This window comes from Paenisporosarcina sp. P4_E4_2 (assembly GCF_056401595.1).
The window spans coordinates 1-49,365 of record NZ_JBFUJC010000003.1; the positions used below are offsets into that span (position 1 = coordinate 1).

48 protein-coding genes, 1 pseudogene and 2 riboswitches are annotated in these 49,365 nt (G+C 38.5%); of the genes and pseudogenes, 35 read left to right on the plus strand and 14 right to left on the minus strand.

Going from position 1 to position 49,365, the window contains the following annotated elements; genetic code table 11:
- Positions 1–83 precede the first annotated feature (83 nt).
- A complete protein-coding gene (locus AC1DSB_RS01410; protein WP_477531579.1) occupies positions 84–545 on the minus strand; it encodes a GNAT family N-acetyltransferase in 462 nt (153 codons plus the stop codon).
- A gap of 192 nt (positions 546–737) precedes the next feature.
- Here AC1DSB_RS01410 and AC1DSB_RS01415 point away from each other — a divergent pair, with 192 nt between their 5' ends.
- The 9 genes from AC1DSB_RS01415 (at position 738) to AC1DSB_RS01455 (ending at position 12,310) form a co-directional block, all read left to right on the plus strand.
- Positions 738–2,039, plus strand: a complete 1,302-nt coding sequence (locus AC1DSB_RS01415) for an MFS transporter (RefSeq protein WP_477585548.1) — start codon at positions 738–740, stop codon at positions 2,037–2,039.
- Between the two features lie 131 nt (positions 2,040–2,170).
- Entirely contained in the window at positions 2,171–2,506 is a 336-nt protein-coding gene (locus AC1DSB_RS01420) for a hypothetical protein (protein WP_477585550.1), read from the plus strand.
- A 52-nt stretch (positions 2,507–2,558) separates the two neighbouring features.
- Positions 2,559–4,028: an amidase family protein gene (locus tag AC1DSB_RS01425; RefSeq protein WP_477585552.1), complete on the plus strand. Its 1,470-nt coding sequence runs from the start codon at positions 2,559–2,561 to the stop codon at positions 4,026–4,028.
- Between the two features lie 22 nt (positions 4,029–4,050).
- Entirely contained in the window at positions 4,051–4,404 is a 354-nt protein-coding gene (locus tag AC1DSB_RS01430; RefSeq protein ID WP_477531583.1) for a VOC family protein, read from the plus strand.
- Between the two features lie 49 nt (positions 4,405–4,453).
- Positions 4,454–4,882, plus strand: coding sequence for a GNAT family N-acetyltransferase (locus tag AC1DSB_RS01435; RefSeq protein ID WP_477531584.1), 429 nt, complete (start codon positions 4,454–4,456; stop codon positions 4,880–4,882).
- A gap of 60 nt (positions 4,883–4,942) precedes the next feature.
- A complete protein-coding gene (locus AC1DSB_RS01440) occupies positions 4,943–5,299 on the plus strand; it encodes a cupin domain-containing protein (RefSeq protein ID WP_342542984.1) in 357 nt (118 codons plus the stop codon).
- Positions 5,300–5,362: 63 nt separating this feature from the next.
- Complete coding sequence (locus AC1DSB_RS01445) at positions 5,363–5,800, plus strand: GNAT family N-acetyltransferase (RefSeq protein ID WP_477531585.1); 438 nt, start codon at positions 5,363–5,365, stop codon at positions 5,798–5,800.
- A gap of 122 nt (positions 5,801–5,922) precedes the next feature.
- Complete coding sequence (locus AC1DSB_RS01450; RefSeq protein WP_477531586.1) at positions 5,923–6,480, plus strand: GNAT family N-acetyltransferase; 558 nt, start codon at positions 5,923–5,925, stop codon at positions 6,478–6,480.
- A 325-nt stretch (positions 6,481–6,805) separates the two neighbouring features.
- Positions 6,806–12,310: an S-layer homology domain-containing protein gene (locus tag AC1DSB_RS01455; RefSeq protein WP_477585554.1), complete on the plus strand. Its 5,505-nt coding sequence runs from the start codon at positions 6,806–6,808 to the stop codon at positions 12,308–12,310.
- Between the two features lie 266 nt (positions 12,311–12,576).
- Here AC1DSB_RS01455 and AC1DSB_RS01460 read toward each other — a convergent pair whose 3' ends face one another.
- A complete protein-coding gene (locus AC1DSB_RS01460; protein WP_477585556.1) occupies positions 12,577–13,530 on the minus strand; it encodes a GGDEF domain-containing protein in 954 nt (317 codons plus the stop codon).
- A 302-nt stretch (positions 13,531–13,832) separates the two neighbouring features.
- A complete protein-coding gene (locus AC1DSB_RS01465) occupies positions 13,833–14,717 on the minus strand; it encodes an EAL domain-containing protein (protein ID WP_477585558.1) in 885 nt (294 codons plus the stop codon).
- Between the two features lie 293 nt (positions 14,718–15,010).
- Between AC1DSB_RS01465 and AC1DSB_RS01470 the strand changes: the two genes are divergently transcribed.
- The gene (locus AC1DSB_RS01470; protein WP_477532697.1) at positions 15,011–15,604 is read left to right on the plus strand and encodes a kinase; all 594 of its coding nucleotides are present in this window, start codon (positions 15,011–15,013) and stop codon (positions 15,602–15,604) included.
- Between the two features lie 115 nt (positions 15,605–15,719).
- Positions 15,720–16,115 (plus strand): NUDIX hydrolase, encoded by a 396-nt coding sequence (locus tag AC1DSB_RS01475; protein WP_477532698.1) that lies wholly within the window; start codon positions 15,720–15,722, stop codon positions 16,113–16,115.
- Between the two features lie 515 nt (positions 16,116–16,630).
- Here AC1DSB_RS01475 and AC1DSB_RS01480 read toward each other — a convergent pair.
- Complete coding sequence (locus tag AC1DSB_RS01480; protein ID WP_477532699.1) at positions 16,631–17,338, minus strand: hypothetical protein; 708 nt, start codon at positions 17,336–17,338, stop codon at positions 16,631–16,633.
- A 218-nt stretch (positions 17,339–17,556) separates the two neighbouring features.
- On the opposite strand from AC1DSB_RS01480, the gene AC1DSB_RS01485 reads away from it, so the two are divergent.
- From AC1DSB_RS01485 to AC1DSB_RS01535, 11 genes are all read left to right on the plus strand, one after another.
- The gene (locus tag AC1DSB_RS01485) at positions 17,557–18,819 is read left to right on the plus strand and encodes an erythromycin esterase family protein (protein ID WP_477585560.1); all 1,263 of its coding nucleotides are present in this window, start codon (positions 17,557–17,559) and stop codon (positions 18,817–18,819) included.
- Positions 18,820–18,963: 144 nt separating this feature from the next.
- Complete coding sequence (locus tag AC1DSB_RS01490; RefSeq protein WP_477532701.1) at positions 18,964–19,497, plus strand: AAA family ATPase; 534 nt, start codon at positions 18,964–18,966, stop codon at positions 19,495–19,497.
- A gap of 61 nt (positions 19,498–19,558) precedes the next feature.
- Positions 19,559–19,996, plus strand: a complete 438-nt coding sequence (locus AC1DSB_RS01495) for a GNAT family N-acetyltransferase (RefSeq protein WP_477585562.1) — start codon at positions 19,559–19,561, stop codon at positions 19,994–19,996.
- 119 nt (positions 19,997–20,115) lie between these two features.
- A riboswitch (TPP riboswitch) is annotated at positions 20,116–20,214 on the plus strand.
- Positions 20,215–20,278: 64 nt separating this feature from the next.
- A riboswitch (TPP riboswitch) is annotated at positions 20,279–20,375 on the plus strand.
- A gap of 68 nt (positions 20,376–20,443) precedes the next feature.
- On the plus strand, positions 20,444–21,124 hold the full coding sequence (gene tenA / locus AC1DSB_RS01500) for a thiaminase II (RefSeq protein ID WP_477531756.1): 681 nt from the start codon (positions 20,444–20,446) through the stop codon (positions 21,122–21,124).
- A complete protein-coding gene (thiM, locus tag AC1DSB_RS01505) occupies positions 21,114–21,869 on the plus strand; it encodes a hydroxyethylthiazole kinase (protein WP_477531757.1) in 756 nt (251 codons plus the stop codon). Before tenA ends, thiM begins: the two co-directional genes overlap by 11 nt.
- Positions 21,866–22,690 (plus strand): bifunctional hydroxymethylpyrimidine kinase/phosphomethylpyrimidine kinase, encoded by an 825-nt coding sequence (thiD, locus tag AC1DSB_RS01510; protein ID WP_016429324.1) that lies wholly within the window; start codon positions 21,866–21,868, stop codon positions 22,688–22,690. Before thiM ends, thiD begins: the two co-directional genes overlap by 4 nt.
- Complete coding sequence (gene thiE, locus AC1DSB_RS01515) at positions 22,680–23,318, plus strand: thiamine phosphate synthase (protein WP_477531758.1); 639 nt, start codon at positions 22,680–22,682, stop codon at positions 23,316–23,318. The genes thiD and thiE overlap by 11 nt, the downstream gene beginning before the upstream one ends.
- A gap of 244 nt (positions 23,319–23,562) precedes the next feature.
- Positions 23,563–24,489: a patatin-like phospholipase family protein gene (locus AC1DSB_RS01520; protein ID WP_477531759.1), complete on the plus strand. Its 927-nt coding sequence runs from the start codon at positions 23,563–23,565 to the stop codon at positions 24,487–24,489.
- A 214-nt stretch (positions 24,490–24,703) separates the two neighbouring features.
- The gene (locus AC1DSB_RS01525) at positions 24,704–25,144 is read left to right on the plus strand and encodes a MarR family winged helix-turn-helix transcriptional regulator (RefSeq protein WP_477531760.1); all 441 of its coding nucleotides are present in this window, start codon (positions 24,704–24,706) and stop codon (positions 25,142–25,144) included.
- A gap of 43 nt (positions 25,145–25,187) precedes the next feature.
- The gene (locus tag AC1DSB_RS01530) at positions 25,188–25,823 is read left to right on the plus strand and encodes a nitroreductase family protein (RefSeq protein ID WP_342543002.1); all 636 of its coding nucleotides are present in this window, start codon (positions 25,188–25,190) and stop codon (positions 25,821–25,823) included.
- 38 nt (positions 25,824–25,861) lie between these two features.
- Positions 25,862–26,158, plus strand: coding sequence for a putative quinol monooxygenase (locus AC1DSB_RS01535; protein WP_342543003.1), 297 nt, complete (start codon positions 25,862–25,864; stop codon positions 26,156–26,158).
- A gap of 136 nt (positions 26,159–26,294) precedes the next feature.
- Here AC1DSB_RS01535 and AC1DSB_RS01540 read toward each other — a convergent pair whose 3' ends face one another.
- A complete protein-coding gene (locus tag AC1DSB_RS01540; RefSeq protein WP_477585565.1) occupies positions 26,295–27,578 on the minus strand; it encodes an ATP-binding protein in 1,284 nt (427 codons plus the stop codon).
- Between the two features lie 389 nt (positions 27,579–27,967).
- On the opposite strand from AC1DSB_RS01540, the gene AC1DSB_RS01545 reads away from it, so the two are divergent.
- The 4 genes from AC1DSB_RS01545 to AC1DSB_RS01560 all read left to right on the plus strand — a co-directional run bounded on the left by AC1DSB_RS01545 (position 27,968) and on the right by AC1DSB_RS01560 (position 30,375).
- Complete coding sequence (locus AC1DSB_RS01545; protein ID WP_477585567.1) at positions 27,968–28,543, plus strand: GNAT family N-acetyltransferase; 576 nt, start codon at positions 27,968–27,970, stop codon at positions 28,541–28,543.
- A gap of 97 nt (positions 28,544–28,640) precedes the next feature.
- Positions 28,641–29,057, plus strand: a complete 417-nt coding sequence (locus AC1DSB_RS01550; protein WP_477531780.1) for a GNAT family N-acetyltransferase — start codon at positions 28,641–28,643, stop codon at positions 29,055–29,057.
- Between the two features lie 200 nt (positions 29,058–29,257).
- On the plus strand, positions 29,258–30,040 hold the full coding sequence (locus AC1DSB_RS01555; RefSeq protein WP_477531763.1) for a SurA N-terminal domain-containing protein: 783 nt from the start codon (positions 29,258–29,260) through the stop codon (positions 30,038–30,040).
- 50 nt (positions 30,041–30,090) lie between these two features.
- Complete coding sequence (locus AC1DSB_RS01560; RefSeq protein WP_477531764.1) at positions 30,091–30,375, plus strand: hypothetical protein; 285 nt, start codon at positions 30,091–30,093, stop codon at positions 30,373–30,375.
- 42 nt (positions 30,376–30,417) lie between these two features.
- Here the strand turns inward: AC1DSB_RS01560 and AC1DSB_RS01565 are convergent, their stop codons facing one another.
- Together AC1DSB_RS01565 and AC1DSB_RS01570 are read right to left on the minus strand one after the other, a co-directional pair.
- A complete protein-coding gene (locus AC1DSB_RS01565; RefSeq protein WP_477531765.1) occupies positions 30,418–30,954 on the minus strand; it encodes a YdhK family protein in 537 nt (178 codons plus the stop codon).
- Between the two features lie 499 nt (positions 30,955–31,453).
- On the minus strand, positions 31,454–33,106 hold the full coding sequence (locus tag AC1DSB_RS01570; protein WP_477585569.1) for an ABC transporter substrate-binding protein: 1,653 nt from the start codon (positions 33,104–33,106) through the stop codon (positions 31,454–31,456).
- Positions 33,107–33,208: 102 nt separating this feature from the next.
- On the opposite strand from AC1DSB_RS01570, the gene AC1DSB_RS01575 reads away from it, so the two are divergent.
- Together AC1DSB_RS01575 and AC1DSB_RS01580 are read left to right on the plus strand one after the other, a co-directional pair.
- The gene (locus tag AC1DSB_RS01575) at positions 33,209–34,459 is read left to right on the plus strand and encodes an MDR family MFS transporter (protein WP_477531766.1); all 1,251 of its coding nucleotides are present in this window, start codon (positions 33,209–33,211) and stop codon (positions 34,457–34,459) included.
- Positions 34,460–34,645: 186 nt separating this feature from the next.
- The gene (locus AC1DSB_RS01580; RefSeq protein ID WP_477531767.1) at positions 34,646–35,485 is read left to right on the plus strand and encodes an STAS domain-containing protein; all 840 of its coding nucleotides are present in this window, start codon (positions 34,646–34,648) and stop codon (positions 35,483–35,485) included.
- An 82-nt stretch (positions 35,486–35,567) separates the two neighbouring features.
- Here the strand turns inward: AC1DSB_RS01580 and AC1DSB_RS01585 are convergent, their stop codons facing one another.
- Both AC1DSB_RS01585 and AC1DSB_RS01590 read right to left on the minus strand, forming a co-directional pair.
- A complete protein-coding gene (locus tag AC1DSB_RS01585; protein WP_016429309.1) occupies positions 35,568–35,771 on the minus strand; it encodes a hypothetical protein in 204 nt (67 codons plus the stop codon).
- Positions 35,772–36,039: 268 nt separating this feature from the next.
- Positions 36,040–37,053 carry a vanadium-dependent haloperoxidase gene (locus AC1DSB_RS01590; protein ID WP_477531768.1) on the minus strand — a complete coding sequence of 338 codons (1,014 nt, stop codon included), beginning with the start codon at positions 37,051–37,053 and terminating at the stop codon, positions 36,040–36,042.
- Positions 37,054–37,281: 228 nt separating this feature from the next.
- Between AC1DSB_RS01590 and AC1DSB_RS01595 the strand changes: the two genes are divergently transcribed.
- From AC1DSB_RS01595 to AC1DSB_RS01610, 4 genes are all read left to right on the plus strand, one after another.
- Positions 37,282–39,177, plus strand: coding sequence for a PrkA family serine protein kinase (locus AC1DSB_RS01595; protein WP_477585572.1), 1,896 nt, complete (start codon positions 37,282–37,284; stop codon positions 39,175–39,177).
- 141 nt (positions 39,178–39,318) lie between these two features.
- Positions 39,319–40,482, plus strand: a complete 1,164-nt coding sequence (yhbH, locus tag AC1DSB_RS01600; protein ID WP_477585574.1) for a sporulation protein YhbH — start codon at positions 39,319–39,321, stop codon at positions 40,480–40,482.
- Between the two features lie 54 nt (positions 40,483–40,536).
- Entirely contained in the window at positions 40,537–41,937 is a 1,401-nt protein-coding gene (locus tag AC1DSB_RS01605; RefSeq protein WP_477585576.1) for a SpoVR family protein, read from the plus strand.
- A 238-nt stretch (positions 41,938–42,175) separates the two neighbouring features.
- Positions 42,176–42,490, plus strand: coding sequence for a hypothetical protein (locus AC1DSB_RS01610; protein ID WP_016429304.1), 315 nt, complete (start codon positions 42,176–42,178; stop codon positions 42,488–42,490).
- A 296-nt stretch (positions 42,491–42,786) separates the two neighbouring features.
- Here the strand turns inward: AC1DSB_RS01610 and sda are convergent, their stop codons facing one another.
- Positions 42,787–42,909 (minus strand): sporulation histidine kinase inhibitor Sda, encoded by a 123-nt coding sequence (gene sda, locus AC1DSB_RS01615; RefSeq protein WP_081637837.1) that lies wholly within the window; start codon positions 42,907–42,909, stop codon positions 42,787–42,789.
- A gap of 336 nt (positions 42,910–43,245) precedes the next feature.
- On the opposite strand from sda, the pseudogene AC1DSB_RS01620 reads away from it, so the two are divergent.
- Positions 43,246–43,781: pseudogene (locus AC1DSB_RS01620) on the plus strand (GNAT family N-acetyltransferase).
- Positions 43,782–44,265: 484 nt separating this feature from the next.
- Here AC1DSB_RS01620 and AC1DSB_RS01625 read toward each other — a convergent pair.
- The 3 genes from AC1DSB_RS01625 to AC1DSB_RS01635 form a co-directional block, all read right to left on the minus strand.
- The gene (locus tag AC1DSB_RS01625) at positions 44,266–44,718 is read right to left on the minus strand and encodes a GDYXXLXY domain-containing protein (RefSeq protein ID WP_016429302.1); all 453 of its coding nucleotides are present in this window, start codon (positions 44,716–44,718) and stop codon (positions 44,266–44,268) included.
- Positions 44,715–45,884, minus strand: coding sequence for a DUF2157 domain-containing protein (locus tag AC1DSB_RS01630; protein ID WP_477531771.1), 1,170 nt, complete (start codon positions 45,882–45,884; stop codon positions 44,715–44,717). The genes AC1DSB_RS01625 and AC1DSB_RS01630 overlap by 4 nt, the downstream gene beginning before the upstream one ends.
- 379 nt (positions 45,885–46,263) lie before the next feature.
- Positions 46,264–46,491, minus strand: coding sequence for a hypothetical protein (locus AC1DSB_RS01635; RefSeq protein WP_477531772.1), 228 nt, complete (start codon positions 46,489–46,491; stop codon positions 46,264–46,266).
- Between the two features lie 264 nt (positions 46,492–46,755).
- On the opposite strand from AC1DSB_RS01635, the gene AC1DSB_RS01640 reads away from it, so the two are divergent.
- Complete coding sequence (locus AC1DSB_RS01640; protein WP_016429298.1) at positions 46,756–47,481, plus strand: gamma-glutamyl-gamma-aminobutyrate hydrolase family protein; 726 nt, start codon at positions 46,756–46,758, stop codon at positions 47,479–47,481.
- A gap of 26 nt (positions 47,482–47,507) precedes the next feature.
- Here AC1DSB_RS01640 and AC1DSB_RS01645 read toward each other — a convergent pair whose 3' ends face one another.
- Positions 47,508–48,506 carry a M23 family metallopeptidase gene (locus AC1DSB_RS01645; RefSeq protein WP_477531773.1) on the minus strand — a complete coding sequence of 333 codons (999 nt, stop codon included), beginning with the start codon at positions 48,504–48,506 and terminating at the stop codon, positions 47,508–47,510.
- Positions 48,507–48,726: 220 nt separating this feature from the next.
- Here AC1DSB_RS01645 and AC1DSB_RS01650 point away from each other — a divergent pair.
- Positions 48,727–49,365, plus strand: a 639-nt coding sequence (locus AC1DSB_RS01650; protein WP_477585578.1) for a D-serine ammonia-lyase, incomplete at its 3' end; no start/stop codon positions are given.

The following is a 49,365-nucleotide window of genomic DNA, read 5'->3' on the forward strand; positions in this document are numbered from 1 at the left end:
ATCATAAATCACACCATATTTACTGTGGTTTTGAAATCAATCAAAAAAAAGCAGTTAGGAGATACTTTCCTAACTGCTTTTTCTTATGCTTCTCCGTTTTTAGCTTTCATCCAAATCCATCTTGAATTGAATGTTGTACGTAGACTCAAATCTTCTATAAATCCTGCGCCTGTGTAGCATTTTTGTGCACGGCTATTTTCAGGCTCGATTCTTAAAAAAACCCATGGGTAATCATAGGCTAGACATTCCTTCTGAAGCATTCGCACAAGTTGTTTTCCGATTCCTTTGTTGCGATAGGAAGGGTGGACAATCAAGTGAGCCAGTTCCAAGTCCTGCTCTTCAACGTCTACCCAAATTTCTCCATAAGCTACAGGCTGTTTTTCCTCCATTAAAATGTAGCCAAATTGGTCAGGAGCTTCATGCCAGCTACGATACATATCCGCAGAATAAACGTCTTCACCTGTTGCATAAAAACAATCTGTATCATTTTGTAACCAATCAGCGATTGTAGGTTCATCCGATAATTTAGCATTTCTTATTTCCATTATAACTAGCTCCTTACCAACAGGTATTTGATGCATTAAATTATATACGAAAACTAGATGGAGCCATCTAGTTAGCTGCTGTTGGGAATAATGAATTTCTTTTCTGAATTCTAGAGCATATAATTATTTTGAGAAACAATACAAGATTCAGTAACTTCATAGAGATGTATCTTAAGAAAAGAGGACAAACCCATGTCACCAAAACCTGATGATTCAGGAGTCAACAACAATCAATCTGATTGGATAAAGAGTTATGTAGATTCTCCAGAAAAACAACAACAGCTATATCGAAGGACTTTATGGATTGTAGTCATTTCGCAAATATTCGGAGGGGCAGGTCTAGCTGCGGGAATAACAGTCGGAGCACTCCTTGCACAGGAAATGCTAGGAACGGATAGTTTTGCAGGAGTTCCTGTCGCATTGTTTACACTAGGTTCTGCTGGGGCTGCACTGGTGGTAGGGAGACTTTCTCAACGCTATGGGCGCCGTTTTGGACTCGCGACTGGATTCCTTGCAGGTGGTATTGGGGCAATTGGTGTGGTGATTGCAGCGTTGACTAACAACATCTATCTGCTTTTTGCTTCCTTGCTAATCTACGGTTTCGGCACTGCTACAAATCTACAGGCACGTTATGCGGGTACTGACCTGGCAACTTCCAAACAGAGGGGAACTGCAATCAGCATTGCCATGGTTTCCACAACGCTCGGTGCAGTTGCGGGTCCGAACTTGGTCGGAGTCATGGGCAAGTTTGCTACGTCACTTGGTGTCCCGGCACTGTCGGGTCCGTTCATTTTAGCAGCCGCAACTTATATTGTTGCAGGTCTGGTACTTTTAGTTTACCTTCGTCCTGATCCTCTCGTCGTAGCAAATGCTATTGCAGATGCGCAGATAAAGAACGAGAGTAATCTAGTTGATACGACTTCCCACACATTAACAAACAACAATCGAGGAATCGTTCTTGGAGCAACCGTTATGGTCATAACCCAAATGGTTATGGTTGCCATTATGACCATGACTACCGTACATATGAGGCATCACGGACATGGATTGGATGAAGTCGGAATGGTCATTGGCCTTCATGTTGCGGCCATGTATCTGCCCTCCTTGGTGACCGGAGTTCTCGTTGACAAGTTTGGAAGAATGGTCATGACCATCGCTGCTGGTGCCACGTTAATGGCTGCAGCAATTGTAGCGGCTGTTGCACCCGCCGATTCTATGCTAGTACTTATCATTGCACTAGTTCTCCTAGGTCTTGGTTGGAACTTTGGATTGATCTGTGGCACAGCGTTAATCGTGGATTCAACTCACCCAACCGCTCGTGCAAAGACTCRAGGGAAAGTGGATGTTTTGGTAGCATTAGCAGGGGCAACCGGAGGAGGCTTTTCCGGAATGTTTGTGGCTCTAACTAGTTACTCCACTCTGTCACTTGTTGGAGGTTTCCTCTCATTACTGCTCATTCCAGTTGTCATCTGGTCACGTAAACACACAAAATAAGATAAAGGGAGTTCAATTCGCAAATGAATTGAACTCCCTTTGTTTATTGAAAATCAACCAATGGCTCTGTAAATTTATGYTAAAATAAATAAAGTGAAAATTTAATCTTTTGGGAGTGGGGAGACATGCCAATGGAACAGGAAACAATGGGTATGTTAGTCGTTGGGTTTTCGATCGTAATGGGTATCGCGTTTATTGTGGTATTGAGATTGTTATTCTCAAAAAAACTAAAACCATTCAGAGCGGCGTATGCATTGGTCCTTGGCTTTTTTGTATTTTTTTGTTTGGCCGTAAGCCAAGCACTAAAGGCGATTGCTTTTGATATAAACCATCCAATGGCATCCGAAGAAATCTCTCTGCTAATAGGATTTGCTGGGGTTTTATGGGCAGTAAGTATGTTGTTTTTATTGTTGGGGCTAATCAAGCTTTCATCTGTCAAAAAAACAACAGTGGTAATCAATAATTAAATTATTGATCGCCTTTCATTAAATCTAAAAGGTTTTGAGAAAGGAGCACTACATGGAAATTAAGTTTAATGATTTTTTAAAAGAAGAAATAACAATCAATGAAATACAGGTCGCTTTAGAAAACGGTGAAATAACCTCAAAAGAGATGGTTATGTATTACCTTCACAGAATAGCCAAGTATGACCAGGACGGTCCAAAAATAAATTCTGTCATTGAAATAAATCCGGATGCCATATTTATTGCAGAAGCAATGGATTATGAAAGAAAAACAAAAGGAACGAGGGGGCCTTTACATGGTATCCCAGTTTTTCTTAAAGACAATATTGAAACAAGTGATTCCATGCATACCAGTGCAGGAACACTTGCACTAGAAAATAATATTGCAATGAAAGACGCGTTCCTTGTTCAAAAACTCCGTGAAGCAGGTGCAGTCATCCTAGGTAAGTCAAATATGACAGAACTGGCTAATGGCATGTCGAATGAAATGTGGGCAGGCTATAGCTCCAGAGGCGGACAAGTATTAAATCCATATGGAGATGCGAACCTTTTTGTCGGTGGATCAAGTTCAGGATCAGCCGTTGCTGTTGCTGCAAATTTCACCGTATTGTCTGTTGGCACTGAAACAGATGGTTCCATTCTGAGTCCTGCAATTCAAAACTCTGTTGTTGGAATTAAACCAACAGTAGGTTTAATCAGTCGCACAGGGATTATTCCTTTTACATATTCACAGGATACAGCCGGACCTTTTGCAAGAACGGTTACTGACGCTGCTATCTTATTAGGTTCCTTAACAGGTTTCGATAAAGGCGATCCAGCTACATATAAAAGTGAAGGTATTTCACTCCAGGATTATACGGTCTATTTGGATTCCAATGGATTAAAAGGTGCCAGAATCGGCGTATTCAATAATGCTTCTGACGATTACCTTCAATCAGGAGAATATGATAAAACTCTGTTTATCAATGTACTTCAAACCTTACGTGGCGAAGGCGCAGAAGTCATCGAGGATATCRAAATTCCTTCCTACCATCGGGAATGGAGTTGGGAAGTATCTATATATGAACTAAAACATAGTTTAGGAAATTATTTATCCCAGTTACCATCCTATGTTCCAGTTCATTCTTTCACAGAACTAATCCAATTCAATAAACAGCATGAACAGAGGGCATTAAAATATGGTCAGGGTAAGTTGGAATATCGAGAGACCTTACCCAACACGTTAAGAAATCCTGAATATTTGAATGCGAAATTGGAAGATCTGTATTTTTCGCAGGACATGGGTATTGATTTTACTTTGAAAAAATATGACCTTGATGCAATCATTTTCCCTTCTTATATTGGTTCCACAATATGTGCAAAAGCTGGGTATCCGTCTATTGCTATTCCTGCTGGATACATGGAAAGTGGTAAGCCATGTGGTATTACTTTTGCTGGTGCTGCTTTTAGTGAAGGGTTACTAATCAAACTCGCTTATGCTTTTGAACAAGCTACTAAACATCGGAAACCACCGAAGTTAATTTGAGATTAAATATGGAGGTGTTACATTGAATAGTCCTATTCTAAATCAAATCGGAACGGTCTTTATTCCAGTAAGTAACATAGAACAAGCTCGAGATTGGTATTGTGACATATTAGGTGTACCAGCAGATGGAGAAATTCTGTTTGGTCATATTTATGTAATACCTATGAATGGTACGGGGATTGTATTAGATAGCAAAATTTTCTCTGAAGAAAATATATTTAAAAACCCTGTATTCCATCTCAATACAGAAAATATAGAAGAAGCTTTTCAGTACATGAAGAAAAACCAAGTTGAGTTAACAAGTGATATCGAACATAATCACTATTTCAATTTTAAAGATCCTGATGGAAATCATTTAATGATTTGTAAGTGTTAAGAACATTTTACGATAATGAGTCCTAATAAATTAAAGGGAGTAATAAATAATGAGTTTTCAAATTACAAGAGAATTAAATAATGACGACAAAAATCACATTAATAATGAGCTATATAAATATAACTTAGCTCATTTTCCAGAGGATTTAAGAGGGCGGTACGAACAAATCAATTTATTTCTTAAAGATGAAAATGGTCTTGTTCGTGGTGGTTTATTAGGTGAAGTGTGCTGGAATTGGTTAGAAATCCACACTTTAATCGTTGATGAAGAAACTCGGAAATTCGGATATGGCTCCAAGCTATTGATGGAAGTCGAGCAAATCGCATTAGAGAAAAAATGCGATTTCATCAAGGTAGATACATTAAGTTTTCAGGCCTTAGATTTCTATGAAAAAAACGGTTATCAAGTATTCGGAAGTATTGATAATGTGGGCAGAGAATTCACGCATTATTATTTAAAAAAGGATTTGAATATTTAATAGTAGGCGATATGAAAAGCTACAAAAAGTAATATATTTCGAAGTCATCGGAGGTACATAATGGAGTTTTATCAATTTAATAAAGAAAGTGGTAAGCAGATTTCAAAATTCAACTCAGATTTTATTATGTCTCGTATTATTCAAACTGATAAGACAACTAACATTGGTTGTATGCATTTAGACAAGAATGGTATTGTAGGCTATCACCAAGCGGTAGTTCCACAACTCTTGTTGATCTTATCCGGAGAAGGTACTGTTCGTAATGATAAAGAAGAATACTTTAAAGTCCAATCTGGAGATGCTGTATTTTGGGAGAAAGATGAGTGGCACGAAACGAAATCAAATGATGGATTAACTGCAATTGTTATTGAAAGTACAGAACTAAATCCTTCTTTATATATGCCATTAAAGAAATAGTAATAGTTTTGCTAACGGGTGTTTTACATCAAAATCGTTGAACGATAATGGAGGTAGACATAAATGAGAATTCAAAAAGCAACATTAAACGAACTTGAGTCGCTAACAGAACTATTTGATTTATACAGATTGTTCTATGAACAAACGTCTAATTTGGAAGGTGCAAGAGAGTTTTTGAGAGAAAGGTTGATTAACGAAGAGTCAGTAATTTTTATAGCCTTCGATGAGAATAATCCTGTTGGTTTTGTTCAGCTATATCCAACATTTTCATCAGTTAGTATGCAGCGGTCATGGGTGTTAAATGATTTATATGTGAAAGAAAATGCTCGTAAAAAAGGATTAGCTGTGAATCTAATAAAGAAGGCAATTCATTTTGCAGAGGAAACAGGCGCAAAAGGAGTTTCGCTTGAGACAGGTAAGGAAAACATAACAGCACAAAGACTTTACGAAAAAATTGGATTTATAAAAGAGTCAAATAGTTTTTATTATTTTTCAGTTTAATAGTAATCAAACCAACGAGTGCGGCAAATTAAATTATTTGAAAACAGTTTGGAAGGCAAAATAAATTGGATTGATAAAATATCTAAAAGAAGGATAGTTCAAGAAAGGATTGTTAATTTACGATGAAAAATGCAGGAAATTTGAAGACAAAAAAGGTCATAGAGTGCGAAATTGATAACGAAATAACTGAGAAGATTCAAGAGTTATTGACTGAGAGTTTTCATGGTATTTATCCAAACAATAGAATTTATTTTAAACAAGTGCCTCATTTTAGATTCTTAGTCTTTAACGAGGATAAACACCTTCTTGCACAGGTTGGGTTAGATTACCGAGTTATGAACCTTAATGGAAAACTTATAAAAGTGCTTGGGATAATTGATTTATGTGTTTCACAGGAATCCCGTTCAAAAGGAATAGCTTCACTTTTACTATTAGAAATTGATAAGTACTGTGTAGGGAAGGATATTGATTTTGTAATTTTATTTGCCGACAATCAAACATTGTATTTAAAGAACGGCTACAAATCTGTTAAGAACAAATGTAAATGGTTGAAAATCGATGATAGAAATCAAACTATACTGGGAATAGGCTATGAAGAAATAAGTGAATTGATGATTAAGAAAATGGGTATGAATGAATGGACTGATGGCGATATAGATTTTCTAGGTTATCTCTATTAAGATGGGGAATTAAATTAAGAATTGAATTGAATCCTGGTGGGTGATGAAGTATCATTTTTCGTCAATTACGGCGCAATGCTTTCCGTTATGTCCTCTACAAACGTTTTAAAAAATATATCCATATCATATAGAGAACTAATGTCTATAACTTTTAAAATCTCCTGGAAGTTTTATAATCTTCGAATGTCCCTCCTTTATCTCCTCTTTACTTTCTATTTATAAAAATCCTTTTATTTACATAGCTTTTACTTCTGCTTCATAATGCACATACAATTCTCCCGTAAACTGATGATGGAATATATTTACTTGGGAGGAATTTTGCTAGATGAACAAGAAATTTTTGGTCCCTATAGCGTTGATGAGTAGTTTAACATTTTCCACAGTAATCCCATCACCAACTGAGTTATTGCAGAAAAGCCAAACACATGTCGAGGCCGCAGCATTCTCTCCAATCCTCATTACGGAACTGTTGCCTAACAGCAATAATGTAGCTGATACGTCAACGGATGCGTTTGAGTTTATCGAACTATATAACAATAGCACCCAATCGATTGATTTAAAGAATTACAAGTTAGTCTACGGATATCCAGATGGGAAAATGGTAGATTGGACATTTAATGAAGACAAAGCGATTGCTCCAGGCGAGACACTCGTCGTGTGGGTCAAGAATAAAGCAAATACGAATCTGACTCTTGCAGATTTCAATACTGAATTCAATACCCAGTTATCGGAAAGTCAGTTTACCTACATCGAGTCGGATGGAATGGCAAACTCTGATGAGCGAACGATATCGGTTGCGGATATGTCCAACAATATTTTCACTTCAGCAAAATATGTAAAAGCTGATGTCGGCTTAAATAAAGGCATTCAATACAAAGCCGGGGAAGACGGGAAAACGATGGACATTCTTACGTCTTCAGAAGCACCGACACCAGGTAGATTGATCACGGGACAAGCCCCTGCAGACCCAATAGTCGAGGATAAAGCAGCGCCTGTCATTGCACATCAACCGATCGACAAAGTGGCGGTTGGTGAACCACTTAACATCAAAGCAGTGGTTACGGATGAAACAAAACTCGAAAACGTAAAACTGTTTTACAAACTGACGGAAAATGGCAGTTGGCTTCATAAGGATATGGTCGGTTCATCTGAAGAAAATACGTTTGAAACCCAAATCGACCAATCGGAAATATTGACGAACAAAGTAACCTACCGCATTGAAGCATTTGATGGGCAAAATACATCCAAGACAGAAGAATATCAAGTGTTGATTGAAGGTATGGACGTTAACCCACAAAATGTTCCTGCACTTCTTGTGACAGAGCTCGTTCCAGACTCGACGAATGTTGGATCACTGGATGGCTATGAGTTTATCGAAGTGTATAACAATTCGGCAGAAGCCATTAACTTGAAAGATTACAAGATTCGCTATCGTTATCCAGCGGAAGGTCCGGAAGCGGACTTGATATGGAAAGCAGATAAAGAGGATATTATCCTGCCTAGTGGCAAAACCATCGTCTATTGGATTAAAAATGCGAGCAATCAAGAAAAGACTGTGGCTGATTTCAACCAAATTTACAATGTGAACTTGATTGAAAATGTAGACATCGTGGAAATCCAATCTGGAGGAATGGCCAACTCGAGTCATCGCGGTTTAGCCATCGCAACAAATACAGGCATTGATATTTCATCTGCCTATTATTACGACCAGCCGGATGTAGATGACGTGGCTGCGAACAAAGGCATTTTATACACGTATCCTTCAGATGGCAAATCCACTGTCATGAAAAAATACAGCCACAGCTTGGAAAATGCGACACCAGGGAGCCTATCACCAATCCAGATACCAAAAGCCAAGGTTACTTTTACTGAGGATAAAACAGCGCCTTCAATCAGCGATTTGACTGAAGCTATCCCGACGTCGGGACACGAAAATCTTGATCTTTCATTCGATGTAACGGATGAGTCCATGGTCAAAACGGTGCGTCTTTTCTATAGAACAAATGAAACCGACGAATATCGTATGGTCGATTTAACCAAAACCTACGATTCTACTGTTTATTCTCATACGGTTGCTTCACCAGAGTTACTTGGGAAGGAGAACTTAAGTTATTACGTTCAGGTATCAGATGGCAYAAATGAGGTTGCTTCGGATGTTAAGAAAATCGAAATATTAAACGACGATTCGATTGTAACAGGATTGAACGTGGAAGATGGCTCTTATTTAAGTAAAACGGTTTTGCTGAAAACTTATGGCAAGGATTCAAAACTATTAATTAATCAAAAGGATGTCACGGACGAAACCAAACCTGCGCTACCAACACAGGCATACTTCGCCTTTGATGCGAAAAATGTCAATCTATACTTTAAAAACGGGGTCACGATTGGTAATGAAACGCTCCACATTTTCGATGACACAATTAACACTTATACAACCTTGACCATACCGGTGGATCCTGATCACTTTAAGCAAGGACTCGATACCAAAATATCGATACGTGCAGGTACAAAAGTGTCTCCTTTCGATACAAATTCAGAAGAAAATCGCGATGACTTCTATGTCAAAAATGTACGATTAGTTTTAGCGGATGGTACCACTCTTTACGATCCTCAATTCAAAGATATCGAAAAAGAGCTATCGGTCGGAGACGGTGCGAGTGCCAAGCCGGTAATTGATTTCAGCTTCCATCTGCCGGATGAGAAATTTAGTGCAAAAGCCTACGCTTGGGACACAACTGCAGAAACTGAAGGAACGCATACGGTCGAAGCGCAGGATGCAGAAAATACAAAAGCTGAAGTTATTATCGATAACAGTGCACCAATCATTACCCCTTCGATTGAAGAAGGAAAGGAATACAAAGGTGCCTTTATTATTCAGGCAGAGGTTGAGGATAAGTACTCTTCAGTTGAAAGCGTGACTGCGTTGCTGGATGGGGAAAAAATCACATTGCCTTTTGAGACGTCATCCGCAAAATTGGCACAAGGCAAACATACAGTTTCATTCACGGCAAAAGATGTTGCCATGAATGAAGTACAAAAAGATATTCACTTTACCGTATTGGAAGAAAAACCATACATGCCGAAAATCATTTCTCCAGTAGATGGTACGGAAAACGTCAACCCGAACGAGACGAAACTGCAAGTGAAAGTGACAGACCCTACAAAGGATGAGCTGAATGTTTCATTCTATAAAGGACACAAGTTTGAAGCGGATGCAGAGGAAATCACAGTATTTGAAAACAGTGCAGACCGGGAACCGCCTAAAGAGCTGATTCCAGCAGGTGAATCCGTTGTCACGGCAAAAGATAAAATGGCCAAAGTGGACGGAGAGTACATTGAAACTACTTCACTGGATAAATTCCCGTATCACCGATTTGAAGTTGCTGTAGGGGAAAATCTTGATAAAGATGACGAAATCGTCCTGAACTGGGAAGGGAAATCACTGATCGGCCGTAAAGTATCAATGTACGTTTGGAATCATGTAAATGCTTTATGGGAACTGCAGGAATGGAAAGTTGCAAAAGATGACAAGAACTTCATTTTACATGGATCCGTCAACGGGAAAGAGTTTGTCAAGGACGGAAAAGTACAAGTGATGGTACAGGATGAAATTGCGTCCACGACGGATTTCGATTATTCGTTCATCTGGATGTCGGATACACAATATTATTCCGAAAGCTACCCACATATCTTCGAAAGAATGACGAAATGGATGGCTGAAGCGAAACAAAACCTGAACTTGAAATACGTTTTCCATACAGGTGATCTGGTCGATGAAGCCGATCAGCCGATTCAGTGGGAGCGCGCGGATACATTCATGGGCACGCTTGACAATGCAGACATTCCTTACGGTGTATTGGCAGGAAATCATGATGTCGGTCACAAAACAGGGGACTATAATGAATACAGTAAATACTTCGGGGAACAAAGATTTATGGACAAGGATTATTATGGGGAATCCTATAAAGACAATCGTGGCCATTACGATCTGATCAGTTCTAATGGCAATGATTTCATCATGATGTACATGGGCTGGGGAGTGAATGAAGAGGATATTGCATGGATGAATGAAGTCCTAGCCAAGTATCCTGAAAAGAAAGCCATTCTTTCCTTCCATGAATATTTATTGGTATCCGGCAACAGAAGCCCAATCGGTGAAGAAATATTCAACGATGTCGTCAAGACGAATGAAAACGTAATTGCGGTATTGTCAGGTCATTACCATGACGCTGAAACACTGATCGACGAAATCGATGATGACATGGACGGTACGGCTGATCGGAAAGTGTATCAAATGCTAGCCGATTATCAGGGCGGACCTGAGGGCGGACAAGGCTTCCTGCGTCTTATGAAAGTAAATCCGGTTGAAAACACCATCCAGATGCAGACCTACTCACCTTATCTAGATCAGTATAACTACTACAATCCGGTAGACTATCCAGGAAAAGATGAATTCATGATTGAAACGGACTTGACGCCGAAAGAAAAAGTTGTTGCTACAGATATGTTCAAGGCAGAAGTATTCACGACTGAACGAATCGGTGAAGTTAAAAACATCACGGATGGTTCGATTGCGGAAGTAAATTGGAATAATCTCGAACGTTCGACTAAACATGGCTGGTATGTTCAAGTGAAGGATTCATTTGGCGGAGAAATGCGCTCTGATGTTTCCGTGTTCACAACAGGTAACCAAGAAAGTGATAACGGTGGAAACGACAATTCTCCTGCGCCTATCCCACCAGTTACAGACGAACAAATCTTTAACGTAAATGAAGGCCAAATAACAAAAACGAATGATTCTTGGACTTTTGACCAAATACCAACTTCCGATAGCGTGAAATGGGTCATTCCAAAACAAGTAATATCCAATGCAATCATTGCGGACACCCCCCTACGTTTCTTGACGAAGAACGGTCATGAAGTTGTGTTGCCAGTTGAAGCTGCGAAACAATTGCAGCAGAATCGAGATAGCATCTCGATTATTTCAACTGTTAAGGCTGAAAAAGAAGCCGGTCTTCCAACTGGCAATCGTTACACGGATATTGTGGACATCGCTTTAATGGCAGGAGATAAAGAGATTGACTCACTTGAGTATCCAGTCGAACTGAAACTGAAGTTAGCTCAAACTATTAATAAACATCGAACGACAGCAGTCTATTACGACAATGGAGCGAATGCGTGGGTTTATGCTGGCGGGCATGAGAAGAATGGCTATTGGACCGTTTCAACCAAGAATCCATCCATGTTCACGGTCATGTCTGCAAAGGTCGCATTTAAAGATACTGCCAAGCACTGGGCTAATAAAGAAATTGACTCAATAGCTTCACGCTTTATAACAGAAGGTAAAACAGCTGAATTATTTGCACCGGAACAAAAATTGACACGTGCTGAATTCGCCGTCCTTCTTGTAAGAGCACTGCAAGTGCCTTTGGAAGACTATAAGGGAACATTCAAAGATGTCCCAGCTTCAAAAAAATGGGCAGCCCAACAAATTGAAGCGGCTCATCGCATGGGTATCGTAAACGGTAAGGACGACGGCTCATTCGATCCAGACGCAGATATCACACGTGAGCAAATGGCGGCCATGATGATGCGTGCTATTGACTATTCAAACCCAGAACTGACGACGAATTTGCCACAAAAAGACAAATTCAAGGATGACTTGAAAATCAGTAAATATGCGAAAGAGGCAGTAAGCAACGCAAGTAAACTGGGCTTAATCAATGGTCGATCAAACGGAACGTTCGATCCTAAAAAGCAAACGACAAGAGCGGAAACAGCGGTAGTTTTATATCGCATGCTCGACAAAATTGAATCTGTTGAAAAATAATAAATAAAGATCAAAAGGCTTCCGCACCTCTTTGGCTAATGTATCGTCAGCAAGTAAAAGGACACGTTGGGATACCATTCGTCCTCTTTTTCGCAGAAGAGGTTCTTTGCACCTTTCGCTGGTGGGCTAGGAGTAAACATCGCCAAGTAGGTAGCGATTTCGTCGCCATTATCAAGAAATAAAAAAGCGTCAATAAAATTGCAAAAAGACACCGCCAATCATTCAGAGAATTTTTGGCGGTGTCTTTTTGCATGGATTCTAATTTCTTAGACTAATACTGGTTTGACGTAGAAACAGCTTTCACTTTTCATTTTGCATATTTTTTTTAATCGAGTAGCCTCCGAGACAATATCTTCAACACAGGTAAATTCTTCATTCTCGTTTGTAACGACGGCAATCGATATAGAAACTAACGGAATCTTTTCCATTTGATACTCACGATTTGTGGTATAGATAAAATTTTCTTTTAGATGCTCATTGGTATAAAACTTTTTGATTTGCTCATCAAATGCATTGATTACTCTGTCACAGTAATCTTCATAGAAGTAATGGTTAAAGAGAACAATAAAATCGTCGCCTCCGATATGACCTAAAAAACTTTCTTTATTATCAAGGGAGTTAGTTAATAGGTCTGCAGTTAGCTGAAGAATTTCGTCTCCTTTTTTAAAGCCATAATAATCGTTATAAGCTTTGAAACGGTCTAAATCTATATATAAAAGACTAAACTCTTTTTTATGCTCCAAAACTTTGTTTAGATTTTGATTAATAATAATGTTTCCTGGCAGTCTAGTCAGGGGATTTAAATAACTAGCAAACTCAACTTGTATGTCAGAAACTTTCATTAAAAGGCTTTTAATACTCACTACAMCGACGATTATATCGTCTAATTGTATAATTACGTCATCATATATTTCTTCTTCGGATCTATCCATCGCTAACTTACTGACTTCAACAATGGAAGTGAAAAAGTTCACAATCAATGGATTATTATTGGCTAATATTTCAATAGGCTTCTTAATGTAAAGGTTATACCCATATTGTGTACCCATTTTTTGATAAAAATTAGTTCTAGTAATTAAGGCTGTAGCTGAATTTTGCTCAGTGATAACAATGCCTTGCAGACTTAAATCATTATGAAAAATTTGGTCCACCTGGTGACAAGGCGTCCCAAAAGGTACCTTAGGTATTTCTTTAGCAATATCTCCGATATAAGCAATCATATAAACCCCCATATTTAGTAATTTTGTCTTAATTTCTTATTCACTTGAACATTGTGGTAAGAGTTGTACTTAAACTAAAGAAGGTAATCAATACTTTTAATTTCAATTGGTAAAAACATAAAACATATTATCTATACTATAATAGTTCTTTTAGTTTATATAAAGGAATATATTGGGTTAATTTTTGTATAAAAACAACCCTTCACAAAATCTAATTAAAAATGATGTGAGGGGTGTTTATGTTGAATTCAAAAAAGGAAATACATGAGCATGTTTTTTCTAATCTGTACTTATTTAGAATTTCATTTAGCGCGATATAAATTTGCAGGTGTGACAATAGGTGATTGAGTTAAGGGTACTATTCCATTTTTTAATAGAGGGTTCGGTTTTCCTAATGCATAACCTTGTCCAAAATGAACGCCAAGTTTTTGAATAAACTCCAATTCTGACAATGTTTCAATGCCTTCTGCAATTACGTCGGTTTTGGRTTGCAGTGCAAACTCGACCAGAAGTTCGACTAACTGTTGTTGAGCTGGTTGAATGTTAATATTACGGATCAGCGATTTATCAATCTTGATGAATTCAGGTTTTAAATATGCAAGCGTTTTGAGACTATTATAACCTGTTCCAGCATCATCCACGGCAACTCTAAATCCTTGTAGACGATAATTCTCTATTATTTTTTCAAATCGATTATAATCAATCACAGCTTCTTTTTCCGTCATTTCTAATACAACTTGGCTAGGAGAAAGATTATATTTATCTAATAGCTCCAATGTTTTTCCACTTCGATACGCCGAATCTGTTAGTACTTGTGGTTGAATATTAAGAAAAACCAACCGATTTTTATACTCTTGTGAATGCTCTAACTGCTCCGAATATCTCTCAAGTGATAGATTGCGCAAAAAGGCTTCGACCATAAAGACGTTATCACTTTGACCCACATAATCATAAAATTTTTCTGTTGATGGAAACAAGGATGTGATCTCAGGACGATTAAGTATTTCATATCCAATGGTTTCATTTTCCACAAGAGATAAAATCGGCTGAAATACAGTTGTTATCTTTTGCTTACTAATAAGTCCCTTGAACTCTTCACTTTTTTTAAATTCTTGAATAACAAAATTATGGTTACTATGTAAATATCGTAAATATTTAAAAATCGTACTTATCTGGTTAATCTTCATTTAATCTCCCTTAACAATGCGTTCTATTTGTGTACTTTTATATAGTATAGCGATGCAATATTTCTTGAGTATTAAGGAATTGTAAAAAGTTTCTAGCTATTTAGGATTTATAGCACGTCTGTATAAGAGCGATGAATAAAATTAGTTTAAAAAGGAAATCAGGTAGTTTAAGAGAATTGATATAGTAAGGTTACATAATCGAGGTGAAAAACGTGTCCAAAATAGCTCTCTTGACAGTTACTCACGATCCTAATGGAAGAAATATTAAGCACTTGAATTAGGGGGGGACTGGCATGGAAGATTACATACTTACTCTATTAAATGAAATTCCACCAGTTGAAAAAGGTAAAAGAGTCGTTCTTGGAATAGATGGACTAAGCCGTTCTGGGAAGACAACCTTTGTAAAAAACGTTCAACACCATCTTCAAGAAAAAAACATCCCAATCTGCATTTTCCATATAGATGACTACATTGTGGAGAAAAAAAGGCGTTACGACACCGATTATGAAGAGTGGTATGAGTACTACCATTTACAATGGGATACTGAGTGGTTAAAAGAGAATTTGTTCATCAAACTAAAAACGTCTGAAGAACTAAACTTGCTAACTTATGATAATCAATCTGACACACACAATATACAAGTAGTTAGATTACCTGAAACTTGTCTAATTATCGTTGAAGGAGTATTTCTACAACGAAAAGAGTGGAGAAGTTTCTACGATTATTTAGTTTATTTGGATTGTCCGAGAGAAATAAGATTTAACCGTGAAAGTGATGTGACAAAAAGCAATATCGAGAAATTTAGAAATAGATACTGGAAAGCAGAAGAGTATTATTTGGATACAGAATCTCCAAAGAAGCAAGCAGACCTAGTATTTCAAAATTAAATGGGAATCTAGTTTTTAAAGGAATACACTTTTCACACTAAAGACCTTGAGGTGAATTTTGAGCTCAAAATAGAGCTCTTTTAATTTAATGGATGTAGAAATAGGGAGGATAATTTTGAGAGACAGAGCTTCGGTCATTCTTGTAGAAAATAATAAGGTTGGTCTGATTAAACGAATTAGGAACGGTTCAATTTACTATGTTTTTCCTGGAGGCGGAATTGAAGAAGGTGAAAATCCTGAAACAGCTGCAAAAAGAGAGGCCTTTGAGGAGTTAGGTGTAATAGTAAACGTTAGTAAGTGCATTGCAAAGGTGGACTGTAACGGTACACAATACTTTTTCTTTGCTGAAATACTCGATGGGATTTTTGGTACTGGACAAGGAGAAGAATACACTAATAATAATCGAGATAGAGGTACATATTTGCCAATATGGGTTGAAATAGAAAAATTATCATACATTGACGTTAAGCCTAAAGAAGTTGCTATCACAGTACAATCAATTTTCAACTAAACGACATTTTGGTAGGACATTCCTTTGGTGGCGTCAAAATGCGCTTATTTGTTGCTGAATTTCCAAACGAAGTTGCAGTATGGTTCCCATTAAATGGCTTGAACTAAATTTCTATTCTTGTGGTAAAATTTAGTAATTATCGATTATTTATTATGGGGAACTTTAATAAATAAGATAAAAAGTGATTTTTTTAAATAAGGAATAATAACACTCGGGGGTGTGTCAAAATGAACAAATTTGTTATTGGGTGGAGAATCTTGTTTTTAGTAATTCTAACATCACTACTTTTACTTGGAGGGATTAGTAGAAATATATTTTTCGCTGTGATACTAGGCATAATTATTTTTTCAATCATCCCTGAAGTTTATTCAAAAAAGTTAGGTGATAAGTAAATGTTAATTCCAAAAATAGTATTAGAGGGTATGTTAACAACGCGGGCTTATGAGAGGATTTGTACGAGCAAATTAAAAACAGGTATCGGAAGTATTCTCCCAGATACCTGTTATTAGTGAAGCTTAAAGCTCTTTATATTCAGTCATCGAGTCCATATGGCTCGCAATCATTGCAATCATTGTGCTGGCCTCTTCTTTAGAAAACGTAAAGATGCTTTCGTCTTTATGGAGCTCGTCATCCAGCCAATAACGGTTGACTCTTTTGAGGACGCCGTGACCCGTGTCCCCAACCAGTCCAAACTGATAGGTGATTTCTACTTCATCTTCTATATGAAATGCGGTGACTTCAGGAGATTCCCAATCAACGCCGACCTCTTCAGGATCATAATCATAATCATCATGTACAATTTCATCTACATAATACTCTTCACCGTCTTCATCTTCATCTGTTACATAAGTTTCTTCCAATACATAATCATCTTCATCATCTATTTCATCCACATAAAACGCTTCACTATCTCCGTTCATAAAAGAATGGAAGCTTTCGTGAACGGCGTCAATAACATCTTCAATATCTGGCAAAATAATCCGAGCTTGCATTTCATATTCGAAATCAAATGTTTCAATGTAAAATTCTTCGTTATGTGGATCAAAGAGGAGGGTACAGAAAAACTCCCTGTCATCATCTTCAGTCTCGACGAAAAATTCAATTCTCGGATGTTTGGCACTTTGATCAATCGTCATTTGACCGACTTTATCGTATTCATCGCAAAGCGAATTCAGATGATCTTGCAGCTCTGCAGTTACTCGGTTAAACCATTCCATCGACATGCTATACTCGCCCCTTTAATTATATTCTTCATTCAATTTTTTATCTTTTCCCATTTCATGAATTTGTTGCATTCCATTTATATCCTTTTTTTAATTAAATAATTTATTAAGAATAAAGGTTGGAAAACAGGGGAATTTAGAATGATAGATATAGAAAGTTGAATTTCAGGAATAGATATCAGAGGAAATTTAAACTCAACTGAAAAAGGAGTGTTTCAATGAATTCCCTAGAGCAATCCATTAAAAAATATGCTATTCCTTTTGAAACACAAGATGATCTTACACCTATTATAGAAGCAATCGGCGAAGCGAAAATCGTTCTATTGGGAGAAGCAAGCCATGGTACGTCAGAGTTTTATTCGATGCGTGCTGAACTGTCAAAAAGGTTGATTGAGGAAAAAGGATTCACTCTTATTGCTGTTGAAGGTGATTGGCCATCCAGCCAACAAGTTAATCGTTATATTAAAGGGTACTTAGATGAAAAAGAAGATGTAAAAGATGTGTTAAAGGCGTTCAACCGTTGGCCAACATGGATGTGGGCTAATGAGGAAATTGCTGACTTTATCACATGGCTCAAGGAACACAATGCCAAAATTGGAGGTAGTCAAAACGTAGGTTTTTACGGAATTGATGTCTACAGTTTGTGGGAATCATTGGACGAAGTAATCACTTATTTAAGCAAGACGGATCCGGAAAGTGAGGATCTGGAGCTGGCCAGGAAAGCGTTCACATGCTTTGAACCTTTTAATCGACATCCTGAAACGTATGCCATGACTTCGATAAATATATCGGAAGCATGTATCGACGAAGTGACCAAGCTACTAAAGTCTATACGCGTTCATGAAGATAACTATAATGATGTACAGGAAGYCGATTTGAACTTGAAAATCAATGCAATGGTTGCACAAAACGCTGAAGAATATTACCGGGCTATGGTCCGTAGTGATGACATCTCCTGGAATGTCCGTGATGAGCATATGGTTGAAGTGATAAACGAAGTCATGGACTATCATGGAAACAATGCAAAAATCATCATTTGGGAACACAATACCCATATCGGGGATGCTTCCGCAACGGATATGGAAGCGGCTGGCATGGTGAACGTTGGCCAAATTCTCCGCCTGCAGAACAGAAAAGAAAATGTCTTCGCTGTCGGGTTTGGCACATATAAGGGAACAGTGATCGCAGCTGACCAGTGGGCAAACCCATATGAATTGATAGTCGTGCCACCAGCTATGAAAAAATCATGGGAATACGCTATGCATGTAGCCGGTGAATTTAATAAGTTATTAATTTTCGATGATGACAATCGCCACCTGTTTGATGAATGGATTGGTCATCGGGCAATTGGCGTGGTTTATAATCCTGAGTTCGAAGCTTACGGGAATTATGTACCTTCAAAAATGGGAAGTCGCTACGACGCTTTCATTTACCTGGACGAAACCAAAGCCCTTACTCCAATTGAGCATGACAACCCATAATCACTCACTAATTGCACCGCATTTGCGGTGTTTTTTTGTTTTCGTTATTTAATTCAACAATGAAATGATGGTAAAATGTAACAATAATTAATGCTTGTAGAAGGATGAAACTAAAGGAAAAGGACTGGTGGACGAATGATTATCATGATAAATGGAGCATTTGGAGTGGGAAAGACCACTGTTTCCAATGAACTACAGAAAGAAATAGAAAATAGTATGATTTTTGATCCGGAAGAAATAGGTACTTTGTTAGGCAAAATTCTCCCAGTAGATGTTATGGCTCTTGAAGCAAAAACAGGAGATTTTCAGGATTTGGAGCTTTGGAAACAATTAACCGTTACCGTAGCTGAGCACTTAATCGTACAGTATAAAGTGAACTTAATTGTTCCAATGACTATTCGGAAAGTAGAATATTTTAATTACATATTTGATGGATTTAAGAAGATAGATGAACAAACAACCCATTTTTGTTTAACAGCAAATCAGGAAACTATTTTCGATAGACTTAGGGAACGTGGGGAGGAAGAAGGGAATTGGTGTTTCCAACAAACATCGAAATGCCTGAAAGCATATAAAGAACATGATTTTGGGGATTACATCAACACGGAGAACGTCCAAATACATACGATTGTTCAAACCCTAAAGGAAAAACTAAAAATAGTAGAAGCTGTTAAATAGATGAAGACTTTTGTGTTACATGGGACATGTGACGGAAACTGATTTTGACGGAGGAATGACGATGGATGATTCAACCCATAAAATCTTAGAACTAACCAAACCAGAACAATTCGAACGTGCATTTCTATTAATGAAACAGTTAAGATTGGATTTGACGATGGAGTCTTTTCAGGAATTGCTCGGACAAATGACAAAAGACGGATATCGACTTTTTGCCTTATTTGCTCAAAATCAAATCGTAGCTTTGGCAGGCGTAAGCTTGAGAACGAATTTTTATAGCGGCCGCCACGTTTATATTTATGATTTAGTTACTKACGTCTCTAAACGTTCGCTTGGATATGGAGAGACATTGTTGGAGTTCATACATGAGTGGGCTAAAGAAAATGGTGCCGAATATGTAGCACTGGAATCGGGAATCCAAAGAACCGATGCTCATAGGTTCAATGAAGACAGAATGGATTATGATAAATGGTGTTTTTCGTTCAGAAAAAAATTGTAAACGATGATGAAATGAGCTCTTTGAAGGAGTTGAAGGTTTTTTTCATTCATGATGGAAACTGAAATTACTCACCACGATTCTTGAGATTTCCTGATAGTGTGCTAGTATGTAAGTAATTAAAATAGTTGCGGGGGGACGCATTGGCGTTGAGAAGGTTAAAACCTGACCCTTTGAACCTGTTCGTTAAGACGAACGTAGGGAGCAAAGTACATAGCGGTTTAACGCTTTTGTTTTGTACTGTAGCTCTCCATTATGGAGGGCTTTTTTGTTTCTAATTCAATATTTTAATTGCGGGGGGACTTTTTAGTTGAGAAGGTTAAAACCTGACCCTTGGAACCTGACAGTTAACACTGACGTAGGGAGCAATGTTTCATCAGAAACGCTCTTTTGTCATACGCAAAAGGGCGTTTTTTGCACTTGCGTCCATCCAAAGAAGGAGGACTAGTAATGACATTTTGTGAAGAAGTACGAAAAGAAACGGATCTTTATTGGCAAGGCAGTTTTGATCACCCCTTTGTAATGGGACTGGTGGACGGGACATTGCCACTTGAGAAATTTGCGTATTACATGATGCAGGACGCCTATTATTTAAAGCACTACACAAAGGTGCTGGCGATTGCCGCTACGAAGGCAGAAACGAATGAAGACATAGCATTCTTTTTAGAATCTGCCCGCTACATCAATGAAGCCGAGCTTGAGTTGCACCGAACTGTTTTCAAAGAGCTCGGTATTACGGAGGAAATGGAAGCACACTTTGAACCTGCTCCGGCTGCCTACAACTACGTATCGCATATGTACAATGCAGCTCATAACGGGGATGTGGCAGAAGCGTTTGCCGCCATGTTCCCTTGTCCATGGCTCTATCAGGAAATCGGGGAGAAGTATAAAGACGCTAAACCAGGTGTCAAAGTTTATGAAGATTGGATTGCCGTGTATAGTGCACCAGGTTACAAAGAAAAAATCGAGCATCAAATGCAAATGATGAATCGATATGCAGAGGCAAATCCGAATAAGAGAAATGTGCTGAAAAGTCATTTTGCTAAGAGCTGCTATTACGAGTGGAAATTCTGGGAAATGCCTTGGACACTTGAGAACTGGGAAAACGAGGTGAAAGTCTATGCCTATTGAACAAATACGTAAAAAAAAGCCTCTCGTTCACTGCATGACAAACTATGTCGTGGCGAACTTTACCGCGAATGGGTTGCTAGCAATCGGTGCGTCACCGGTCATGGCGGATGAAATATCAGAAGTAGAAGAAATGGTTTTCATTTCCTCGGCTCTATTAATTAATATCGGCACAATCAATACACGAACGCAAGAAGCGATGCTTCTAGCTGGTAAAAAAGCGAATGAACTTGGTACACCCGTTGTTTTGGATCCAGTAGGCGTAGGAGCTACATCATTTCGCAAAAGGGTAGTTAAGGAGTTGCTGGAACAAGTTCGGTTTAATTTAATAAGATGTAATGCAGGTGAACTGGCTGCAATCGCTGGTGTTTCGTGGCAGTCAAAAGGAGTGGACAGTGGAGAAGGCGACATGGACATCGCGGACGTTGCCAAGCAAGTAGCGAAGGATTGGAATTGTATAGTAGCTGTGACTGGCGCTTCGGATTATATTACCGATGGAAACAAAGAATTTTGGATAACTGGCGGGCATGAACGAATGACAGAGGTAACCGGTACTGGGTGTTTGTTGAGTGCAATTTGCACGGCGGCTTTAAGTTTGGATGGAGAGGCCCTCCTCAACTTACTCGATCTCCTGCAAGCTTATAAACAAATATCCGAGCAAGCATCGTCTCAGGCACAACTTCCTGGCTCTTTCCAGACTGAAGTACTAAATGCTTTGCATCTCTTTTCCAAAGGTGATGGAAAATGAACATTGTCATGACGATAGCAGGCTCGGATAGTGGGGGCGGAGCCGGTATACAAGCCGATTTGAAAACATTTCAGGAACTTGGCGTATTTGGTACGTCCGCGATTACAGCACTGACTGCTCAAAATACGCTGGGTGTAGAAGGGATCTTTCCAACATCACCCGATTTCGTGGCACAACAAATAGATGTTGTCTTTAAGGATATGCCCATCCAAGCAGTCAAAACAGGCATGCTCTTTTCAACAGAAATCATTGAAGAAGTAGCAAATAATTTGCGAGAAAAAAATGTACAGCTTGTCGTTGATCCTGTGATGATTGCCAAAGGAGGCGCAAACCTTTTGCAGAATCAAGCCGTGGAAACTTTACGGACCAACCTATTGCCTCTTGCAACAGTATTAACCCCAAATATTCCAGAAGCCGAGGTGCTGGCTGGTTTGGAAATCCAATCGGAGTCAGATATGCACAAAGCAGCCAAGGCGATTTTAGGAATGGGTGTCAATTGCGTGGTCATGAAGGGCGGTCATCTAGAAGAACGAGATACGGCAACTGATACAGTCTTTATGGCCGATGGGACTAGCTTTAAAATGGTTACCCCTCGTATCAACACCAAGCATACACATGGAACGGGCTGTACGTTTTCTGCCGCATTAACTGCATTTTTGGGACAAGGAATTCCTTTGAAGGAAGCTTTGATTGAAGCGAAAAAATTTGTCCAGCTGGCTCTCGAGAATCCTCTTGGTATCGGCCATGGACATGGACCGACCAACCATTTCGCTTATAAGCAATTAAAAGCAATTTGTGAGGTGACCATCATTGAACCGTAAAGATTTGGCAGTATACCTCATAATGGGTACACCCAATTGTGTTGAAGATCCCTTGGTTGTTTTAAAGGATGCGTTGGAGGCTGGCGTAACAATGTTTCAGTTGAGAGAAAAAGGTGATGGGGCATTGAAAGGGGATGAACTGGAAGAGTTTGCACGGCAATGTCAGGAAATATGCAAATCTTACAAGGTACCATTCATTATCAATGACGATGTGGAATTAGCGATAAAATTGCATGCAGATGGGGTGCATGTAGGGCAGGATGACATCGCCCTTACGGATATAAGAGAAAAGTTCACAGGACAAATCGTAGGAGTTTCCGTGCATACCCAACAAGAGCTCGAAGGTGCCATCAAAGGTGGCGCGGATTATGTTGGGATTGGTCCGATATATGAAACAAGGTCGAAATCTGATGCAATGGCTCCTGCAGGTCTCACTTTCTTGCGACAAGCCCGAAGTTTACATCTCGATTACCCAATCGTCGCTATTGGAGGAATCACAGCTGAAAATGCACACGAACCGCTACAGGCTGGTGCCGACGGTGTGGCGATCATTTCAGCGATTTGTCAATGTCAGGACCGTCATGCAACAGTTTCCTCGATATTAAGTAAAGATGGAATTAGGAGATAATTGGTTAGTTGCCCCAATAACGGGGAAAGTTGCCCCAATAACACCAAAAGTTGCCCCAATAGCTCGAAAAGTTGCCCCAATACATCAAATGAAGACATGAATGAAGCCTTCCCAACCTAGCGGGGAAGGCTTTTCACTTCTTTTAATACGCTTTTGCTCAACAAAGTCATTGTCGAATTAAGTTCTAATTTGCGTTCTTTCTTATTACAGTGTAAGACAACGACTTGAAAAAAGGAGCGTAAGCATGTTAATAGATGGAGTGTTTTCTGGAGGAGGCTTGAAAAATTTTGCATTAGTCGGTGCATATCARGTATTGGAGGAAAAGGGATATCGCTTCCAACGAGTAGCGGGAACAAGTGCAGGGGCTATTCTTGCCTGCTTTATTGCTGCTGGATACACTGGTAAGGAAATAGAAGAGATGCTGGATGATTTAGATTTCAAAACCCTACTCGATACACGAAAATCAATCGTTCCATTACCAATTATGAAATGGATTTTCCTGTATTGGCACATGGGACTGTACCAAGGCAATGCACTGGAAAACTGGTTCATGGAAAAATTGGCGGCAAAAGGGGTATATTCTTTTGGTGATTTACCGGATGGTACATTGAAGCTCGTGGCTTCTGGTTTGACGAATGGCAAAATAATTGTTTTTCCAGATGACTTGGCAAGTTATGGGCTATCAGCAGATACCTTCCCCATTGCCCGTGCTTTACGTATGAGTTGTGGCATCCCTTTTTTCTTTGAACCAGCCACTTTGAAAGTCAAGAATGGGGAGACAATTGTTGTTGACGGAGGTGTATTGAGTAACTTTCCTTTGTGGTTATTTGATGATAAAGATGGAAATAGGGAACGACCCGTTCTTGGTTTGAAAATCAGTCGTGGCCACCACGAATCGAAAGGAAATAAAATCAACAATGGACTCAATTTATTCGAAGCGCTTTTTTCAACGATGCAAAATGCACATGATGAAAGGTACATTTCCAGGAAACATGAGAAAGATATTATCTTCATACCAGTAGATGATGTTAACACTACAGATTTTGATCTTAGTAAAGAAAAGAGAGAGGCTCTGATTGAAAGAGGACGGAGTCGAACCGAGCAATTTCTGAAATCTTGGACACCGCCAATTCATGGAAGAAGCTATCAAACTTCAAATCGTTCTAATTAATATCCGTGAGTTTCGATTAAAGACCTGCTTTCAAAATAGTTGAAAAACCTTCCTTTTATTCTTTGAATGAATGGGGGTTTTTCTTGCTTAAAAAATTGCAGTTTTCAAGAAGAAGAGTTATTAAACAATTCAATTAGTTGATTTTAATAATGCATCGTATTATAGTAGTTGATGGGTCAATTGTTGACCCGTCAAACATTAAAGGGGTGGTTTTATGTCCAACTCATGTTCAGATGAAGGAAAAATTGTCTATCGATTATATGAGATAAATAAGCAAACAAGCCCGAAGTTTGAGCGCTGTACAGGCATCAGTCAATCCCGATTGGATTTGTTGAACAAGTTGTTTGAAGTGGATGAAATCAGTCAGACGGAGCTTCAAAAAGAAGTGAATATAGATCATGCAGCTGTAACGAGGCACTTAAAGCAATTGGAAGAAAAGAGAATGGTCACACGACGTAAGAATCCCGCAGATAATCGATTTACGTTTGTTCGTCTGACGGATGAAGGTCGTGAAGGAATTGTTACTTACCAAGAAGAGAAACAGCAATTCATTTCGAAGGTTTTAACTGGATTCAATGCAGAGGAACGCTCTTTACTTTTGGACATGCTGACACGGATACAAGACAACGTCAAAAACATTAATCCAAATGAGTAGTCGCAATACGACAAACTAGTATAAATATAAAGGAGAATGAAAAATGAACCATACACTTATAAATGACTTTAATGAAATCGTAACAGGACGTCGTTCCATCCGGAATTATGATCCAACTGTGAAAATAACAAGACTGGAAATGACTGAAATACTAACAACTGCCACGCTTGCCCCTTCATCCGTTAATCTCCAACCTTGGCGTTTTGTTGTCATCGATAGCCCAGAAGGTAAAGCGACATTGGCTCCCCTGGCCAAATTCAATCAAAACCAAGTAGCAACATCTGCCGCAATGATTGCCGTATTTGCAGATATGAACAGCATCGATTATGCTGACGACATTTACGGTAAAGCAGTGGAACAAGGTCTAATGCCAGCTGAAGTCAGAGATGCACAGCTACCAGCTATCAAAGGATTGGTTTCAACCATGTCACCGGAACAATTGAAGGAAATGAACTTAATTGATGCTGGTTTAGTATCCATGCAACTGATGCTCGCAGCAAGAGCTCACGGTTATGACACGAATCCAATAGGTGGTTATGAAAAGGACCAAATTGCTGAAGCTTTTGGTATGGACAAAGAGCGTTACTATCCCGTTATGCTAATTTCGATTGGAAAAGCGATAGATAAAGGGTATCAGTCTGTCCGTCTACCTGTGGATGCCATCACTGAATGGAAATAAAGCTAACAGTCAAGTAACAGAAAAGAGGAACTGAATCGATGTTTATTATTCATGCTGAATTTCAAGTGCAAGTAGAAAAAGAACAAGCATTTTTGGAAGAAATTCATCCACTAATCACAGCCTCTAGAGCTGAAAGTGGAAATGTTTCGTACGACTTAATGAAAGATATAGAGAAAGAAAACTTATACACGATGGTCGAAGTATGGCAAGATATGAACGCTGTCGAAAGTCACAACAAAAGTGATCACTTCACTTCCTTTTCAAGTAGAGCTGCAGAATATCTAGCCGGACCTTTGAATGTGAAAATCTACGAAGGTAATGAAAGAATCAAATAATAAGATGGCAAAAAGACACTTCCAGTAATATAGATTGGAGGTGTCTTTTTGTGTTTGTAACTATACTTGCATAATGAATGACGAACGAATTATGAACAAGGTTAATTGATGCTAGGATGCAGAGGGACAAATTCATTTATGAAATAACTTGAAATTTAGATTTAGGCAACAACACTTCCACGCTAGTTCCTTTATCGACTTCACTTGATATATTAATAGTTCCTTTATGAGATTCAATAATGCTAAAACTAACAGTCATTCCTAAGCCAATACCTTTTTCTTTTACGCTATAGAATGGCTCACCAATGTGTTTCAAACGGCTTTCCTCAATCCCACACCCATCATCTTCAAATTTAATCGCAAAATAGTTTTCATCTTTTTCGAATATAGAGATATTGACTTCACCTTGAGTGGATATAGATTCTATAGCATTTTTTAGAATATTGATAAACACCTGTTTTAATTTACTATCATTACAATATGTATCAAAGTTTTCTAATTCATTTAAATTCAGTTGAATATTTTGAAGCGATGCTTCTGTCGATAACAATTGAATGACTTCTTTAACAATTGTATTTATGTTTTTGTTGGAAAAAATGACTTCCGATGGTCTTGAAACAATCAATAGTTCGTTAACGATGGTATTAATTCGGTCTATTTCATCAATCAACATCTCGGTATGAGGCTCAAGATTAATGGCCTTATCTTTCCCCATTTGCAAAAAACCTTTAATAGTGGTCAAAGGGTTACGTATTTCGTGAGCAATGCCTGCAGCCAGTTCACCAATAACAGACATTTTTTCTGACTGTCTCAACATACTTTCCGTTTCTTTTAATGCGGTAATATCTCTCCCGATTACGACCAGCCCTTTTCTCGAACCRTCAGGATTGAAAATGGGCACTTTGAATGCATCGAACGTTTTGCTTGAGCCATCTCTTAATTGAATGGTTTCTTCACAGCGAGTGACTTTCCCAGCCCTCCAAGCTTCCTCGTCGGTATCAATACAATAAATCAAAGCATCATGATAATAATCAGTGTACTTGGCCATCTCTCTATCGTCCTTGCCACTGTAATCGATGCCTTCTAGTTCGAATAATTGAGCACCAAATTTATTGATTTGAAGCCATTTACCTTCACCATCTTTAAATGAAACACAGTCTGGCATGGTATCTATTAGCAGTGTGAGCTTCTCTTTTTCTTCTTCAATTAGTTTTGAATCTCTTAAATTTTTAATATAAAAATACAAAAGAATGGCGGTAAAGAAAACAAATAACAGACTTTTGAATGTCTGAAGGAGAAGGACTTTATCAAAAATGGTGTTAGGATCATATAATAAATAATCTGTCCCTATAACCCAGACTGGACCTATAATCAAATAGACAAACGGAATTATTCGGTAAAAATCGGTGCTTTTTTTCATTGTTGTACCCCTTAAATATTGGAAAGTATAATGCTATTTAGTTATATTGTCACATACAAATGAAATTTCAGCAATTTAACATTACGTTTACTGCACGCTGGGCCTCACAATTTATAGTTTTTCCAGTAGAGATTGGCCTTCGTACTTATCGTAAAGCAGTTCGTCAAAAGAGGGAATATGAATATGAWTAGAGAAGATAAACCTTACACAATAACTTCATAAATACGTACAAGAAGGTGCATTAATGCAGCAGAAGATTAAAATAGCAAAATGGTTACTGGAAGTTGATACTTTGTGCTGGATTACATCACTCTACCTATTGTTCAATTAGATTTTGTTGCTTTAATGCCATGGAGTCACGGGAAAAATAGATTAAAGTAGGTGCGAACATGATTAAATTCCACGGAACACCAACGTTGGAAACCGAACGATTGATTCTTAGAAGACTGGTTATTGAAGATGCACAAAGCTTCTTTACCCATTGGATGTCTGATGAACGGGTTACGGACAATCTCATAAAAGGAGCACATAAATCAATCAAGGAGTCAGTTGAAAGGGTAACGAATATTGTCAATGAATATGAGGAACAAGAATTTTGTTATTGGGGCATTGAATTAAAAGCAACTGGTGATCTTATCGGAGCAATCGATTTTTATCATTTCGACCTCGGCACGGAAAATTGCGAAGTAGGATTTACACTCGGTTACGACTGGTGGAATCAAGGATATGGAACAGAAGCGTTGAAAGCCGTTATGGAATTTGGCTTCAGGCATATGAATATTCATAAGATATCTGCAGCACATAACAGTGATAATCCTGCATCCGGAAAAATCATGCAAAAAGTTGGAATGAAACAAGAAGGGTTGATACGGCATATGATTCGTAACGCTAAAAATCAATACAAAGACTGTGCAATCTACGGGATTCTCCAGGAAGAGTACTTACTACAAGTAAAGATGGGGTGATTAATAGGAAATATCATCGATTGATTGGAGCGTAATAACTTTGAATATAGTTAGTCTGGAAAGAGCAACAATCCCCGATGCAGAAGCTATTTTTAATATGCAAGTCAAAGCATTCATGCCGCTTATGGAAAAGTATAAGGATTACGATATAAACCCAGCGAACGAAACAATAGACCGAGTTGTTTCGAGGATCACTAATCCTCAAGGCATATTTTATAAAATTTTGTTGGACACAAAGCTTGTCGGTGGAATCCGTATCTTTTGGAAAGAAGATGTTCATTTTTGGATTAGCCCCATGTTTATCAGTCCAACTCATCAAGGGCAAGGTATAGCAAAAAAAGCGATATTGTTAGTAGAAGAAAGCTTTCCTCAAGCCAACAGTTGGGAACTAGCAACAATCCTGGAGGAAGAACGTAACTGCCATTTGTATGAAAAAATGGGGTATATACAGACGGGGGAAAAACGGCGTATTAATGAAAATACCACACTGGTTTTTTATAAAAAGTCTGTGTGAAGATAATCGCCAAAAACAAATGAGAGTTTATTTATCTTTAAATTTCATGCCAAGCCTAAATTTGGTCATCATATGACAACAAGTTAACAATTCGATGACATGAAGGGGTATTGGTTTAACTATCAGGGATTCTCCGTTAAGATGCAGACTATGCTTTAGTTATAAAGCGTAGCTTTGAATCGAAAGGGGTTTACATGAGAATGAATATTAAAAAAATTATATTACCGTTCGCAGCAGGTGTATTGGCATTGAGTTTAACTGCTTGCAACGGAGAAGATAAAGCAACAAAAGAAGAAAAGCCACAAGAAGAAACGAAGCAAGAAGCAACAAAAGCACCATCTGAACAAGACCAAGCAGCTGCAGCTAAAGAAATGCAGGCAAAGCTTGCTAAGCAAGAAGTAGACGAGAGCAAAGTTGTCGCGGTAGTCAATGAAGAAGAATTAAAAGGTGAGCAATATAATGCAGCATTGGCTTCCGTTCAAGGGCAAATGCAACAGACAGGTCAAGATCCTAGTAGCAAAGAAGCGGCAAAACAGGTAAAAGAACAAGTACTTAATACGCTTGTTGGACAAACGTTGATTTTGCAAAAAGCGAAAGAAGCAAAAATTACTGCTACAGATAAAGAGATTGATGAACAATATAAATCTTTTGTAGAGCAATACGGTGGAGAAGAAGCAATGAATAAAGCGTTGAAAGCACAAAGCATGGATACTAAAATGCTGAAAGACCAAATTGCTGAATCCATTCTGTTTGAAAAATATCAAGATAAAGTAGTACCTGCCAAAGAAGTATCAGAAAAAGAAATTAAAGCCTATTACGATCAAGCTGCTTCTCAAGCAAAATCAGCTGGACAAGATCTTCCTCCACTTGAAGAAGCAAAAGAAGAAATTAAAGGGATTCTTAAACAACAACAGCAACAAGAACTATTGGCTAAACATGTTGAAGAATTAAAAGCTGACGCTGAAATTGAATTGAAAATCTAATGTATAATTTGCATGGCTCCCATTAATCTGATTAATAGGGAGGCTTTTGCATGGGTATACTAATCTCTATTAACCAAACTAATTATCAGGAGCTATATGTCATGAAAGAATTCAAAATCACTTATTTTTTTGATGAAAACCATTACATCCGACGATTTATCCATGTTGAATCCATGGAAATTGCAGAAGAGCTGATACAAAGTGAAAGAGATCAAACCATTTCATTTCGTGATAGCAGAGATATATACCATGAGTTGAATACACGAAATGTTCGAGTCATTCAACTTTCGGAATATCACCGGGTTGATAAAAGCACAAAAAGAGAGGGGCGATGACCATGTCACCGTCCCTCTCTTTATTATGACTACGAATACACCTTAATCAGCAGAAAGTTCACTTTCAGTTACCCATTTATGATTCTTCACTTCTTCACCATCAGTCGAAGTGTAATCTACCATATACACAGTTGTTTCCTCAGCTGAGTCGATAACTGCAGTTACGCCTTTCATCCCTTTCGTATGATCTCCCTCGACAATTACTTCATCGCCTTCTGCATATGGTTCAGTAGCAGCGTCTTTTATTTCCTCATGAATGATCCATTTATGGTCTTCTACTTTTTCTCCACCAGTCGTTGGTGTATAAGAAATGGTATATACTGTCGTATCGTAAGCTCCAACGATTGTAGCTTCGGCATCTTTCATGCCTTTCATATGATCTGTTGTAATGGTTGCTACACTACCAACTTTAAAAGTTGGATTTGTTGCGTCTTTTAACCCTTTAGGAATTTCACCAGAGCTGGAATGTGAACCACCATGATCCATCTCACTATGGTCGGATTCCTTGCTCGTTTCATTTCCACAACCGCTCAGTGCCACTAGTAGTGCAAAACTCAATAAGTACCGTTTCTTTTTCAATGGTATATACTCCTTTATCATTTTGATTTCTTAAATGCAGTATACCCTAATGGGGTATATATTAAAAGTGAAAAGTCTGTCAGGTAGACAGAATAGGATTCTAGGTAGACAGTTCWGCATTCCAGGTAGACAGAATGGGGTTCCAGGTAGACAGTTCTGCATTCCAGGTTGCACAAAATTCCGTTCGGCTGAAAATCGTCTCGCTAGCTGAAACTTTCGACGCCGATAATGTCCCACTCTATGAAGAAAATCCTTGAATACGTTGATTACGTATCCAAGGGTTGCTCTTATGTTTAGGGTGCTGCCACAGGTGGTGAGGGAATCAGCCAAACGTTCTCTTTGTTAACACGTAACAATTTGGCACCATGTGTTAAATACTACAAAACATATGTTTCTGTCGAAGAGAAGAATAAAGAAAACAGTTAAAATCAAATAACACTTTAACGAAAAGGGCTACCAAATCGGTAGCCCTTTTTACTTCCATGGATGATCTTTTATTCTAAAGTTCGGGTCTTACCCACAACTTGGAAAAATCAACGTATCCAAAATGCTTGATATTGACGTTCATTAGATTGGTAGAGAAGGGGATTTGACGTTTTTCATAATATAAAGGAATCATTAGCGAAGCTTCCAAAAGAGCTCTTTCCATTCTCAAGTTCAAGGAAGTCCATTTTTCAAAAGGGGTATGCACATATTCCTTTAAATACATGCTGGCCGTTTCATCGGCCTCAATCATTTTTGCCAATGGGGAGTACCCATTTTTAAGAAAATAGTAAAAGGACAAATCTTGATTCAATTCGAATACTTCACCGTGAATGAACAGATCGGCTTCCTGGTTCCTAGCACTGTTTTGAACTGTCTCGGCAAAGGAAAGCCAAGTGATTTCCACAGGGATGCCTTCTTTTTCGAATACTTCCTTCAGCCACATAGTGGTTTTTTCCGTATAGTTCACTCCTCTTAAAATCAATGGTTCTGAAAAATGGGGGCGTTGCATCACTGGTACTTTGTATTGCTGATCATGACCTATGAGGCAACTCTTATCGTTGGCCCAAGCACGTGAATGTACGAGTGGAATTTCATGGCGATGCTTCGCTATTACATAATGTAGATAGTCTCGGACTTCCTTGCGCTGAATCTGTGAATCGCGAAACGCATTCATGATTACGACTCCGAAACCTGAGCTACTTTCCACTTGGAAAGTAGCATCTCCTAGCTCTTGAGTTGCAGAACGGTAGACGGWATCGAAGTCTTTTGGTACCTGCACAAATTCCACTGCATCCAATAAAGGTCTTTCCAAAAAATAATCCTTGAAAGCACAGATCGTGGTTTTTAAGTCATTGTTTTCTTCTAAATAAAATGCTCCAGTGCCAAGTAACTGTCCTTTAGTGTCCTTGTAAATGCTTGCAGTTAACGTACCCAAAAGTTGGAGGCAATAGCTGCAACCGTTTGGGAATTCAATATCAATTACTAGTGGTGCCACGATTTCAATGTGCTGAATGGGCTCCCATAAATCCCGAAAATGCTTATGACTCCTCAATTTTTCCAGACAGACCTTCACATCTTCCGCGGTCAGTATAGATGCATCATGGAACTTAATATCTTTTCTCAAATAGAGTCGGAGTTTCGTTGGGGTTACATCCCAACTGTGGGCAAGTTCAGGTGAAACCATACCCTTTTCGTCAATGGCCACTAATCGATTGAATAGATTCGCCACCAAGCTGGCGCTATTTACTTCTGCCGCTTCCAGTGGATGCATCGTCAGGAAGGTGTATCTTCTTGGAATGATGAGCTTGTCCATGTAGTTTGTGCTTTGGTTGTAGCCGAATTTGGAATGGAACTTATTCATCAAACGCATTTTGCTGTCGCTTGACCACTCGTAGAGTAAATATTTCCCGATCGTTTCGACTGGTTCTTCATCAATCATTTTCATGACCAAGTCTTCATAAACTTCTTCCACATTTTTTTGCCATTGAATCTTCGATGCTTTGCCTCTCCCAAGTCCTGAAGTAAAGATGAGCCAGCCTTCTTTTGTCCATTTCTGCAAGTATCTTGCCGTTTGTTTCCTACTCAGACCGAGGAGCTCCGTTAGTTCATCCAGCCTGATGCTCCCTGATGAAACCGAACGCCATACGGTCAATAAATGTCTATCCATCATGTTCTCCTTTTTTATAAAAGTGGACATAATTATTTATTTTGTCCATTTTTAATGTCAATAGTCTAGTTTAATATACATAAGTAATAGGAGGGTTTCAACATGGCCTTTAAAGACTATCCACAAAATATAAAAGTTCGGTTGATTACATCGTTTTTCAACCGTGCGGTATCATCAGCGGTCATGCCTTTCATGGCATTATTTTTTGCACAGGAAATGAGCAAGGTATGGGCAGGTGTGTTTCTGGTATTCACAGTCATCGTCAGTTTTTTCACTAATTTGATCGGGGGCTATATTTCGGATCGATTCCCACGCAAAAGGGTGTTGCTCCTCACATCTTCCTTGAGTGCGTTGCTGTTTCTATTCATGACCTTGAGTCTATTACCTGAAGACAACATGATTTGGTTATTTGCGATTGCCTATGCAACATTCGTAGTGACAAGCAGCCTAGGGCGACCTGCCATGCATGCGATCATCATCGATTCGACCACGCCTGAAAATCGAAAAGAAGTCTATGCCATTGAATACTGGCTCGTAAATCTATCAATGGCAATCGGTGCGGCACTTGGAGGATTGCTTTACGTCAACCATCAAATTGAACTGTTTGCCATGTTGACGGTCACATCGGCCAGTCTACCGATTGCTTATCATATATGGCTACGGGATGAGTCCACAAGTAGATTGGAAAAACAGCATCAAAATGTATTACTGGATGTAATTCAAAATTATAAAATTGCTTTTCAAGATATACCGTTTGTCAAAGTTGTCGTAGGCTCGATGTTTATTTTTGCCGCTGAGTTTTCACTTAACAGTTACATCGGCGTTCGTCTCGCAGAAACGTTCGAGACAGTACAAATAGGGGAGTTCCAAGTGGGGGGAGTAAGGATGCTGAGTTACCTCAATATCCAAAATATGCTTCTCGTTGTGTGTTTTACGTTTGTCATCAATAAACTCACTGATAGGTTCAATAAGAAAAATGTCTTACTGTTTGGACTTCTGCTATATGGAATCGGTTATGTAACGGTCACGTCTGCCAACACGTGGTACATTCTAGTTCTCTTTAATATCATTGCAACACTGGGAGAACTGATATATTCACCGATTCGAAATACGGAAGAGGCAAATATGATGCCAGCCAATAAGAGGGGATCTTATTCTGCCTTTTCGAACCTATCATTCAGCGGTGCAGACTTGGTTGCTCGCTCCACGATTATCATGGGTGCATACCTGGTCCCGACCATGATGTCCGTTTACATTGGAATGATTCTGATGGCTGGTATCGTCTTGTTATATGCAGGTTTATTTATGAGCAAAAATGTTTCAAATGAAGGAATAATAAATGCAACTGTTTGAAGGAAAAAGACCATCCAATAGATGGTCTTTTTTCGTGCAAAGCGAATGATTTTAAAGTTGAAGCTGTGCATTTGTTATAATTGTACCGTGCAATATTTTACGAAACGCTAAAAATCCGATAGTATAAGTAATAATTTAACATTTCAAAAATATCGAAAAGTATTTATTTAAAGGAGTACACTCAAGATGTCAACACTCGCAATATCCAACTACTTGAAAAATCATGCACATCAAATAACGGAAGAATGGTTGAATGAGAGAGTAAAAGAGCCGGGTTCATTTTATTCTAATCAAGCTTCACCAGATGTGGAGAAACTCTTGAGAAAGCAGCATCAACATACCATTCAGTTATTGATATCAAGCTTTGATCAAAATGATTTCGATTTTCTGGAAAGACTTGATGAATGGGCTCAAACTGTAGCAAAGTCGCGAGTGGAACATCGAATAGCCATTCATGAAGTTATTAAATTTCTTGGAAAAACGAGAACGCTCTTTTGGGAATATATGAAACAATATATCGACCAAACGAATGAAGATGTTTGCAAACATCAAGTATCGGAATGGAGTGAAATGCTGAATTCGGGATTTGAACTAATGATTGTCAAGTTCTCTGAGTATTACCATGAATTCAACGAGAAACGATTGTCCGAGCATCAAGCCTTGATAAAACTACTGGAAATACCGCTCATCAAGATTTGTGATAAAATTTCTGTTCTTCCGGTAATCGGTGTGATTAATTCGGAACGTGGGTTGTCCTTACTTAATGATATCCCGATGAAGTGTAGTGAAAACATGGTAGAAAGTTTAATTATCGATCTTTCTGGTGTGATTGAAATTGAAGAAGTCGTTGCATTCCAGCTGACTCAACTTGTTCAAGTTTTGAACTTGATGGGGATTGAAAGCTTTATCTCCGGTATTCGACCAGAAGTTGCAAGAAAAGCAATCAGTTTTGGAGAAGAATTTCATGCGATTTCTAAAATATCTTCAGTTCAAGAAGTGATTGGAAAAAAGAACAATCCAATGTGAGTATCATTAAAATTCCAAAATAGGACACCTCCAATTCTTTTCAATTGGAGGTGTTTTTTCTTCTATTCAGTTTCACGATACTCTAGGACTTGTAAGATTTTTCTCTTTCACTTTTTTTACGATGATTCGATGTCATTGGCTCATGTTTTGGTTTTAAGAATCCCTGCTCCACTAATTCCATCGAAATCTCTTCTTTTGGTGAAGTTGCATTAAAATCTTTCTTCTTTGGTGTTTGAGACAAGGGACCTGTAAAGTTAATAGCTCCTTTATGATTGTCACTTCCCATCAAAAAACCTCCTTAAAAGTATCGTTCCTTCTTAACATGGTTTTAAAAGCGAAGTTCATTCTTTAAATTTCAAAAAAACAAATTATGTAGTACGAAAACACGTTCATGTAAAATGCGCTTTAAAGGTTTTCTCCAGTCAGCTCCCATTTCTGTACACTTACTCAACAATCACTCTTCTACGACTTGGCTATGTCCTCAAATTAAAAAAGACAATCTCATAGGATTGTCTTTTGGTTTGAGGATTGATAGGTCGGGTTGAATAGTCACACTAAAAATACCATGGAGGCTTGGGCCGTATATCATTTTGATGGGATTTCCGGTTAACTTCGATTTCAGCAGATTCTTTAGATTCATTCGATTTATGCGTTTTATTGGATTCAAAGGATTCATTGGAATCATTGGATTTAATAGATTCATTGAAATCTTTGGATTTGGAGATAGATTTGGAATTTAATTTTGTTCGAGACGTAAATTCATCATCGAAATCATACGGGATAAACTGCTTATAGTCATGCGTATTAATATTGGCATTCCGGTATTCCCTAAAAGGTTTGTCAATGGACTTGCCATCTTCATTCTTCTGCGCACTTAAGTGGTCAACTATTACGTTTCCAATATATCTGCCTAATTTCAAGCCTTCAATGTTATCAGCTTCAAAATGAACGCCAGCACATAGACGGCTGAAGGCGTCATCAAAAGCAATTTTTCGTAACTTTTGTGCTTCCATTGGGAAGAAATAGCTTAACACCACTTCTGCACAGCCAGACATGCTGGCATGGCCAGAAGGATAGGAAGGAAATTTAGGCGTAGAAAGAATCGTTTCCATCTCATGGTCATATTGATTTGGTCTGGCAACATCCAATTTATTCTTCAAATCCCATACGACAATCTTGGTGTCATTGATTGCCATATGGACAGCAGCTAGTATTCGAGAGGCATAGACAGGACTGACCCCATAGGAATCTACTAAACGGTCAATGATAGAAGTCCACTGTTTAGTAGGGACACCTTTTCCATAAAAAATGGCCAACTGTTCCTGAGTGTGTGTCAAGTGGTTGAGCGTACGCTGAACAATCTTTAATTCTTTTTCAAAATCTATTGCACTAGGTTTTTTAATGGGGAAATGCATTATCGTTCCATTTGGATTCAAGAAGTTCTTTTCTTTGTCTCTTTTTAAATAGGTCAAAGACCGAGAACCTGAAGATGGTGTATCAGGATTTACTGGTGGTTTCTTTTCACCTGCATAAGGTACTTCGGACCAACGTAAATAATTTTTCTTCATTTTTTTCATCTCCACTCTATTATTCCTTTAACCTATGTCAAAGAGTAAGAACATGTGTATTAATTAAAGCTATTCGCAACATGAAAATGATGAGAAAAGTACTTTCTAAAATCGGATATTAATTTTGAAGATCTTTTTGCCGGATGAGGCAATTGTGAAAAGTCCCGGTAATCATAAGTTGTCTCTTTTCATACTATGAATAAATCAAACCCTAAACGGAGGGAAAAAATGGATATTTTGAACAAGGTGAAGAGCTTCCGAGAAGAAGAAAACAGCCTAAAGTGGGAGGGTACATTTGCTGAATACTTGACCATCGTTAAGGAACGACCAGAAGTTGCCCAATCGGCTCATTCACGTGTTTATAATATGATCAATAGCCATGGGTTGACGCAAAAGAATGGTCATAAAATGTACCATTTTTTTGGTGAAGAAATATTTGGACTTGAAACGGCCATTGAGCGACTAGTAGAAGAGTACTTTCACCCAGCTGCAAAAAGATTGGATGTTCGAAAGCGTATTTTATTGTTGATGGGACCTGTAAGTGGAGGGAAATCAACAATTGTGACATTGTTGAAACGTGGTTTTGAAAAATATTCAAAAACCGACGAAGGAGCTGTTTACGCGATAAAAGGATGCCCAATGCACGAAGACCCACTTCACCTCATTCCCCACGAGTTACGTGACGAATTTTTTGAAGAGTATGGAGTCCGCATTGAAGGCAGCTTGTCTCCTTTGAACGCGATGCGTTTGGATAAAGAGTTCAATGGACGCTTGGAAGATGTAATGGTGGAAAGAATTTTCTTCTCCGAAGACAAACGGGTGGGAATTGGCACATATACGCCTTCTGATCCGAAATCACAGGATATTGCCGATTTGACAGGAAGTATTGATTTTTCAACAATCGCAGAATTCGGTGCTGAGTCAGATCCTCGTGCTTACCGATTTGATGGGGAACTGAATAAAGCGAACCGCGGAATGATGGAATTTCAGGAGATGTTGAAACTCGATGAAAAATTCCTATGGCTGTTGTTATCTCTAACTCAGGAAGGAAATTTCAAGGCAGGAAGGTTTGCATTAATCAGCGCGGATGAACTCATAGTGGCTCATACAAATGAAACAGAGTATGCTTCATTTATTTCAAATAAGAAGAATGAAGCCTTGCATTCCAGAATTATTGTCATGCCAATTCCTTATAACCTGAAAGTGAGTCAGGAAGAACGGATTTATGAAAAAATGATCCAGGAAAGCGATATGACACATATTCATATTGCTCCGCAAGCATTGCGAGCTGCCGCCATTTTCTCAGTATTAACAAGGCTTGAAACACCTAAAAAGCAAGGCATTGATATTGTGAAGAAAATGCGTTTATWTGACGGCGAAAGTGTAGAAGGCTTCAATCAAATCGATGTGGAGGAATTGCAGAAGGAGTTTCCGCATGAGGGGATGAACGGCATTGATCCGCGTTACGTAATCAATCGGATTTCTTCGGCCATCATCCGCAAGGAAGTACCATCGATCAACGCTCTGGACGTTTTGCGTGCACTGAAAGATGGTCTCGACCAACATGCTTCCATCACGCAGGAAGACCGGGAAAGGTACATGAATTATATTTCTATTGCCAGACGGGAATATGATGAAATTGCCAAGAAAGAAATTCAAAAAGCTTTTGTTTATTCCTATGAAGAGTCAGCAATTACCTTAATGGATAATTACCTGGACAATGTAGAAGCTTATTGTAATAAAAATAAAATAAGAGATACTTTGACTGGTGAAGAAATGAATCCGGATGAAAAACTGATGCGTTCAATCGAAGAACAAATTGGCATCTCTGAAAATGCGAAAAAAGCGTTCAGGGAAGAAATCCTCATTCGTCTGTCTGCCTACGCTAGAAAAGGAAAGCGCTTTGAATACAATTCACATGAACGTCTACGCGAAGCTATACAWAAGAAACTTTTTGCGGATTTAAAAGATGTGGTGAAGATTACGACATCGTCCAAAACACCGGATGAATCACAGCTTAAAAAGGTAAATGAAGTAGTTGCGAGACTCATTGATGAACATGGCTATAATTCAATTTCAGCCAATGAATTATTGCGTTACGTAGGAAGCCTGCTTAATCGATAATGGGATGAATATGAATAACAGAACAAGACGAATCAGATAATTCGTCTTGTTTTTCTTACTCTCTGAAGTCAATAACTTGTTCGCCAACGCATATGATAATTAAATTAAAAAACTTTTAATACTGGATGGGTGTGGGTGGAAATGAACGAAAAACCTGATAATCATTTTGTCATCTCACAGGAAGACTGGTCGCTCCATAGAAAAGGCTATCAAGATCAGCAACGTCATATGGATAAAGTCAAAGAAGCCATCAAGAATAATTTGCCGGATTTAATCAGTGAAGAAAGCATTGTTATGTCAAATGGACGGGATGTCATCAAAATTCCGATTCGCTCCTTGGATGAGTACAAAATTCGCTACAATTACGACAAATCAAAACACGTGGGTCAAGGGAATGGTGATAGTCAGGTAGGAGATGTCATCGCCCGTGGTTCCGGGGAAGGAAAAGCCGCTCCAGGGCAAGGGAAACAAGCAGGGGATCAAGCGGGTAAGGATTTTTATGAAGTGGAAATCACCATGGCAGAGCTGGAAAGTGCCCTTTTCAATGAACTCGAGTTACCCAATTTAAAGCAAAAAGAACAAGCTCAAATTAGAAAAGAAAAAATTGAATTCAATGATATTCGTAAAAAAGGGCTGATGGGCAATATTGATAAAAAGCGCACCATCTTAACGGCTATCAAACGCAACGCGGCGAATGGGAAAGCGGAAATTTCGCCTATCCATAATGAGGATTTGCGGTTCAAAACATGGAATGATGAAGTAAAACCGGAATCCAAAGCAGTTGTACTTGCGATGATGGATACGAGTGCATCCATGGGACCATTTGAAAAATATATGGCTCGCAGCTTTTTTTTCTGGATGACCAAATTTCTACGTACCAAATACGAAACGGTGGAAATTGAATTTATCGCTCATCATACTGAAGCAAAGGTTGTCACGGAAGAGAACTTTTTTTCAAAAGGTGAAAGCGGCGGCACCATTTGTTCATCTGCCTATCTAAAAGCGCTGGAACTGATTGAACAAAAATATCAACCTTCTCGATTCAATATTTACCCAGTCCACTTTTCAGATGGTGAAAACATGTCAAACGATAATGAAAGATGTTTGAAGTTGGTAAATGAACTGATGGCCGTTTCCAGTATGTTTGGCTACGGAGAAGTGAACCCCAATAATCGATATTCCACTTTGATGTCCACTTATAAAAAAATCTCGAATCCGATGTTCCGCCATTATATATTGAAAGAAAAACAAGATGTCTATAAAGCATTGAAAAGCTTTTTCCAAAAAGAAATAACTTCCGTTTGAACTGGTCGGTGCCTTGCACTTGTCATTGAATAAACCGTCGGAGGGATTCAATAGATGGAAAAGAATGCTCTTCATCGGGCAATAGACGAAATTACGGAAATTGCAATTGGATTTGGACTGGATACGTATCCGATGCGTTATGAAATTTGTCCTGCTGATATTATTTACACTTTTGGTGCATACGGCATGCCCACACGATTCAGCCATTGGAGCTTTGGGARACAATTTCATAAAATGAAGCTGCAATACGACTTGGGTTTAAGTCAGATTTATGAGCTGGTGATCAATTCAAATCCATGTTATGCGTTTCTGCTTAATACAAATAGTCTCATTCAAAATAAATTAATTATTGCCCATGTACTTGCCCACTGTGATTTCTTTAAAAACAATGCTCGATTTTCCAATACGAAGCGTGATATGGTCGAAAGTATGACGGCAACTGCCGAACGGATTGCCAATTATGAAATGATTTATGGCAAAGAAGAAGTAGAACGTTTTTTGGATGCGGCCATGGCCATACAGGAGCATGTGGATCCCTCCATTATCAGACATAAATTATTGGACTATGATACGAATGAAGAAGAAAAAGAAGTCAATCGGAAAACTCAGTATGATGACTTATGGAACTTGGATATAAAAGCGAAAGACAATAAGGCACTCATAGAAAAAAGAAAGAAATTTCCGCCATCCCCTGAAAAAGACCTCTTATTGTTTATCCAGGAATATAGCCGTGAACTGGAAGAGTGGCAAAGGGATATCTTAACCATGATGCGGGAAGAAATGCTGTATTTCTGGCCGCAAATGGAAACGAAAATCATGAATGAGGGCTGGGCGAGCTATTGGCATCAGCGAATATTAAGAGAAATGGATTTGACACCAGCTGAAACCATCGAATTTGCGACATTGAATGCCGGAGTTGTTCAGCCTTCCAAAACGAGTATCAATCCCTATTATCTGGGCTTAAAGATTTTTGAGGATATTGAAAAGCGATACAATCATCCAACAGAACGAATGAAGAAAAACGGCGTTAAAGAAAATTCGGGCCGGGAAAAAATGTTTGAAGTAAGAGAAATTGAATCAGATATTTCTTTCATCCGAAATTATTTGACGAAGGAATTGGTGAAACAGGAAGATCTATATTTGTTTGAAAAGAAGAATGGAAACTATCAAATTACCGATAAAGACTATGAACAGGTTCGTGACCAATTGATTTCGATGAGGGTGAATGGAAGCTTTCCTTATATCGTGGTTGAGGATGGGGACTACTCGAGAAATGGTGAACTCTATTTAAAGCATGGATACGAGGGAACTGAGCTGGATCCTCTTTATCTGGAACATGTACTGCCTTACATTTATCAGTTGTGGGGACGGTCAGTCTATTTGGAAACGTATGTTGAGAATAAACCAATTGTTTATTCATATGATGGGAAAAAGGTGTCACGTCGATTATTATGATAGACAAAAAAATTCCAGCATCTTTTGAAGATGTTGGAATTTTATTTGGTTTAACCATTACATTTGCTTTCTTAAATAAAAACGGACAGAAATTAAGTTGTAGTTTTTATTTTATTGGCTGTGTTAAAGGATGTAGAAGATATCGGTTGTTTAGCGTACAATTGTACTAGTCGCATGTTCCACATGAGCCAGCAAGTATGACAGAGCCTATTAATTAACAAGAAAGGAGGTGTTTAAATTGTCCACATCTAAAATATTGAAATGGGTCACCGGCGGTCTTGAAGCGTTATTGGGGATTCCTTTTCTAGGAGCAGGCATTGTAATTGGATTTTTATGGATTCCATTAGGTATTATGTTAGCATTACACATTGTAACATTGGTTCTCACCAAAAAAGATGGTGGTTCGACCACGGGAAGTATACTTGGTATCGTCACTTCTTGTATCGCATGGATTCCTTTTGTAGGAATGATTATGCACATTCTTTCTGCCATTTTCCTAATGATCGACGCTGCTAAACCGGAACATCACAATCTAAATCAACATAATGGATGAAGTATAATATGTAAAATCAAAAGGGTGCCATTACATAGGATTCACTCACTTTTTATAGCAGTTTTCAAAAAAAGTTTGTTTTTCTTTTTAATATCATCTAGTTATTAATTTACATTTTCTGGCAACCGAATCAATTTAAAAAGAATTCCAACTGCTTAGCTAGCAGCTGGAATTCTTTTTGTTCTATAAGAAAATCCCATAATCATAAAAAGGAAACCAGCAGCTAATGAGCTACTGGTTTCCTTTTTATAATGATTATTACATGTATATGATAAAAAACAATGAAAGAAAGAGTGTCAGATGTGTAGAGAGCGTCGGCGAATTTCGATTTCCAACAAGTAGATAAATTCAGGACATAACTTTAATTCTTTTGCCTTAACATACGATTCAATCAACAATTCAGATGATAGTTTACTCAAAGTGAATTCACCTCCGATTACATAATAGATGGGCCATTTTAGGAAAGCAGCAAATAAATTGGTAAATATCTTTGATGTAATCTTAATCTATCAGATAGTTTTGTTCGGAACAAGCGTTCTCTTATCCACAGCTATCGGTGGATTAATTGTGATTAACTTGTTGATAGTTAGTAGAAATGTACACTCAGTACCCGGGAAAATGTGTATAACCTTATCCACAGAAACGAAAAAGTGAGAAATTTGTCGAAAAATTTTTTTGGAAATATTGACCTTGGAAGGAATTTCAAGAAAAGTAACGAATAACTCTATTAGAAAGTTGCAATGGAGGAAACGAATTTGATTGATAAGAATGGGCAAATAACAGTGCGAGAACTGAAAATAGAGGATAAGCACTTATTGGCAAAATGGCTTTCGGATCCGAAAGTCTTACAATATTATGAAGGAAGGGACAATCCATTTGACTTGGAAAAAGTAAAYGAGAAATTCTATAATTGCGATGAAAATGAAATGAAATGTATGGTTGAATATGAGGATGTTAAAATAGGTTACATCCAGTACTATGAATTGGATGAAGAAACGAGAAATCATTATGGTTATTCTGATTCACCATATAAGATTATGGCATGGACCAGTTTATTGGGGAAACAGAGTATTGGAATAGAGGCTTAGGAACTCATCTTGTGAAATCTATGGTAACGTTCTTGGTTGAGCAAAAACATGCTGAACTTGTAGTAATGGACCCACAGACATGGAATGAACGTGCCATACGGTGTTATGAAAAATGTGGATTCAAGAAGGTAACTCTATTACCTAAAAATGAACTGCACGAAGGTGAGTATCGTGATTGCTGGCTGATTGAATATCAAAGGTAACAAAGACGGCAAAAGCAATCAAAATAAAAGTATAAAAATTCGCATTCTTATCTATTGCACTCTATCGAAAAAGTTTGTGGTCGGCTATTTCTTTCGCTTTCCGCGGACGAAACGCTAGCCTCCTCGGCTCAGCTGTCTATGACAGCTGAGCCTGTGGGGTCTAGCTTATTTCGTTTTTCCGCAGGAGTCTTCAGAAATAACCGACCATCTTACTAATAAAATAATATGAAGAGATACGATAACAGAAGCGAATTCCGTTGATTGGAGTGGAGGCGGCGACTTCAGCGGGAACAGCACGAGCTGAAGGCCCCGCAGGAACGTAGTGACGAGGAGACTAAAGCCGTGCCCGCGAAACGCGTCCGCCGCAAAGGAAATCAACATTTTCTTGCATACGCCTCTTTTTCATTAGTATACAGTTATATTCACTCTTTTTATTTTTTGTCTACAGTCTAACGGCAAAAGCATTTAGCTTTTGCCGTTTTTTCTATTTCTGATCGTGGCGTTTCTCTAAAAATGTAGGACGTATAGAACCCCAAGGGGCTACATCAAGAGTGAGCGCCAAATCCTTCGTTTCCTCTAAATTAGGACCGGTACCTTGTTCCACATAATATTGTTCAAGCTGTGGTGTAGTAATTTGCCCACCATAATTTGTTCCTTGTATAGCTCCCCAAAAATGTTCGCTATCCAATCGATCAATAATGGCATAGCCATCTTTGCCTTCTTTTAATGAAAAATAAATATCGCCTTCCGGTGCAGAAGAGGAAGATTTCAAATCAGGGTATTGCAACATCACATACTCGCCGTAAAAAGGATCATACGGGTCGTAAGGCTCGGCTCGTAACACATATTCTTCACCAAACCAAGAAGCTGCAAAGAAGCTCAAAGCAATCAAGCAAATCATCAGTGTCTGTAAGGCAGGAAATAAAAAGGACTTCATGAAGAGACACCTACTTTCTTCTTGTTAATTCTCCAGGCGATGCCGGACAATGCAAAAAGTAAAAGCGCTCCGATTAGGAAGAATAGGGAGACATCCATTCTTCCCCACGCATAAATGAAATACAGGACAAACTGGACAAGAATGAAAAATACAAAGCCAGGTGCAAGTAGTCTGTCTTTACGATGCTCATTTATTAAATAAGCAAGTGCGATGACTTCGGCCAAAATGGCAAGACCTATTGCCGATTCATCATAAAGCAGAAGTCCGATTAGACTTAGTGCAGCAACCCATTGGAATTTTTTGAATCGGAAATAACTGAACGCGAGTAATGCTGCTCCAACGATAGCCAGAGTGATTGATTCAACAATATTTATCTCGATGAAAGAGAGTTGGGTTTCTCCCAAAACAGCTAAGTAAACTAGAAGCTGTATTCCTCCTATCATAAGGTAGAGGGGACGTACAATCTGTTCTTTTTCTGGGAAGAAATGAATGAAAGCGACAACAGCAAATAGTGACCATATTGGCCAAAGTACGTTGTCATATTCAACGACTGACCAAAGTGTGAGTCCTGCTCCAAATAGTAGAATCCAACTAAATGAAATCGAGATGCGCGTTTTACTGAAATAAAACCAGGCAAATGAAACAGCTAAGAATGCTCCCCATTCAAACCACCCCAGCGTTACAACGGAAGTAAATAATACTTGAGCCCCAAAAACAAAAGCGACGATGGCATAAGGAAATTGACGCCAGTGCCAATAATGACCAAGTGCTGCAATGAATATAGCCCATGGTAAAAACGAATTATATAAGGAAAAATGATATGTTTGGACCGTTACAACGATGCTTGCTGCAAACATGGCCAATCCAATAAGACGGAATATGATTGGTTGACCAAATTTTTTTAACTCAGAAAAATGCCCAAGGATGTAAAACAACCACATAACAGAAAGTGCAAGCAATATTCTTAACACATCTGGCATCGCTTGCCAATTGGCCGCAATGAAACTGAACACGGCCAATGAAAAGAAGATAAGGCCGATAATCAAAAGCAGTGGGATTTTAACAGGTTTCGGTTGCTTACTTTCAAATGCAAGAATCTTTTCGACAGTTGATTCGTCGATAAATCCTTCATTTTTCCAACTTTGTAGTTTTTGTTTAAGTACCACGTTACAACTCCTTTATTCTATTTTTTACATTATAGTTTCTTATTATCATTATAGACATGTCGTCAACTAGGCCATGGATATTTCCTAGAAAAAGGAATAAATGTACATGGCCCATCCCCATCATGATGGAAATGAATTAGTTGGGCAAATTATGTCGGCACTCCCATTTGTGATAGCTCTTATTCTTTATGTATATGCAGTTACATTGACACAGCGTCGATATAGGAAATGATGGCCGCTATATAGAATCTTTTGTTGGTTTACAGGGATTATTTGTACAGCGGCCTCGTGTAGTGACCTTTCAGGATTCGCGAATTACACAATGAACAAACAAAAAATACCTCCATTCCATGTAAGGCTACATGAAATGGAGGTATTTTCAATTAGGGTGTATTTCTTCATTGGCTGAAGGATCATTTGTCACTTTTCGTGATGGATCATTGATTACTTGTTTGTTCATTTCATCAATAAACAGTATGTCCACTGTTTTCATGTCTTCATGCATATCAAATAAGCTCACTTTGTCCGTTTGTACGGCATCCGGATTATGCATGTAAGGACCTTTAGCCAATCTACGGTCTTCTTCTGTAAACACTTTTTTCTTCATTGGTTTTCATCCTTTCAACTATTTGTAAAAGGTGGCAGAGAACACTCTTATCATGTGCTTTAAATGAATGACTATGTATACACAGTTAACGTTTAAACGGGAAAAGTAATAAGGATTCCGAAAGGATCATGATGGTAATGACTATTAAAACGAGGTGCTAATTGTTTCCATAACACTTCTTTAAGTCCTTTCTTATGCATATGACAAACTATAGTCCATATTTTATCGGTGACTAAATTTCGAATGAAAGTAAGGGGACAGATAATGAAACCGATTATTGGAATCAGTTCGTTTGTGCAGTACGATGGGGATGAATACTCTGTATCCATGGCCAATGCCCATGCTATCTTACAGGCGGGGGGCATGCCAGTGATGTTGCCACATTTAGAGGAAAAGTCCGATATAGATGAGTTGGCACAATTTTTGGATGGTCTTTACCTGACAGGAGGGTACGATATAGACCCTACACTTTTTGGCGAAGAACCACATCCGATGCTGGGAATTATAGATCCCGCTAGAGACGTTTTTGAATTAGCTCTTATTCGGAAATTTTTAACGCTCAATAAACCGATTTTGGGTGTTTGTCGAGGAATCCAGTCGTTAAATATCGCCATAGGTGGAGATATGTATCAAGATATTGGTGCTCAAATAAAGAATGATTTTTTGCAACATCAGCAACGGGCACCTAAGTCGCATGGTTCTCATTTTGTGAATGTAACAGTTGGTACGTTGCTGCATCAAATCACTGGGCAACACCGTTTGAAGGTCAATAGTCGCCACCACCAAGCCAATCGCAATGTTCCCTTTCCATTAAGGGTCAGTGGGAGTGCAAGTGATGGTGTAATTGAAGCTATCGAAAGTGAAGTGCATTCCTTCGTCCTTGGTGTCCAGTGGCATCCAGAAAACATGTTTTTTGGCGGCGATGAAGCTGCGCGGAAAATTTTCGATGCATTTATAGAAGCTTGCAATAAAAATTTACACCCCCAATAAAAATTATTATTGAGGGAGTCACATATTTATTTTTTTCGTTTTTTGGCATCCCTTGCTTGACGCTCCCATATTTTCAAGTGAGGATATGGATCGAATGCCCATTCCGTGCGTCCATTATATTTATACATGCCATAATGCAGGTGAGGTGGGAATCGACCTGAAGTTCCTTGTTTCCCATATCCCGAACTTCCCACAAAACCAATAACAGAACCGAGTTCAACGATATCGCCTTTTGCTAATCCTTCATTAAAATAAGCTAAGTGCGCATAATAGTGATAGGTATTTTGAATATCACGTATACCCACACGCCAACCGCCAAATTGGTTCCAACCCAGTTCTTCAACAATTCCATATGAGGTCGATTTTACCGGAACGCCATATCCAGCAAATAAGTCAGTGCCTTCGTGAATGCGTCGGCCACCCCATCCGCGGTTAGCTCCCCAAGTACCTCTATAACTGTAATTCTGATTAAGTGGGATAGGGAAAACATGTTCACCCAGATCCAGTGTGTTGAAGTGTTTATATAATTTGGCAATGGTCATGATTTGATCGACGGTTTTTTCACTTTGGTAGTATTCGTATACGGCCAGTTTAAAGTCTTCTTCAGATTGTCCGTAACTGGCTAAATAAGAAGACATCGTAAAAAGAATATCTATACTATCTTCTGGATTTGCCATGCCGTCTGCATTCCCGTCTAGTCCATTTCCACCAAAAAATGTGATGGATTCAGGTGTTATGTCATCTTTATCAGGATTAAACATTCCTGCCCAGTAATCGTCCGAAAATTGAATGGCAATCGTGCCATCTCTCTTCGGAATGTCTTTCCGCACTTGCTGAATATTGCGTTCAAACTGATCCACAGCGGCTAAATAGTACCAAGGGACAAGTGTGTTTTCAAATTGTAAATAGTAGCTCATGCGCTCTTCCAGTACATCCACTTTCGGCTGCTCTTTTGCAGAAACGACGGAACTTATTAGCAAAGACAGTGTAAAAGCGTATAGTGTTAAGTGAAATATTCGTCGCACTAAATAAACCTCCTTTGTGAATCATTACATTAGAATATCCTGTTCCAAATAAATCATAAGTAGTAAACTTGACCAGTTCATTTTTGCCATTCATTAAGTAGAAATTCAAACTAATTTTGCACATACTAATATGAATAGTCGGCATATCGCAGGTATAAAAAGTTTCAGCCATTTTAAATATCATCAAATTAAAAGTCCTCACAAAGAAAGGATGAAGAGTATGATCTTTGAACAATCGAAATTAGATAAATGGGTTCAGCAATATCCGCTTTTGGATAATATCATTCGCTTGGAACCGGTTGTATGGTTAAATTCACAGCTTCAAAAAATGGAAGACATTGATTCCTTGCCAGTGACGAAAACGGATATGAAGGAAGCCTCAGCGCTATTTCAAAGATTTGCTCCTTACTTGGCGAGGGAGTTTCCTGAAACGAAAGATACGAATGGCATCATCGAATCACCTCTTCGAAATATAGCGAAAATGAAAAATGAGCTTAATACAAAATACGATGCCAAAATAAATGGGGAATTGTTTTTAAAATGCGACAATRAATTGCCCATTGCAGGTTCAATTAAAGCACGCGGCGGTATATATGAAGTCCTGTATTATGCGGAAAAGATGGCGCTGGAAGCAGGTCTAGTTAAAAGAGACGATGATTACAGTGTGTTTTCAAGCGATCAATTCAAACAATTTTTCAGTCAGTATTCAATCGGTGTTGGCTCTACARGGAATTTGGGTCTGAGTATAGGTATTATTGGCGCAAAATTAGGTTTTCATGTTTCCGTATACATGTCCGCAGATGCTAAGCAATGGAAGAAAGATTTATTGCGGGCAAAAGGGGCGACCGTACATGAATTC

Excerpts from the sequence above, each read along its gene's own strand:
- AC1DSB_RS01410 (WP_477531579.1), bottom strand. The coding sequence starts at position 545 with ATGGAAATAAGAAATGCTAAATTATCGGATGAACCTACAATCGCTGAT.
- AC1DSB_RS01480 (WP_477532699.1), bottom strand. The coding sequence starts at position 17,338 with ATGTCGATGGAATGGTTTAACCGAGTAACTGCAGAGCTGCAAGATCAT.
- tenA (WP_477531756.1), top strand. The coding sequence starts at position 20,444 with ATGACATTTTGTGAAGAAGTACGAAAAGAAACGGATCTTTATTGGCAA.
- AC1DSB_RS01420 (WP_477585550.1), top strand. The coding sequence starts at position 2,171 with ATGGAACAGGAAACAATGGGTATGTTAGTCGTTGGGTTTTCGATCGTA.
- AC1DSB_RS01640 (WP_016429298.1), top strand. The coding sequence starts at position 46,756 with ATGAAACCGATTATTGGAATCAGTTCGTTTGTGCAGTACGATGGGGAT.
- AC1DSB_RS01450 (WP_477531586.1), top strand. The coding sequence starts at position 5,923 with ATGAAAAATGCAGGAAATTTGAAGACAAAAAAGGTCATAGAGTGCGAA.
- AC1DSB_RS01440 (WP_342542984.1), top strand. The coding sequence starts at position 4,943 with ATGGAGTTTTATCAATTTAATAAAGAAAGTGGTAAGCAGATTTCAAAA.
- AC1DSB_RS01625 (WP_016429302.1), bottom strand. The coding sequence starts at position 44,718 with ATGAAGTCCTTTTTATTTCCTGCCTTACAGACACTGATGATTTGCTTG.
- AC1DSB_RS01550 (WP_477531780.1), top strand. The coding sequence starts at position 28,641 with ATGCAAGTCAAAGCATTCATGCCGCTTATGGAAAAGTATAAGGATTAC.
- AC1DSB_RS01490 (WP_477532701.1), top strand. The coding sequence starts at position 18,964 with ATGATAAATGGAGCATTTGGAGTGGGAAAGACCACTGTTTCCAATGAA.
- AC1DSB_RS01525 (WP_477531760.1), top strand. The coding sequence starts at position 24,704 with ATGTCCAACTCATGTTCAGATGAAGGAAAAATTGTCTATCGATTATAT.
- yhbH (WP_477585574.1), top strand. The coding sequence starts at position 39,319 with ATGAACGAAAAACCTGATAATCATTTTGTCATCTCACAGGAAGACTGG.
- AC1DSB_RS01555 (WP_477531763.1), top strand. The coding sequence starts at position 29,258 with ATGAATATTAAAAAAATTATATTACCGTTCGCAGCAGGTGTATTGGCA.
- AC1DSB_RS01560 (WP_477531764.1), top strand. The coding sequence starts at position 30,091 with ATGGGTATACTAATCTCTATTAACCAAACTAATTATCAGGAGCTATAT.
- AC1DSB_RS01585 (WP_016429309.1), bottom strand. The coding sequence starts at position 35,771 with ATGGGAAGTGACAATCATAAAGGAGCTATTAACTTTACAGGTCCCTTG.
- thiD (WP_016429324.1), top strand. The coding sequence starts at position 21,866 with ATGAACATTGTCATGACGATAGCAGGCTCGGATAGTGGGGGCGGAGCC.
- AC1DSB_RS01575 (WP_477531766.1), top strand. The coding sequence starts at position 33,209 with ATGGCCTTTAAAGACTATCCACAAAATATAAAAGTTCGGTTGATTACA.
- AC1DSB_RS01535 (WP_342543003.1), top strand. The coding sequence starts at position 25,862 with ATGTTTATTATTCATGCTGAATTTCAAGTGCAAGTAGAAAAAGAACAA.
- AC1DSB_RS01435 (WP_477531584.1), top strand. The coding sequence starts at position 4,454 with ATGAGTTTTCAAATTACAAGAGAATTAAATAATGACGACAAAAATCAC.
- AC1DSB_RS01590 (WP_477531768.1), bottom strand. The coding sequence starts at position 37,053 with ATGAAGAAAAATTATTTACGTTGGTCCGAAGTACCTTATGCAGGTGAA.
- AC1DSB_RS01580 (WP_477531767.1), top strand. The coding sequence starts at position 34,646 with ATGTCAACACTCGCAATATCCAACTACTTGAAAAATCATGCACATCAA.
- AC1DSB_RS01470 (WP_477532697.1), top strand. The coding sequence starts at position 15,011 with ATGGAAGATTACATACTTACTCTATTAAATGAAATTCCACCAGTTGAA.
- AC1DSB_RS01530 (WP_342543002.1), top strand. The coding sequence starts at position 25,188 with ATGAACCATACACTTATAAATGACTTTAATGAAATCGTAACAGGACGT.
- AC1DSB_RS01545 (WP_477585567.1), top strand. The coding sequence starts at position 27,968 with ATGATTAAATTCCACGGAACACCAACGTTGGAAACCGAACGATTGATT.
- AC1DSB_RS01635 (WP_477531772.1), bottom strand. The coding sequence starts at position 46,491 with ATGAAGAAAAAAGTGTTTACAGAAGAAGACCGTAGATTGGCTAAAGGT.
- thiM (WP_477531757.1), top strand. The coding sequence starts at position 21,114 with ATGCCTATTGAACAAATACGTAAAAAAAAGCCTCTCGTTCACTGCATG.
- AC1DSB_RS01445 (WP_477531585.1), top strand. The coding sequence starts at position 5,363 with ATGAGAATTCAAAAAGCAACATTAAACGAACTTGAGTCGCTAACAGAA.